The following is a 57,671-nucleotide window of genomic DNA, read 5'->3' as shown; positions in this document are numbered from 1 at the left end:
TCAATAATTCAATGTAAGTATAAAGTAAGTATAAAGTAAGTATAAAGTAATTATAAGATTGCTTATCATTCTAAAGGTTATTATAAGTATAGCGGAAGCTAAACGAAACTGACACCAGTTTAGCTAGTGAGGGCCTTCTAAGGTTCTGGTTTTGCGCAGCAAAATTCCGCAGCGGAGCGAGGAATGGAAGCTTAGACCGCCCGAACTGGCTAAACGAGGCCCGCCGGCCATGAGGCAAAACTTGAAGTTAGCAAGTTAGATAGCACCGGAGCATGGAGGCTTGTAAAGACTCCAAAGAAGAACCGTATGTAAAAAAGGCTAATAAATAAAAAAGCTGCCGAATGGGCAGCCTTCATATAGAATTTAAAATAAACTTATTCTGTTTCCAAAATCATTTGCGAACCATCGGCGGCTTGCAGCTTTAATTCATCATCCGTTAAATTCAATACCTGAAAATTTTCGGTTAAATCCGAACCAACGAACTGCAACGATAAATTCTTAGCCATAGCATCGTAGGTCCATTTACCGGAAGCGTTTTGCGTGGGCGAACGCATACTGAACGAACCATTCGCGAAAAATTGAATTTCCTGTTGTTTTTCTTCTTTGGTTACTTTGTCTTTTTCACCGGAAGCCGTAGTTTCTTTTTCGGTTTTCCAGACTTTACTATCGGCGCCGGTAAGCATGCCGGCGTTCCCCACAGTATCCTTTTTCTGGCAGCCAGCGCCAAAAAGCAGGAGGGTAAAGCTCAGCAGCAGCAGGTAATTTTTTAGGTTAAAGAGTTTCATAGTTATGTAGTTAAATTGGGTTTGCAAGTATCTGGTTATACTTTAGTTTTTGAATATTACGTCAGAATCGGGATTAAGTTAAAAGGCCGGGATTAATTTAGTATGAACCCGGAGTAAAGCCTCTTATAGTGGTAATTCCCAGATAATTAAGTTATAGCCAATGATTTTTAAAATTTTTGAAGGTCCTAAACCAATTGCGGGTAATTTGATCATCTGATTAAAGTCCGGTTAGATTTTGCTAGAAGATTTTAAGAGGCATGGATTTTTAAATTTTTTAAAAGTATGCCTTTCTCTAGTGGTAACTTAATATTGTCAGTATAAAGCCAATAGGCACCAAGCTTTACCGGTAATTGCTTCTCTGAATTAGAACATAATATAAACGTGTAGCGTATGTTTAATAAAAGGCAACATCTAAAAGATTGCTCTTTTGATTACAGACTAATATACCAGATACTAAAAACTATGGGACTTTTTGATTTCTTAAAAAAAGGGGAAGAAAAACCGGCTCAGCCGAAAGCCGACCCGAATAAAAACGCCTTTAACGTACCACCTACCGGCAACCAGGCGCAAGCCAACAACCGCGATGTACCGCAACCAACCGCTGCTCCGGCTGCGGCGCAAAAAGAATATTACACCGTAAAAAGTGGTGATTCCTTGTCTAAAATTGCGAAAGAATTATACGGCGATGCCCAACAATGGCATAAAATACACCAAGCTAACCTGGACCAAATAAAAGATCCGAACCTGATTCATCCGGGTCAAAAATTTGTGATTCCGCGGTAGCTGAAAATATAAAAATTTAAAAATTGAATGATGATAAAGAAAGCAGTTCTGAAACCGGAACTGCTTTTCTTTTTACAATATTTAAGATATTAGCGGGCGCAAATGCCGCGGTAAATGCAATATTAGCATACTATGGCGCGGAAGTTACTTCCGTGACTTTTAGAATAACCTCTTAAAAAAAATGTTTATCTTTTTTTCTAAAAATTAGAAATCTGTGGTTTATAAATGTTATAAGTCACGGAAGTAAATCCGCGCCATACAAGGCTTCAAAAACTCTTTTTATTACCGGGCGCAGATTCCCCGGTAGATGCAATATTGGCAAACTTCCAGGTCGTTGGTCTTCCGGATAGGGATGTCGGGGTTTAGCATATCCTGGACAAAAAGTCTCAGGTAATCTTCGGAATGCTGAATGTACGCTTCCAAAGTTTCGGGCTTGTTTTCGGAAAAAGCAATATCGGAAGTCATAAATCCGGCATTTAAATTCCGGAAAGATATAATTCCAGCTTCAATTTCTGGCTGAAACAACGAATTATCCAGACTACCTTCGGCTTGCATCTTTTTGGCCATCAAGTAGCGATACAGCCACAGTTGCCGCACTTTCTCGTATTTGCGATTGGTGAGTAAATTTTCCGCGATGTGTTCTTGTTTGATTTTTAAATCGGCCGCGTTCACCAGGCCGGTTTTATAATCAATGACCCGCGTAGCTTTAGCGGTACTATCAATGCGGTCGGCTTTACCGGCTATTTTAACTTTGATTACTTCATCCTCCAAGTTTACCTCCAATACCGTTTCCAGCACTTGTTCCAGACTGATAATGCGTAGCGGTAAATCCGGCGATTCGGATTGTTTTCTCAGGTAAGTTTCCAGCACCTGCGTAGCAACTTTCAGGAGTAAGTAATTCATGCCTTGCTCCGGTACGTTGCCCAGAACACCGGTTTTAAAAGCCAGTTGAACCCGTTGCGGCAACACCGCCCGCATGCGGTCAATGTCTTGGGCAGTCACCAGTAGTTTCTTTTCGAGGAAAGGTTTAAAATAATCCTCCAGCACTTTGTGTACAATATTTCCGAACTGGTCGGCACCAATTTTCTCTTCAATGTCGTCGGTTTCTTTCAGGCCGGCAATTTTGTTGAAGTAATATTGCAGCGAACAGTTAATGTACATGTTTAGGTGCGACGGGTACAAGCCTTTTTGCAGCGCTTTTTTAAGGCTAGCCAGCACTTGCTCGTCTTTCTGAATAACAATATCGGGCTCGTAGGTTTTGCTTTCGTGTTGTTCTACTACCGCAGTTAATTCCCGGAAAGTAATATTGGGATTGGCCGGTACCAGATGGTGTTGCAATTGCAGAATAAATCGGCTTTTCTCGCCAGAACCGTAAGTGTCGGAAGGTAAAATGTACAGCAAGTTTACGCGTTTGGCTCGTTGCAGCAAGCGGTAAAAATAATACGATGTAATGCTTTCTTGCTCGGCGTAAGTGGGCAAACCAAAAGTTTTCAGCACGTCGTAGGGCATCAGCGATTTGTGACTTTTTGGCTGCGGCAAAACGTTTTCGTTGACTGATAAAATTATTAAATTTTCAAAATCCAGCGCCCGGGTTTCCAGGAAACCCATTACCTGAATATCCGAAATGGGTTCGCCGCTAAACGGCAGGCGGGTTTGCGCAATGTTTTCGTACAAAAACTTTTTAAAACTGCGCACCGAAATGCGTTGTTCCCGGCAATCGAAAATAGAATCCAGTCGCTTCACCAGCGTATAGAATATATACAGGTACTCGGTTTCAATGGGGTTTTCGGCCTGAAACTGATATACTTGCTTGAGTAAGTCAATGAGGTTGTAAAAAGAAGCAATGATATCGTCGCAGTTGCGCCAGGTCCGGAATAAAGCTTTAAAAATAGGATGTTCTTTGCCCGCATCAATCAACTCTTTCGCCGAAACCAGTACTTTGTTTTGGGTGATGATCTCGGCTAAAACTTGGGAAATTAAATTTTGCTCCGCGGCATCTTCGGTGATGGTATTGTAATATTGCTCGTAGCGCCGGATAAACGGGTGACTGAGTATTTTTTGGACCGTGAGGTAATGGTAGCGGTTTACTTTGTAGCCCGCGTCATTAGGCTGAATAACGCCGGTTAAATGCAGTTCGAACAGTAAATCAATCAGGTTGTAAAGGGGCGTGCCTTTAAAGGTAAGCCCCATGGTAACGTTGTAGTCCGGAATATCTTCGCTGATGGAATGCAGCACCGGTAGCAGCATGGTTTCGTCGGGCAAAATAATGGCGACCTGCGCCTGCGGGTTTTCCTGCCGGATTTGCTGCAGCAACTGTCCGGCTACTTTGCCTTGCATGCTGGCGTTGGCTACTGCAATGGCGTTAATTTCTTTGGTGCTGGTGAGTAAGTGGTTTTGCTGCCATTTCCAGTCGGGGAGTTGCCATTGCTTTCGGTAGCGTTTTAAGAAATACCCGGCCCGATTCTGGGTATTTTCATCCATGTAAAAATCATCCGAATCGAACAAAACCTCAGCTTTGTGTTCTTTTAATAAAGTGCGAATAATAACTTGTTCCGACCGACTCAAGGCATTCAGGCCGACAAAGATGAACTGGGAGCAGGTGGTTTTTTGCACAATGTCCAGCACGTTTTCGGCCACATGCCGGTACGCCATGCCAATGTACGCTTGCTTTTCGGCTTTTAATTTTTTCTTCAGCCGGGTGTAGGCTTCCTGCAAGTTGTCCCAAAGCTTAAAGTATTTTTTGAGCATGGGCGAAATATCGAAGCCGGCGCGTTTCGGGTCCCAGCGTTCCAGGGCTTTGGCCTCACTTAAGTACTCAAACAGCTTGCCGGTATTCACTACTTCCTGGTCCATGCGGCTGAAATCTTCCAGTAAAGTACTCGCCCAGGTAACGTACTGGTCGAACTCAATATTCGGATCCAGCTCCTGCATAATATCGAACAAATCGAGTTGCAGGTGAATGGGTTCCAGCACTTCTACCCGAGCCAACCGGGTAACAAAATCCTCCATTGACGACACCTCCGGCGACCAGATACCTTCGCTGGCTACTTGGGCCAAGGCATTTTTAAAATAAATGCTCGCCCGCCGGGTCGGTAAAATCACGCAAATCTGGCTGATGTTTTCGGCGTGTTTGCTGTAAATATATTCGGCTGCCTGGTGCAGGAAGGTTTTCATTTCGGGATGGTTTTGAAAATTGCTTTTTAGAACTGTTGTATGTCAGTCTCTAAAAAAGTAAATGCTAATTTAAATTTAAGCTTCTGAAAAACATAAACCATAAGAAATAACCGGAATAAAACTAAGTGGCTTCGCGTCAGCAGTTTTAAAAACAGTATTATTCCGAATAAGACTTTTCGATTTTGGATATTCAACCGAGTAGAAATGTTTATGTTTGATTTTGCAAGAGGCGAGGAGAGTGCCTTCGCTTAAAACTCATGGTAAACCGAAACCTTTACGCTAATTCTTAATTTATTTTAAATTTTTGATGCCCCATTTTTTAAATTATAATTGAAAAAAATATCAGCAAACATGTTAGACCTGGCACCCATTACCCGAATTCTAAGAGCTAAGGCGAGCTCTCAGCTTTTAGTTGCCGCCACGCATTATTTACCGGTTTTCGAAGAGTTAAGCCAAGGCGCATTGTCCATACCGGAATTGCAGGAGCGGCTGCATTTAAAAGACCGACCCGCCCTAGTTTTGTTTCCGGCTTTGTGCGCCATGGGTTTGCTGGAATATGATGCCGCAGGAAAACTGAGCCTGACGGAAACCGGAAAATATTTAACTACTGCCAACACCACCAATCTGCTGGGCTACGTCGGTTTGGAAAAAGATGATCCGGGGGTGATAAGAATGGTGGAATGGTTACAAAATGACGGACCAGTAAATACCAATCAAGGATTTTCATACGTAAAAGATGAAGACGCGCCTTCGCCGATGGATGAAGCGGAAACCGCCCGATTTTTTACCATGGCCTTAGCGGGTAGGGCTAAGTTTCTTTCGCCCCTGGTAGCTGATAAAATTACCCAACAACCCGGGCTATTACTGGATGTGGCCGGCGGCACCGGTTATTATACCTATCAATGGTTGCGGAATAATCCAACTTCCCGAGCCATTGTTTTCGACCGGCCCGAAGTGCTGAAAATAGCCGCCGAACTATTCACGGAATTCTGTCAGGACCATCCGGCGGAGGCTACTTCCCTACAAAACCGGTTAACCTTTATGCCCGGCGATATGCTGACCGATGAACTTCCGGTTGCTTATGTTTTACTGGCGGCCAGTCTGTTTCATGACTGGCCCGTAGAAACCTGCGAAAAGCTGGCGGTGAAATTTGCTAAAGCACTTAAACCGAACGGCTCCTTGTGGGTACATGATGCTTTTTTAAATGATACCCTGGATGGACCTTTAGCCGTAACGGATTATTCGGCGATGCTTTTTTTAGGAACCAAAGGCCGTTGCTACAGCAGAAAAGAATACCGAAGCTGGTTTACAAAAGCCGGCTTAGTACCCACAACAGACGAAATTCCTACTCTACTGGATTATGGACTGATTGCGGCCATAAAGCCAAGGGAGTAATAAATAAAAAACTCCAAAGTAGTCGCTCTTGGTTGATTTATGAAACAGTGGTTAATATTTGTATTTCTGTAATGTAACACTAAACTTATTAATGATTTTAAGTCGTCAATAATGTTAAATTTTAAAAATTTGCTTTCACTTCTTCCACATAAACCCATTTCTGCACTTCCTCCACATCAAAGTAATACAGCACGCATTCGATTTCTGTAAAGAATAATTCTTTAAAAAGGCTGGCGTAGAAGTTTAGGTTGTCGGCGTGTTCCTGGGTGAAGGGCGGGGCTTTGAAATCCAGGAGTACTACTTTGGTGCCATCGAAAACAATGCGGTCGGGTTTGTAGCGGGTAGCCCGTACGTTTAAAATTTCTTTTTCTTTTTCAATCAAGATGTCTTTGCTGAAGTAACGCTTGATCTCGGGATGGTTGATGATCTTTTTTAAAGTTTCGCGTAGTTCCGGGGTTTCTTTGCTGCTGAAAATGCCTTCGTTTACCAGTTGCTTCAACACAAAATTCAAGTCCTCGATGGTGGTAATGCGGGAGAGGGCGTAATGCAATTTGCGGTTCAAGCGGCGGTATTCCTGCTGCGTTTCAAAGTCAAACACGTTGTTGGCGTGTTGTTTTAGTTTCAGGCGTTGGGTCCAGTTAAAAGAACTGAATAAATCCAGGTGAAAAACCTGCTCGGTTACCGGCGTGCTGGAATGTTGCGTGGCCGTACCTTGCGCTAACTGGTAACACAGCTGTTCTTCTTGCCACAACTCCTGGTGCTGCAAGTATTGGTACAATAAATAGCTGATGTTTTTCTGGTTGCTTCCCTGGTTGAAATCTTTTTTCTGGGCAATTAAGTACAGACGGTCCTGGGGGCGGGTAAAGCCAACGTACAACATGTTCAGGTTTTCGATAAAGGTTTTTTCCAGCTCCATCTGGTACTGAAGCTGCAAAGGCGTTTCTTCCAGACGTTTGCTCATGGTGACCACTGCGGCTGGCAAATCATGGAAAACAGGTAAGTCGGCGGGCAAGCGGCTCCACAGCAAAGCGCTGCGCTGCGGCTCCACCGACCAATCGGCAAACGGAATAATCACTACCGGGTACGCCAGCCCTTTGGCTTTGTGAATGCTGGTAATGGTAATGGCGTTGCGGTTTTTGGGCGAGTTAATGCTGAGTTTCTCTTTGTGGGTTTCCCAGTATTCCAGGAAATTATTGAGGTTGTTGCTTTGATTCAGGCTGTATTCCAGCACCACATCCAGGAACCGGAACAAGTACTCGCATTCATTATTCTTGTCTAATAATTTAAAAACCCGGATAATCTTTTCGGTGAGTTCGTAGATAGATAAATTGCCCGTTTCTTTTTCTTCCAAGTCGTAGCCAGCCGCCCGGAGTTCATCGAAGAAAGCGGTATTGTCGGCGCAGTTCGCAATCGTGGCAATCGTCTGGGTGAGGGTGTTGTCGGGTTGCACGTTTAGCACCACTTTGCAGAACAAATACATGGCTTCGGAGCGGGCCAGCGTATCGTCGGGGCGGTTAAAAATCCGGAACAAGGCTACTACCAGGTTTACTACTTCGGCAAATTGCAAGGAAAGCGAGTCCTGCGAAATAATGTCAAACTTTTTTTCTTTCAGGAAGCCCGCCACTAAGCGGCTGTTACGGTTGGTGCGGCTCAGTACGGCAATGTCTTTCCACTCGTAGCCTTCCGCTAGGGCGTGCCGGATGAGTTGCAACACGATTTGCAGGGTACTTTCCTGGTAAGTGAGTACTTCGGGCTTTTCGTAGCCTTCGTACAGAACCTCGGTGCGTTCGCAGGAATTTAAATCGTGTTGGTAGTTCGTATCTTCGTTGTGAGTGAAAATTACCTGAATGTGGCCGCTAGTGCGAGTGTTGCTTTCGGGCGTGGCTTGTTTAAAGTTTTCGTCGTAAATGCTTTGCAGCATCGGGTAAGCCGAATTGCTTTCGCTCACAAATTTAAAAAAATCGTTGTTGAAGCTGATGATTTCGGTGGCGCTCCGGTAATTGGTGTTCAGGTCGGCGGGCGTTAAACTTAAATCTAAAGTGTCGTACCGGGCTTCCAGCAAATCCTCGTTTTTGCGGTTCTGGTACAAGGCCGGTGTGTTGCGTTTGTACAAATGCAGAATCTGATCCATGTCGCCGCCGCGCCACCGGTAAATCGCTTGTTTGGCATCGCCCACCGCCATGTTAAAATACCCCGATGCCAGCGAGTTTTCAATTAAAGGCAGTAAGTTATTCCATTGCAGCGACGAGGTATCCTGAAATTCATCAATTAGGATGTGGTTGTATTTTTCACCGAGGCGCTCGTAGATAAATGGCACCGGCTCGTTCAACACAATGTCGGTAATGCGCTTATTAAATTCCGAAATATGCACCAGGTTGGTATCGCGTTTAATATCCTGAATGCATTTTTCCAGTTCATTCAACACCGAAACTTGGTACAAGTGTTTAATGATCTCGGATATTAAAACATAATTCGCGCTTTGCTGCGCCCGGATGGTTTCGATGGTTTGGAAGTATTCTATCAGCTGGCTTTTAATGCCATTTAGCCGCGCTTCTACATCTTTCGGAACTTTGGCGCCACACCATTTATCGTTGTTGATGGTTTGCTCGGCGTAAGAGTTTGGCTTCTGAAAATCAAAATTTTTTAAATATTTATTAAAGAATCCGTAAATTCCTTTTTCTTTATAATGTAAAAAACTTGCTTCAATCTGGTGAGCGCTGAGTAAATCCAATGCCGCTTGCGCCGCTTCTACCACGGCTTCTTCAATCTGTTTTTTATACCGGTACAAGTCTTGCCGAATTTTTTTAAAATCCTGAAGCGTTAGCTTCTGCAATTCTGACACCGCTTCGTACACCTGCTCGTTCAACAAATTATTGGCAAAACTGGCTAATTCATCGGGTAAACTGTTCCAACTCCGGCCTTCGTCGGCTTTTTCCAGGGCGTATTGTTCCAGGGTTTGAGCGAGTAAGCTGTTATCCGGCGAATTATTTACTTTATCCAGCAACATCGATACGGCCGTATTGAGCAGGGTAGTGGTATCCAGGTCTACTTCAAAATTGTAAGGAATATTGAGTTCGCGGGTAAAAGCCGTCACCACTTTGTTCACGAAAGCATCTATGGTACTCACCGCAAACTCCGAATAATTGTACAATATTTGCTCAAAAGTTCGCTGCGCCCGCGCCCGTACCATTTCCCGGTCTGTGTCTGGTTGGTTGTATTCTGTTTGAATTTCGGAAGTAATCCAATCCAGCAATTCTTCACTACGAGCCTGCGCCCGTGCATCTGCCTGTATTTCGTTAAACTGCCGCAAAGCCGATAGTATACGTTCTTTCATTTCGTTGGCGGCATCGTTGGTAAACGTTATGGCCAGAATGGAACGATAATACCCCGGATTCTCGCTCTGCAAAGCCAGTTTCAGGTATTCTTTGGTCAGGTGGTAGGTTTTGCCGGAACCGGCGGAAGAAGAATATATTTTAAATTGCTGCGGCACGCGGTTTCGTAGTTCGTTTTTGGTTGTTTGTTATTGACAGTTCCGTTGTCGTTGCTGATTTAAAGGGCAAACCTGTTAGCTAAACGGAGCTGTTTTTTAAAATTACATTTTGCGGAGCGGATAAGCAAAATAGTTGTAAGTAGAGTTTTGTACTTCTAATATCTTGAAATGTTTAGCATGTGTTCAAGTATGAAACAATATGGCAGCGTTATTTTTACAGCCGGTTCCCGTCTCCAGGCACAGTTGCTATCTAGTTGGATATTTCAAGTTTTGCCTCCTGGCCGCAGGCCTCGTTTGGCTCTTCCGCACTCGCCAGCCTTCCTTTCCACGCTCCGCTGCGAAATGTGCCTGCAGCACACCGGAACCCTGGCAGGTGCTCCACAGCCAAACTGGTGTCAGTTGCTCTTAGCTGCTGCTATTTTGTTTGTTAGCAAGTTGTTTTTTACTGTGTTGTTTTTTACTGTTTTAAAGGGCTGGAATTTAGAAAAGTTAAAAAAATCAAACTTGCAATAGGAGAGAGCTACTTTTATTGCTGTGTAGATGTTTCGTAGCTAACAAGGTTCCTCCTGAATGACACGGAGCGTAATTTTTATTTTTTAAAACTTTGCCTGCATGCTATGCAACATACAACTTCAGCCAGGTGCAATCATCGACGCTAAACTGTTTGAGCGGTCAGCGAGTTTTTAGCGTCTTGACTTTTTTGGTTCTTTTTGTGTCAAGACAAAAAGAACAAATACTTCAGCAATGAAACAACTTTAATCAGAAATCAAAGATAATCAGCCAGCCATGCGAACGAAAGCTTTTAGTTAATCTGTTAAGTCACGGAAGTAACTTCCGCGCCATAGTGGAAATAAATTAAGAATTATTCTACAGAAGAGTGAAGAACTGAATGAATTAAAACGTAGCCTTGCTTGTTATATTATCATTAAGCAAAAGGAATAAGCCTAAAATGTAAATAAAAAGCTTACCTTTGCCCCGGAATTATGGAATCAGCGTACGGATTTATCTTCATTTAAATTTTTGTCGTTCGATTTGTTGCATTAAAACCCGTCTCATTTTTGCCTTCATAAATGATAAATACCGGTTCCGATGCAAGCCTGCTGATGCCAGATTGCGTAAAACCTATTTTTTAAAAAATTTAATTCATGAACAATTTAAGATTTGACGAGCTTCCACTCTCGCCGGAAATGCAACGTGCTATTGCCGACATGGGCTTTGAAGAAGCATCACCTATACAAACCGAAGCCATTCCGGTATTAATGCGCGGCCAGGATGTAATTGGCCAGGCGCAAACCGGAACCGGTAAAACCGCCGCTTTTGCCATTCCTACCATCGAGAGCATTGATGAGAATGACAAAAGTGTGCAAGCACTGATTTTGTGCCCAACCCGGGAACTGGCTATCCAGGTTTCCGAAGAAGTAAATAAACTAATAAAGTATAAGCGTAACATCAGCACGGTGCCAATTTATGGTGGCCAGGCTTACGACCGCCAATTGCGGGCTTTAAAGCAAGGTGTGCAAATTGTTATTGGAACGCCGGGCCGGGTAATGGACCATATTGAGCGCGGTACGTTGCAATTAGATAAAGTTAAAAAAATTATTCTGGACGAAGCCGACGAAATGTTGGACATGGGTTTTCGGGAAGACATTGAATTTGTTTTAACCAAGATTCCTGCCGACCGTCAGACTATTTTCTTTTCGGCCACGATGAGTAAGCCCATTATGGAGCTTACCAAAAAATACCAGACTAATCCGCAGATCGTAAAAGTAGTACACCAAACTTTAACGGTAACCAACATTGAGCAGGTTTACTACGAAGTGCGTAACAACATGAAAATGGATGTGTTATCGCGCGTAGTAGATATGTACAATCTAAAATCGATCATTGTGTTTTGTAATACCAAACGCATGGTAGATGAATTGGTAGCGAATTTGCAAGCGCGCGGTTACTTTGCCGATGGTTTACACGGAGACATGAACCAGACGCAGCGCACCAACGTAATGGCCAAATTTAAAAATGGCACGCTGGAAATTCTAGTAGCTACTGACGTAGCTGCCCGCGGTATTGACGTGGAAGATCTAGAAGCCGTATTTAACTACGACTTACCGCAAGACGAGGAAGCTTACGTACACCGCATTGGCCGTACCGGCCGCGCTGGTAAATCCGGTAAAGCGTTTTCGTTTGTGTCGGGGCGTGATATTTATAAATTAAAAGATATCATGCGTTTTACCAACGCTAAAATTAAGTTGGCCAGCGTACCAAGCTACGAAGATGTAGCCGAAGTAAAAACCACTTTGTTTTTGAGCCAGGTAAAAGAAGTTATTCAAAAAGGAAATTTAACCAAGCACATTAGCCGCGTAGAGCGTTTACTGGCCGAAGATTTTACTTCCTTGGAAATTGCTGCCGCTCTCATGAAAATGAGCATGCGTGAAGAAAAAGCCAAAGAAGTTTCGAAAGAACTCGATGGCCCGCGCGAAGGCATGAGCCGTTTATTTGTTACCATTGGTAAAAAAGATCGCGTTAACCCGAAAGATATTGTCGAAATTATTTCGGATAATACCAGCTTACCGGCCAGCAAAGTAGGCGATATTAGCTTGTACGATAAGTTTTCTTTCGTAGAAGTTCCAAAAGAATACACTTCCGAAATAGTAGATAAATTAGGTCGCACCACCATGTTGGGCAAACCGGTATCTTTTGAAAAGGCGCAAAAGAAAACTGCTGGTTCCGGCGAAGATCGTGGTGAAAGAGGTAATGACCGGGGAGGTGACCGTGAAAGAAGTAGAGGCGACCGCGGTAGCTACTCCGAAAGAGGTGGCGATCGAGGCGGCAATAGAGGCGGCTTCTCTGACCGGTCGGACCGGGGTGGTTTTGGCTCCCGCTTTGGCGGTGGTAACTTCGATAAAAAGAAAAAACGTAGTAACTACTAATATCCCAAACTAATATTTTGGTAGCTACTTAAACCGTAAATAATTATTTAACTTCTTTATTGATAGCTATAAAAACTAAAAAGGCTCATTCCTGCTAAGGAATGAGCCTTTTTAGTTTTACAATAATAATTAATAAATGTTTAACCGAACGGAGAAAGTTAATATAATTCGTTTAATGAGTAACAGCCTTTAGGCCCACGATAGAGCCAATCAAAGTAGTAATAAAAACTATTCGCCAAAGTTCGGCGGGTTCTTTAAAAAATAATATACCCAATATAGCGGTACCAGCCGCGCCAATTCCCGTCCATACAGCATAAGCGGTACCCATTGGTAAGGTTAAGGTGGCTCTGTATAAACAGAACATACTGGTACTCATTGAAATAAAAAAACCAGCAATCCAGATAAAATAATAAATACCAGTAGCTTCTTTTGCTTTGGTAAGGCAAGTGGTAAATCCAATCTCAAACAGACCTGCCAAAATTAAAAGAAACCAAGCCATACGTTTTTTTTATTATTTTACTATTTAACTTCCTTACCGGGGTATTGCCAGACAATAATCTAGGTTACCCTATTTATCAGTGGACCTTACGTTCCCAAATAGGCAAAGTTAAAAATATTTTTGGATTGACCTTTTCCGGTTTTGCTTCTAAATCCTAATTCGTAAGGTCAAGCATTAAGTTCTGGTACCTCTGAATTTAAAGTAGCGCCTTAATTTCCTATTTCAGGATTAAAATTTTTCACAAGCATCATTTAAAAAATGAAAATAGTTTAGTAGGTATCTGATAGGCAAAAATTATATGGGGCGTACTCCTTGCTAACACCTCTAAGTAATGCAATGATTTTCAGATGCTTCTTTCATCTTTATTCTTTATCGATTACCTAAACGAACTTACGATTATTAGCTCGTTACTTCAACCAATCGTAATTGGTTGTGGTAAGCAGTATGGCCAAATTTCTTTAACATACGGTAATGCGATTTTAAGGCGGCCCAAAAAGTAGGACTTTCAATGTATGGCAGGTTAAATTCATGGGCTGTTTGCTTTACAATTTTGGAAATTGCCGGATAATGAATGTGGCATACCTTCGGGAAAAGATGATGTTCTATTTGTCGGTTAAGACCACCCAATAAAAATCCAGCCATTTTGTTATCAGTTGCAAAATTAGCAGTGGTGCGCATCTGGTGATTGGCCCAGGCTTCTTCCATATTACCTTCTTCGTTCGGCGTTGGGAAATCGGTACCTTCCACCACGTGCGCTAACTGGAATACCAAGCCCAAGGTTAGTCCTTCGGCCAAATGCAGACCAACAAACCCGATTATAAATTGCCACCAGGTAATATCTAAAACTAGCAGTGGTAGAGCTATAAAAAAGAAATAATAAATAGCCTTGTAGAAAAACAAATTAAAATATTCGCGTTTGGGATGGTTAATGGTTGGATGTTCGCCAATCTTTTTCTGAAAAAACTTTATATAATCTTTCCGTAGCACCCAGGAAAGAGAAGCTAAACTATACACGCCAAAAGCGTAAAAATGCTGATAGCGGTGTAATTTATTTACTTTTTCTTCTTCCGAAATCCGGATTAAACCAGGGGCTACTTCAATGTCTTCGTCGTGGCCGGGAATGTTGGTATAGGTATGATGCACCACATTATGCGAAATACTCCAAATATAGGGGCTGGCTCCAATTAGATTAAATACAAAACTGAACAGTTTATTTACTTTTTGATTAGCGGAGAAGGCCCCGTGTATAGCATCGTGGCAAATATTAAATCCAATAAAAGCGCAGAATATACCCAGCAGAAGAGCTAAACCCAACATTGTCCAGACTGAAAATGCATTAGAAAGAAGAAGCAGGTATAAAGTGAGGGCGCCCGTTAAGTAAAATATAGTTTTTACCCACATGGCTTTATTCGCATATTTAGAAGTGGTATTTTCTTTTAGGTAACTTTCTACCCGTTGGCGGGTAGTGGCAAAAAACGTTGAATTACTCGTGTTGGTAAATTTGATTTTGGTTGACATAAACTTTTATTGGTGAACGGAAAAGAAAGTAAAGTAATAGTGCTTTACCTTAATGGGAAGGATTGCTTGTAAAATGTAGATGGTAAGATCAGAAGGCAAAATTCTCCTTCTAACCTTACCTTAAAAGTTGGCTTGTAAACGGATGAAAGTGGTAAACGGCAAAAAAGGTGTATTTACCTTAGTGGCTAGAGTTGGTTATACGATGATGGATGCATTTGTTTTCTTATGAAGGTAAGCATTCGGATTGTGTTCCATTGCTCCTTCTGGTAACCATTGCCACCAAATTCCTAAATCTTTTTGAACGATATTTTTATAAAATGCTGGTAGTTCCTGGGTTTCGCCTTCAAAATATTGCCGGAACTTCTGGTCTCCTGCTAATCTATTACGCACCTCCCGGTAAAACCGCAAACGTCCAAAACCTTCGGAAGAAACGGCCCGCATAAAATTCATCCACTTGGCCGCCCGGCTCGGACTAGCTACAAACCGACGGTAAATTGCTTTTTTAGAGAAAGTGTAGGCAGTTAAGTCAATTACTTTGTCATAAAAATCCAGCCATTCATAATTTTGGGGTTTTACATTCATGGCCAGGTGGTTATTTAAAAAGTGAAAAGGAAAGGGCAATACCCGGCCATTGCGCTGATAATCTAAATTTAAAGGAGCTGCTTCGCCAAAAGCACTTAAAAGCGAATAACCCGGAAAAGCCGCCGGCGAAAGATCTACAAACCGTTTAGTGAGTTCAAAGGGCTCATCTCCCGCATCACTGTCCAGTCCTAATACAAAATTGGTTTGTACGTATGGTACGTACCGAAACATCATATTTACGTGTTCCGAAATACGATTAACTTTTTCTTCTCCGGCTAAGCGGTTAGTCCGGGATTTGTTTCCCAACTCATACCATGATTCTATTCCTGGTAACAAAGCATCGAAGCCGCTACGCTCCATAACCTGCAGGTGTTCTTCGGTTAAAATAGAAAGGCTGCTTTCCGCAATAAAACGAAAACTTTTTAAAGGAGCCGCCGAAGCAATGGCTTCCATATTATCTTCGAACCGTACGCCAAAGTTAGGATCGTGCCAGCCTACATAAGGTCTTTTGAATTTTGTTAGCAAAAAGCGCAGATCTTCTTTAATCACCTCAAAATTCATGGGCTGGTAAGGCACGGTGGCATCAATGCAAAAAGAACAGGTGTAAGGGCAACCTACGCTCCCAATCATGGGTACCATCTGTAAAAAAGGTGCTTTTTTTAAAGTAGGTTCGATAAACTTCCAACGCTCTTTTACCCCAGGTAAATGAGCAGGTTGCCGGTTTGCCGAAAGATGTTTACCAATTGGGCGCTGGGGTGAACAATCTTCTAATACTTCTATGATGGTAGATTGGTGGGTAAACCCCAGGACATAATCAAAATATTTAACGGCATCGTCCGGATAGCAACGGGCATGGGGGCCGCCTAAAACCGTTACAGTCCCTTGACTACGAAAATAATTACTAAGGGCGTATGCCAATAAAGCTGCTTGCGTAAAGGAACAAAGAAAAACTAAATCTAAGTTTTTAGGCAATTCCCGGCGTAAGTCTTCCAAGCCGGTATAACACATTAAAGTTACTTCATGCCCCTGTTGCTCACACCAAGTTGCTACTACTTGCGGCATAATACTCGCCAGGTTGGCGTGCATCGTTCGGGCCCATAAAGTATTGGTAGGCCCTTTGCTTACCAGATCAATAACACCTATTTTTAATTTTGTCATTTTATAATTAATTAATGGATCTGGTCTGTCTTTAAATCTAACTTCAAACTAAAACAATGGAGAAGCTAGAAAATGTAAATATTTGGTAACACAAGCATAGATGTAGCTTCCTACTTTAGCAGCGAAAGCTAGATTTCATTAAAAGTAACGGTTTGGTATTTTTTTGCTTTAAAATACTTGATTGCAAATTACAAAGTCAAATATTTAAAGAAGAAGAATTAATCCATATAAGATTATATTTTAAAGATATATTTTTTTGTTTCTACTAACTCTAAAATATAATTATGCTTAATGGCTCCCGATTTAATTTCAAAAAGGTGGAACCTGCTTACATATGGAATAAGTAGCTAACTGAGCTTGTCTGTTAAAACAAGCTGAATTATAATTAGCAGTTAAATAGGGGAGTAATATAATTCTTTTTATCATACAAATTAGTTGAGTAATGTAATAAAGCGTAATACATAGAAAGATTAATATTACTGCAACTAAGTATAAGAAGCAGGTTTAAAAAGCATATTTGTGTTCTTTAAACTTAAAATATTGGTCTTTTTACATGCGGTTAAACTAATAATTGTTTAACCAATAAACCAATGCAAAAAAGAAAATTACCAAGATTGAACTTATAAAATGGTAATGTAAAATATATTACTAATTATAACAAACAATAAGGAGGTTAAGTTACGGTGTATACGTATTAATTCTTACGTATTACGTACAATAATTATTGTAAGTTTTACTTAGAACCTTATTCTAATTACAATAAAAAAGCCTATTCAATAAAACAGAATAGGCTTTTTACATAAGAAAAAGTAATTTTATACCTGAACCCAGGCTTGTTTTTTATTGCTTTCAATAATTTTATCACATAGTATCAACTCACGTAAACCATCAGCGAAAGTTGGGTAGCTAGGTTCAGCGGGTTGTTTTCCTTCGCGTACTGCGGCATAAACTTCTTTAAATAATTGCTTGGATGTATCCGGGAAACCTTCGTTATGGCCACCCGGGAAGGAGATAAGCTGGGCACTTTCTTTGTGTACTAAAGCGGGATCGCGCATCAGCACTTCATTCGCACTATCCCGTTTACCAATCCAAACATTGTTAGGCGATTCTGAACACCAGGAAACGGTTTGGTTAGAACCGGAGATTTCCAGGCTTAAACGGTTTTTCCGGCCGGCAGATACCTGACTTACGGTTACTACCCCTTTGCTGCCATCGTTAAACCGAATCATTACCGTAGCGTAATCTTCGGTATTAATAGGAACTTCCTGGTAATCTTCGGGTTGTAGCATTTTACCGGAATACGTTTCAATTGGTTTGGTAGGTTTCTTCCGGTTCGGATGTACGGTTGAAAAGTCTGCCATTACAGCAGTAATTTCTAAACCGGTAATGTATTCTATTAAATCAATTAAGTGCGAACCAATATCGGCTATAGCTCTTGATTCACCGGATTTATCAGGCTCTAAACGCCAGTTATAATCAGTAGCGTAAAAAAGCCAGTCTTGCAAATACGAACCTATTACTGAATGCACGTTTCCTAGTTCGCCTTTTACCCGCATGGTGCGCATATGGCGGATTAACGGATAATAACGCAGGTTAAAGTGAATAGCATTTACTAAACCGGTTTTAGCGGCTAGTTCTACTAATTCCTGAGCTTCGGCTACTGTATTGGCTAAAGGTTTTTCGCATACTACGTGTTTGCCGGCGAGCAAAGCCGCTTTAGCCATAGGATAATGCAAAAAGTTGGGCGTACAGATATGCACAACTTCTATGTCCGGATCGGCCAACATGTTATCGAAGTTACCAAACGATTTTTCAATGCCTAAACTATCTGCTTTAGAACGAGCATATTCTTCGCTGAAATCGTTAATAGCTACAACTTCTATATCTGGTTGCCGACGAAGCGCTTCGATGTGAGCCGGACCGATGAAACCTAGGCCGGCGACACCTACTTTTATTTTTTTCATAATTTAACGAATATGAGATGGTACGAACCGCCAAATATATTCTTTTCATCTGAATGGATACAAAAAATTTAAGCTTGATTATAAAATTTTTAATTAAAGATAGAAAGCAGGAGATAACTACGTTTAGTAAAAAGAAAAGGCAGAAGCTTGATTAAACTTCTGCCTTTTCTTTTTACTAAACCAACTAGTGTAGGATAAATTTAAAATAGTAAATTTTATGCTTGGTCCCGCAGACCCCGGATATGATCATGAGCTTCTTTTACCAGTTGATATTGTTTTTCAACAATGGCTTTAAGTTCCTGGGGCAAATCAGCTTTCATGGCTTTTTCATAGGCCGCAACGGCATAATCTTCGCCGCGCTCGCATTCAGATAAAATACGTTTGCGATCCCGGGCAACAATAGCCGACGATAAATCCAGCCACGCCCGGTGAACGGTCCCTTCTATTGAGCCGCTTTCGTTATCGGTTTTACCCATGCGATGCAGTTGGTCTTGCAATTCAGTAATCATACTATCCCGTTGAACGGCATACTGGCGGAATAAACCTTTTAAATCTTCTTCGTGTACATCATGGGAAGCAGTACGGTAGCCTTTTTCGCCGTCTTTAGCGCGTTCTATCAGGTGGTGCACCACCGAAACAATTTCTTTTTCTTTGTCCATAGTTTTATTTTGTTTAAAGTAGAAATATTTAATTTTTTCTTATAAACTACATTGGTAGACAAAATGTTGCTGGAAAAAGAGTAATCCCGCGAAATCAGGAAAAATGAAAAAATTGTTTCTTTTATAAAGCCATTGCTTTACCCGCTAAGTAAGCGGTTGTCCAGGCGGCCTGAAAGTTAAATCCGCCGGTAATTCCATCGATATCTAAAATTTCGCCGGCAAAGTATAAACCAGGAAATTGTTTACTCTCCATTGTTTTCGGATTGATTCCGTTTAAATCCAGTCCACCACACGTAACAAATTCGTCTTTAAAAGTGGTTTTACCCCGCACCTCAAAGGGCGATCGGAGTAAGTGCTCCAGCAATTTGTTTTGGTTTTTAGCGGGTAAATCAGACCATTTAACTTGGTCATTAATGGAAGCTAAATCTAGTATAGCTTTCCAGAGCCGGTGCGGTAAGTTAAATAACGGATGGGCAGCCACTGTACGGCGGGAATAATCGTGCCGGTGTTGCAGGAGAAAGGCCCGCAACGATTCTTCGGTATGTTCGGGTACCCAGTTAATTAATATAGTAAAATGATATTTCAGCTGCTGCAAAACCCGGGCTCCCCAAGCGGATAACTTGAGGATGGCTGGTCCGCTAAAGCCCCAATGGGTAATGAGCAAAGGTCCTTCATTTTCTAAATTCTGGCCCGCAATTTTCACTTTGACTTTGGGCACAGCCACACCAGCTAATTCCTGAAAAGGCGAACGGGGCACGTTAAAAGTAAATAACGAAGGTACCGGTTCCTGAATAGCTAAGCCTAAAGATTGTAACCATTGATAATTTTCAATTTTAGGACCGCCTCCCGTAGTTACCAGTACTTTATGAGCAAAAAGCGCTTTGCCATCAGATAATTGTAACTCAAATTCTCCTGGTTGATCCGGTGCGCGAAGCGGCACTATTTTATTTACACTTATACTTGTTTCTACTTTTACGCCGGCTTTGTTAGCCCCGCTCATAAGGCAGTTTACAATTGTAGCAGAATCATTCGTATCCGGGAACATTCTGCCGTCAGGTTCGGTGTGCAAACGAACACCTCGCTGCTGGAACCATGCTACCGTTTCTTGGGCCCCGAATTCTTTAAAAGGTTGTTTCAAAAATTTACCGCCCCGGGGATAGAACTGAATGAGTTGATTCGGATTTAAGCAATGGTGGGTAACGTTGCAGCGGCCACCGCCGGAAATCCGCACTTTGGCCAGAAGCTTATTGGTTTTCTCGAATAAAATGACTTTTGCCTTCCGGTTATTTTCCGCACAGGTAATTGCACCAAAAAAACCAGCCGCACCACCACCTACCACTACAATTGTTTCTGTTTCAGGCACTTTCTACGAATAAAAATTTAATTTTCTTAAAAGAATAACATTGGATCAGGGCGAATAAATTCGTAAGCCAGAGCCGCTTTAATTTTTTCGTTACTTATTATTTTATATTGAGGCGTATCGTGCATTGTAAACTGTGGGGGAGCTAATTGTAAAGCTTTAGCCGCGGCCGTATAGAATTCTTGCCGCGAGGGATGTTTGTCGGCAACAGCATTAAAAACCTCATTATGCGGAATTGGATTTTGAATCATTCGGAAACAAAGCTGCAGGCTGTCGTCTAAGTAAATTAAATTAACCGGAGATTCGGGTTGAGGCACCTCCATTTTTCCGGCTAAAAACCGACCTGGATGACGACTGCCGCCGACCAAACCTCCAAAGCGGAAAACAGTTGTTTTATAATGATTGCTACTTTGCAATAAAATTTCGGCTTGGTATAATGGACTTTCTTTTATGAGTGCTTCCAAATCATTTTCCGTAACCCAGCCATTCACGTCGCGGTAAACCGAAGTAGAAGAAATAAATAAAACTTGTTTAACGGAAGATTGCTTTAAAGCTTTTGCTAATCTTTCCATTTGCGGCAGGTAAAGCGATTCTCCACCCGCCCGGAGCCGGGGCGGAAAGCTAATTATTAAAAAATCCGAATCCAGAAACTCAATTAGAGTTGAAGATTCAGATAAATCGGATAGGTTAATTAAAAAAGGTTGAATATTTTTTTGCCGGAATAATTCTAGTTTTTCGGGGGTAGTGGTAGACCCATATACTTGATAACCGTTGGTGACCAAATGCTCGGCTAAAGGAAGACCTAACCAACCACAACCCAAAATACTAACCCGCTTAAGATTTTGCATAATAAAACTTTACCGGACAAAAATAGAGAAATATCAAGCTTCAAAAAAGCCTTTTGTTAACCCAAGGAGTTATACCACCGCTACCATAGGTTCTTCTTCGTCCTGGTGGCGCGTTTCCCAACTCCGGAACCGGGTAATTTCACTCTGAAAAGTGGTAACAAACCAGGCAATCACACTTAAATCGTCGGTATAACCAATTAAAGGTAGAAAATCCGGAATAATATCTAAGGGCATTACCAGATAAAGCAAAGTAGCAATTCCGAGAAGTAAAGAACGAGTAGGTATTTGCCGGTATGAACCATTTGCGTAGGCCTGCACTAACCGGATTAAGGTGAAAAATACGTCTTTTATTTGCGCGAAGCCACTTTTCGAACTTTTAGCATCTACAAATTTATCGTAAGCTTCTTTCAACAACAAGCTAATTTTTACCGGTTTGCCCAACAAGGCCGACGCTCGCTTAACCAGCATGTGAAAAATAGCTTTTTTAGAAATTTCTAAACCTTTATCTGTTAGTGTACTCATAGGGCTATAAAGTTAATTTAGGGTTTTATACGGAAAAATTTTACAATTAGCTAGCGGAGATGCTATATTGATTTTTACTTTTACTTTGATATAAATCTTTTATTTTCAGATTTTTTTATAAATACATAAAGCTATGATTTCCAAAGCCCCCCTTTCTGAGGTAGCGCCTTTTTATCATCGTTATTTACAGCAAATACCGGAAGGAGATATTCTGGTTCGATTGCAGGAACAGGCAGATGATATTAGTAAATTGCTGACCTCGCTTTCATCGGAAAAGCAAAATTTTGCTTATAAATCTGGTAAATGGACCGTAAAAGAATTATTCGGCCACATGATTGATACCGAACGCATTATGGCGTATCGGGCACTTTGTATTGCCCGCGGCGAAAAACAATCTTTGCCCGGGTTCGAGGAAAATGATTACGTTGCGGCTGCTCAATTTAGTAAACGGGAAATAAATAGCTTGCTGCAAGAGTACCAGTTACAAAGACATGGTAACATTACTTTATTCGCGAGTTTTGATGAAACTACCTTGCAAAGAGCCGGTACCATGAATAACAACAACGCAACCGTAAGGGGCATACTAACCATAATAGCCGCCCACGAATTTCATCATTTGCAAATATTAAAAGATCGTTATCAGATTTAATATTATTAATTAGAAAGCCTCGCTGGTTACCCGAACAATTTTTATAAAAATAAAACCATTTGTTCTTCGTGGTAATAAATACCGGCAGAAGTTTTAATAGCATTTTTTTCGTGCGAAAACTGCTCAAAGCCAAAGCTACTGTACAGGCTTTTAGCTTTTACATTACTGGCAATTACCGTAAGAAAGACCTGTTCCAGACCGGGTAATTGGCGGGCCCGATCTAGCGTATTTTGAATAAGAAATTTCCCGATTCCATTACCAGCAAATTGTTTGCTCACGTACATGCGGTACAGTAAAGCTTTATGCCGCATGTTGCGGGAAGTTTCGCGTTCAAAACTTACTACGCCCATTAACTCTTGTTGTTCAGTAATAGCCGCCAAAGTAAAACTTTCCGGAGTTCCTTCGGTTGGGAAATAAGCCCATCTTTCATCACCCGGACTAGTACGAAAACAATCAGGATGGTCGCGCAAGCCTTGCTGAAAAAAAGCTTTGTAGTCTAAAGGATAGATGGCCGTTAGCTCAATAAGGTGCATGGTTTGGTCTAGATCATTAATTCGGTTTAATTGCAAAATTGTTTTAAAACAAATGCACTTACTTTTCTGATTATTGCAAGAAAAATTACCAGAAGGTTCTTATCCGTAACAGTTACTTATAAACCCAAAAATAATTTATTTCTTAAAGGAAAAAGTAAAATTCAATTTAAACTTTATTAAAAACGATAGTACCAAAATGAAAAGCCTGCTCCGGATAAACAGAGCAGGCCATCTTAATACTATATAATTATAAAAGGTCGTTGGCCAGATTGGCTAATTCCGACCGTTCTCCTTTTAATAAAGTAATGTGCGCGTACAATGGGTGATTTTTGGCTTTATCAATTAAATAAGATAACCCGTTGCTTTGCGTATCCAGGTAAGGAGTATCAATTTGGTAAATATCACCGGTAAACACAATTTTAGTATTTTCGCCAGCCCGGGAAATTATAGTTTTAATTTCGTGGGGAGTAAGGTTTTGCGCCTCATCCACGATAAAGAAAATGTTCGATAAACTCCGGCCCCGAATATAAGCCAGCGGCGTAATTACTAATTTTTCTTGTTCGGTTAATTCTTTTAATTTCTGGTGTTCTTTACTGGTTTCGATAAATTGGTTCTGAATAAACTTAAGGTTATCCCAGAGCGGCTCCATGTACGGATTTATTTTTGATTTAATATCGCCGGGTAAAAAGCCAATGTCGCGGTTACTGAGCGGAACAATGGGGCGCGCCAAGTAAATTTGCTTGTAGTTGCGCCGCTGTTCAATAGCACCCGCTAAAGTAAGTAAAGTTTTACCCGTACCAGCTACCCCCTGAATAGTTACTAATTTCACATTCGGGTTCATAATGGCGTGTAAAGCAAATGCTTGTTCGGCATTACGGGGTTTTATACCGTAGCCCGTTAATTTATCTACCCGCTCAAGTCGCCGTTCTACCGGATTATAATAAGCCAACACCGAATTTTTAAAACTCTTTAAAATATAATAATGATTGTCCTGGGGTTCTTGCGTTAATACTTCGAGGTTGGTAGATATGCCGGTTTCGTACAACTCATTTATTAAGGTAGCCGGGGCATTTTCCAGACGATCGTTACCGGTATATAAAGCATTTACGTTTTGCACCTTACCGGTTTCATAATCTTCGGCGGGCAGGTTTAAGGCGCGGGCCTTTAAGCGAAGGTTTATATCTTTGGTTACCAGAATTACCTTGCTGTCCGGCATTTCGTGCTGCAGTTGCAAGGCTGAGTTCAAAATTTTATGATCGGCTTTACGCTCATTAAACACTTTTTCGGCATCCACCGGTGAATCATGGGTCATTAATACCCGGAAGTTACCTTTGTTTTTACCGTTAAGCGGCAACCAATCCTGGAGCTTATTTTCATGCGATAGTTGGTCGATGAAGCGAATAAATTCACGGGCTTCAAAGTTTTTAATATCGTTACCTTTTTTAAAATTGTCGAGTTCTTCTAAAACAGTAATCGGAATAGCTACATCATTTTCTTCAAAATGCTCTACGGCACTGTGGTCGTAGAGAATAACAGAGGTATCCAGCACAAAAATCTTCTTTGTTTTAGGGGGAGTTTCCGTTTTTTTTCGGGCAGGAGCTCTTTTTGCTTTTTGGGTTTCGGTCATATGCACAGAGTAATCGTTTGAAACAGTAATTCTATTGGTAGTTTAGCTAATGTAAGGCGTAAGTCCTAATAAGGGTGCCGGAATATTTCTACGGATGGACTCTTTAAACAGGCACTTATTTGAGAGATTTTTAAGCAGAAAGTCGCGAAAAATTATTTTTTTTAGCTAAGCTTTAACAAGAAGTAACTTACCGGAAATCCATAAATAAAATTAAAAGCTTAAGTAACTTATAATGCAGAAATTTGTTAAGTTAAAGAGGCTTTTATGTAAACTTAATTTACTAAAATACCTGAATTAGAGTTCAATAATGTAGAGCCCGGTTCGTTTAAAATGCATCTACTTATTTTTTTGCATTAGAAATTTGCTTACATTTAATCAAACAGCAAGCAATTATTAATAAAGTAAAAACACATGAAATTATTACTTCGATTAGGGCTGCTGCTGGTGCTTGGGATAGCCACTAAACCAGCGGCAGAAGCGCAGGTATTAAAAGATATCTTTGGGAAAAATAAAATTAACAAGAATAAAGAACACGTTGGCCGTTGGAAGTATAAAGAAGATAAAGAAAATCCGGAGGTAATAACGAGTAAAGGCAGGTTTAAAAACGGCAAACAGGTAAAAAAATGGAAATACTTTTACCCGAATGGTCAAGTGTACCTGGTTGAAAAATACGATTCAAAAAAAGACTTTCGTATTTTAAATGCTACCTATTACCACCGAAACGGAAAAATTGCGCACACAGGCCAAGCCGTTCAGGAAAATACAGCCAAACGCATTCATTATTACTGGATTGGCGACTGGAAGTATTATAATGAAGACGGTACATTACGCAAGACAGTAATTTACGAAGCGGGTTGGCCAGTTAAAGCCATTTACCCCGATGGCCACGAAGAAAAAGAAAGTGCTGAACGGTATCAAACCGGCCCGCAACTGCAATCACTTTAGTACAAATTTACCTGCAATTGCTCTTAAATAGTAAAAAGACACGGGACTTTTACCTGTGTCTTTTTACTTAACTTAATGTATAATAGTCTTCTTTTTCTTTATCGTGCAACCGGAGGTAGCCATGTAATACCAGTTTAACCAGAATCCGGTAAGCTCTACGCTGCGATATATTGGCTAATTTCATGAACTGCGCCAGAGTAATCCGTCGGTTTGTTTTTAAATATTCTAATACCTGGTAATCGGGTTTGTCCAGGTTTAAAGGTCGGGTGGCTTCGGTTAAGGCAGTTTCGGAGCGTAAAGCTTTGTTTACCATTTTGCTCGATTGCACACTTTCGTCTTTTACCCGCACGTAGCCGCGCCAGTCATTTTCTTTTACTTTGGCTAAATGGGGCTTTAACGAACTTTCCGGAACTATTACTTCCAGTACCAGTCGTTTTTCGTATTCTATTTCTTTGTAATCTAATGTAAGAGGAGGATCGCAGTAGAACTGAGCTGCTAATTCTAAGGTGTGTTTTTCTTCTTCCGGATCAACTCCCACAATAGTACCATTATCCTGCACGCCTACTAACAGAATACCGCCCTGGGTGTTGGCAAAAGAAACTAAGGTACGAGCAATTTTATCCGGGTGCGTAATTGTTTTCTTAAAATCCAACTGCTCATTTTCACCAATGGCAATTAAGCGCAAAAGGTCGTGCATGTTTGTAATTCTGTTCCAAATTATTTAACAGCAAAGCATGAAGCTTAGTTTTACGGGTGAATAATTTTAAAACGCCGGTAACATTTTGATTAATTTAGCTGATCAACTGAATGCTTATGTTGCTTTAGCTCGACGGCAAAAAAAATTTTCAATATACGTTCGCGACAAGGATAACTATAATAATGCAAAAAAGCGGGTAGTTTACCCGCTTTTTTGCATTATTATAGTTGATTTTACCTTTAGAAAGGCAAGTCGTTATCAATTTCTTCGTTCAGGAATGGGCTACTTGTAGCTGGTTGTTGGGCACGGTTACTGTTATTTCCGCCGTTGTTTACTGGGGCGGCACCTGCACTCTCAACGCGCCAGGCTTGCAGGTTGGTAAAATACATGGTAGTACCGTTTTTAGTAAAAGGCTTACCTGAAAGATTAAAATTTACTTTTACTTCATCACCAATTTTAAACTGATCAATCACACTGCATTTATCCTGCGTCAGTTGAAACTTAACGTGCTGGGTAAAAGAACCATCCGGAATTTCCAGCACAAATTCACGCTTGCGGAATTTATCACTTACCTGAATCTCATCGAATATTTCGTGCAACCTTCCTTGAACATCAAAAGACATAATACCTAATTTTATGAATGAAAAATATAATTTACGTATGACAAATATACGTATTTACTAGCTTAAAATTTGCTTTTAACTAGAATATTTACAGTTAATTTACTATCTAAAAATTTGATTTTTGTGGCTTATGAACCCAATTGCTATTGCTATTCACGGAGGTGCCGGCACCATTCTACGGGCGCTCTTAACAGAGGAAAAAGAAAGGGCTTATTACCAAGCTTTACAAGATGCGGTAGAAAAAGGCCACCAAATTCTGGCAAAAGGTGGTAGTGCCCTGAAAGCAGTAGAAGAAACGGTTCGGGAACTGGAAGATTGCATTTTGTTTAACGCTGGCCGAGGCTCCGTATTTACCCACCAGGGTGAGCACGAATTGGATGCAGCTATTATGTGCGGAGCTACGGGTATGGCTGGCGCAGTGGCGGGTGTACGTCGGGTGCGAAATCCTATAACATTGGCAAAGGCGGTAATGCAGCATTCTGAACATGTTTTATTAACCGGCGAAGGGGCCGAAAATTTTGGGCACCAGGTAGGTGTTGCCTTTGAACCCGAAGAATATTTTTTTGATGCCTTCAGGTACGAGCAATGGCAAGCTGCCAAAGCCGAAGACTCAATAAAACTAGATCATAGCGCTCCTATACTCCCCGATAAGAAATTAGGAACCGTGGGAGCAGTTGCTCTAGATGCTGCAGGCAACTTAGCGGCGGCCACTTCTACGGGCGGTATGACCAACAAGAAATTTAACCGGGTTGGAGATACTCCTATAATAGGAGCGGGAACCTACGCCAATAATGCTACTTGTGCGGTTTCCTGCACCGGTCACGGCGAATATTTTATGCGGGCAGTAGTAGCCTATGATGTATCGTGCCTGGTTGAATACAAAGGCTTAACTATTACGGAGGCTTGTTTGTATGTAGTACAAGAGAAGCTAAAAAAGCAAGGAGGGGAGGGCGGACTTATTGCGCTCAATACCAAAGGCGAGATAGCGCTAACCTTTAACTCAGAAGGAATGTACCGCGCCAGTAAACGCAACGATGAACCTACTTACGTGGGGATTTATGAATGAGTGGTTGAGTGAAAATACTTTAAAATTATTAAAGAGACACTAGTATCAAGATATTAGATGTTAGACTTTTGTAAACCTAAGGGTTGAAAATCACTAATATAAAAGTTACAAACTAACCATCAATCATCTTAAATTAATTTTGTCCGGTTATTTAGTAAATTTTTAAGTTGAGCTGGTGCTTTACAGCGTGTTGCCTTTATTGATGAAGAATTTAAGAATGTAATCAAAAACATAATATTGTCTAATTTACCAAATTATACCAAATCGTGTCAAAATTCCATCCTAGATTTTGCTTGCTAGTAAGCGTTTTCTTTGAAGTCTGTTCCAGCCTCCAAGCTCAAGTGCTAACTTGTTTGGGAAGTAACCAGTTTGCCTCGTGGCCGGCGGGCCTCGTTTGGCTCTTCTGCCCTCGCTAGCCTTCCTTTCCTCGCTCTGCTGCGGAATGCCTGCGGCACCGGAACCCTAGCAGGTGCTCCACAGCCAAACTGATGTCTGTTGCGCTTAGCTACTGATATCTCCCATTCAGAGTAATATTTTTTAATTGCTTAAGCGGAATTATGTAAGGTTTAGTTGTGCCTTACATAGAACAAGAGAATCTACTAAAATTAATTTTATCTGTTGATTGTGGCTACTACGAATAATTTATCCATTCCAAATTTATACTAGGTGTGGCAGAAAAGCCGAAACTACAAGCAATTGACATCAGTTTGGCTGTGGAGGGCCTTCCAAGGTTGTGGTGCCGAGGAACGAGGCATTGTGAGGCACGAACAAAACAAGCTTAGACCAGCCCGGAAGAGCCAAACGAGGCCCGCCGGCAACGAGGCAAACTCAGCCTTGTCAAACTAGATAGCACCGGAGTCTGGAGACTTGGAAAGGATCCACAGAACAACATTAACGTCTTCTATAGCAACTACTGAGTATTAATTATCTACCCATTTAAAAATTATTTTGGTGAAAGATTATCCAGGATGTCTTGTACGTGACGTTGGTGAGCTTCTGAATTTTTGTAAAATTCGCGTAAGTAAATATCATACACATTACCTTTTGCCAGCACATGCATAACAATATTCTCGATGGATAATGGTTCACCCCGATTGGCTTCGTCGGCGTTGTTATAACCAATTCGGTAGCCATCTACAATTATTACCAGGTTGGAGCCAATGGTTTCGATTAAGTTACCTTTGGTAATGAGTACTCCCGTGTCTTCGCCCAGGCCAATGCCTATTTTACGGGTATGCAGAGCTACCGCTTCCATTAACCTGCCGAACCGGCCACGCTTCACAAAATGCGAGTCGATGATTACGTTAGATAAAAAATTTAAACCGTGATCTAGTTTAACAGTTCCTTTCATTAAAGCCTCGAAACTACTACCGCGTTTTATCATTACCCCAGACATAGCCATGGCTCCCGCACTGGTACCCGCCAGTACAAAAGATTCTTCGTGCTGGTAGCGGTGCTTGCAGATGTTTAAAAATTCCGTATGTAAAAACATGCGTGTTAAACGGGCCTGGTCGCCACCCGAAAATAAAATACCATCTGCTTGCCGCAAACGATCTAAATATTCCGGTAAATCCGCTTCGGGTGGGGTACGGATGTGCATTAAACCTACATTGGTAATACTGAGAGTGGCAAAAGCTTTTTGATAAATATGGCCCACTTCCTCCGGAATCATGGAAGCAGTAGTAATTACTTCAATCCGCGGGTTAGTTTTGCCTAACTCAGAGGTGAAGCGTTTTAAAATTCCTAATTCAAAAAAATTAAGGTAGTATTTGCGCCTGGTACGCGGGTTGGAATAGGTGCCCTTATCTTCGTTGCCGCCGATGGCTATAATTTTTCCTTTAGGTGTATGCACAAGTAGTTTGTTAATCTGCTTTGGTTACGGTTATAGCCAAATTTTCAGCAAATCCGTTACATAAGCGTGTATGCAAAGTAACTAATTTTGATTACAAAGTTAGCCCCCTACAAAGCCATTCTTTTCGCTTTTAACCTTGTAACAGGCTATAATATTAGAAGTAAAAAGCTTTAAATAATAAGTCGAATTTTAATTTTGATTTATTAGTAAAATTTAATTTTTCTATATCCAGGTTACTCTATAATGCTCAAAAAACGCAGGTTTAATAGAACTTTTTTAATAAACCTTCCGGGTAGGGAGGCGTATAGAGGTTAACACTTTTAATAAGTTATATTCTTAACTAAAATATAAAACTATGAAAATGCAATCTTTGAATGATTTATTAATTCATCAATTACAAGATCTTTATGGCGCCGAACAGCAATTGCTGAAGGCTATGCCTAAAATGGCTTCTACGGCTAAGTCTGCTAAACTAAAGCAGGCTTTGGAAACCCACATGACCGAAACCCAAAACCAGGTTAAACGATTAGAGCAAGTTTTCCAGTCGATGGGAATCGAAGCGGAAGCTATAAAATGTAAAGCAATGGAAGGCTTGTTAAAAGAAGCCGATGAAATGCTATCGGAAGATGCTGATCCGGAAGTAATGGATGCCGGTATTATTGCCAGCGCTCAACGGGTAGAACATTACGAAATTGCCGGTTACGGTACTGCCAGTACCTACGCCAAATATTTAGGCCATAATGAGGCATTTACCTTATTACAAGAAACCTTAAACGAAGAAAAGAAAACCGATGAATTGCTTACGGGTATCGCAGAATCATCGGTAAACATTAAAGCTGAAAATCACTAATAAAAATATATTAAATAATTAGTATATTTCAAAAACTATCCCTATATTTGAACAAGTATAGTGTAATTTAGAAGTGAAAATCCTGTATGTCGTATTTAAATGCGGCATGCAGGATTTTCCTTTTTATAACCATTTAAGATAAAAGATTATACATCAGGCAAATAACAGCTTATCTACCGATTGGCGGGTTACCGCGTGGTAATTAGGGCGGGCTTTTTCATAAATACTTTTCGCCTGATTTTTACCTGTTGGTTTATCTGCTAATAATTTAAACAAAGGCAATACAAACTTACGCCGGCCTACTCCCTGCAAAAACTTTCCGAGCGCTTCTTCTATAACCTGATAATCCTTTTTTAAACCCATCTCCAACCAAGCTGCCAGAACTTCGGCATTGCCCGACTGAGTAAAATGAAAAGCATTATCTAAAATGGCCATTTCGCTGGCTTGTAGTTCTGTTTCTATCAACTGCAAAAAATACAACCATTCGTGCGTAGTCCAGGGTAAATTTGCTAAAACCGATGGATCTTTTGTGCTTTGCCATTCTTTTGCTTTTTCTTCTATTAAAGCAAACCGGGCCGATGAAACTTTAACGGCTACTTTGGGTATGCCTGGCTCATAAATCCAACATTCTGGTTGCACCTCTTTAGTTAGAATTCCTTTTTCCTGGTCAAAAAATGAAGATAAAAATTTCAAAAAATTTTCGGTAGTGTTGGATTGAAAAGCAAAACTTTGAAAATAATTCTGGATAAAAGCATCAAACCGAGCTCGGCCAACTGCTTTTTCTATAGTTAATAAAAAGAGATTGCCTTTTTCGTAAGCTATTTCCGTTAAACCTTCGTCGGGGTCCCGATTTACTAAATTTAATTTTAAGCAAGTATCCGGGTTGGTTTCGCCTAGTTCCTCAATGGTTTTATTTAAATCTTGGTAACCCAATACTTTTAGCATGTCGGCGTATTCAGGACCATAAAGATATTCCATAATGCGGCGTTCAAAATAAACCGTAAAGCCTTCGTTTAGCCAAAAGTCGTTCCAGGTGGCATTCGTTACTAAATTGCCCGACCAGGAATGGGCTAATTCGTGCGCTACTAAACTGGTTAAAGAACGATCTCCGGTGATAATAGTGGGCGTAGCAAAAGTTAAACAAGGATTTTCCATTCCCCCAAATGGAAAACTGGGTGGCAGTACCAAAACATCGTAGCGGCCCCACGGATAGGTACCATATAAATCTTCGGCGGCCAACAGCATTTTTTCCATTTCGGCAAATTCATAAACGGCAGCCGGCAGGGTGGCGGTTTCTGCGTAAACTCCGGTCCGGGAACCTACTGGTTTAAATTGTAAGTGACCAACCGCCAGAGCCATGAGATAGGAGGGAATAGGATGAACCATTTTAAAAATATAAAGGCCATTATTTACCATTTCCTGCGGATTTTCGGCACTCATTAAAGCTAAATAACCAGCCGGCACCTGAACCTGGGCTTCGTATGTAAAGCGCACCGACGGTGAATCCTGGCAGGGCATCCAGGTACGAGCCAGAATTGCCTGCGATTGCGTAAATAAAAAGGGGTGCTGCCCACCAGCGGTTTGTTCGGGTCCCAGCCATTGTAAAGCCGCCGAAACAGAAGTAGTTTGGTAATGAATAGATATTTCATCCGTATCATTTAGTAAAGGAATCTCTAAAGGTTGCCCTAAAAACTCTTTATCTGGCCCTAAATTAAAAGTATCCGGTGCCTGATTCAGATAAACTGCCTGAATGAATAAATCTTTAGTATCTAAAATTATTCTCCGGGCATCGGGTTGCTTTTGAATGCGGTAAGTAGCTACGCCCGTTAATATTTTACTCTCAAAATCGACCTTTAACTGTAAAGCCAGGTGAGTTACTATGGCTTCTTGCGGTTGAGAGAAACTGTGCGGGTCATGAGTAGGGGCAGAATCAGCGGACATCATAATGGGACTAAACTATTAATTACGATAAATATTATTTTTCTAAAGAACCATGTAAATAAACGTTACTCTTCTTATTTCAGGAAAGTTATTCTTGTTAAAATTAAAATATTTTTAAAATGCTTAATAAAATATTATTGTAGTGAATACTATAATTCATTGATAAAAATTTACTAAATACCTGTCGTTCAGTCTAATTTCCAAGGTAATCAGGTTTGCCATTTTCCTGGATAATGCTTTTCTCTTCTGAACACCGCTGGTTTTAAGGATAACATTTTTCGGATATACCAGTAAAAATAACTACCCACTTCAATATTTCTTTATCTGCTGATACAAAAGCAGCCACTTAAATTTTTGATTTTGAAATAAATGGTGCTGCAAAAAAGGTAGCTTCCGGAAAAGAAACGCTTGTGTGGGTAAGTTAAAAGTATTAGAATCCGATCCGAATTATGTTAAACTATCGTAACCCAAATGCCTGCTGGCAAATACTAATTTGCTTTTTAATTTTTACTCAAATAGCAGCTTGTAAAAGAGCAAGTAATAAAGAAAAACTTTCAAAAGAAGAACAAGCAACGGCTAAAACGGATAGCGCCTCTATTGAAAATTTTATCCGGCAAGAACCAAAATTGAAAAAATACCGGGCAACTACTATGCTTTTCTACCGGACCCGAAACTATCGATTAGGCTGGTTTAAAAAAGATAAACTGGTACCCCAGGCAAATACTTTTTTAAATGTAATTAGTAAAGCTTCGCGCGAAGGATTAAACCCCGAAGATTACCAAATTAAAAATTTTAGCACATTGCTCCAGCATTATGAAACAGCTAAAGAAGATTCCGTAAAACAGCAGTTGAAAGAAAAAATAGACGTTACCTTATCGGCTTCTTATTTTAATTATGCTTCCGACTTTTACCGGGGAACGGTTAATCCACGAGAACTGGATAATATTGAATGGAGTGTAAAACGGAATAAAATAAAACTGCACAAAGCACTACAAACCATTTTACGCGAGAGAAGCAGCCGCTACCCTTATTACCAATTTGAGCCGTTACACGAAGATTATGATCGCTTAAGAACAGCTTTGCAGCAATACCGCACTATTCGGAATCAGGGCGGCTGGCCTAAAATAGAAAATGTGAAAAACAATTTGCACCGCGGCGAATCTTCAGCGGCCGTACCTTTGTTGCGCAAGCGCTTGCTAACACCGGAACGTTTACAAATTAACCGACCCGACTCCACGCGGTATGACGAAGAACTGGAAAAGGCTGTACGGGATTTTCAGGAACGCCACGGTCTTAAAGTAAATGGCACAATTAATAAAGAGACCTTAAAAGCCATGAACGTATCGCTCGACGATCGTATTGACCAGATTATTATTAATATGGAGCGTTGGCGCTGGATTCCAAAGCCCAAAGAAATGGAGCGCAAACATATTTTCGTAAATATTCCCGAATACACCTTATACGCCAAAGACAAAGGTAAATCTGTTTTTAACATGCGGGTTATTGTGGGCAAAGTGATGAATTCTACGCCTATTTTCAGCGATAAACTAGAATACATTGTTTTCTCACCTTATTGGTACGTACCCTTTTCTATTATTGAGAACGAGATGAAACCGCATTTGCTGGCCGACCCGACCTGGCTGGAGCGAATGGATATGGAAGTGGTGCAAGGTTCTGGAAAAAATGCGGTACCTGTAGATCCTTCTTCTATTGATTGGAGTGCTATTACTAAAGAAAATTTTAAATACTTAATCCGGCAGCGACCCGGACCGAAAAATCCGCTGGGCGATATAAAGTTTATTTTCCCCAACGAGCACGAAGTGTACTTACACCATACGGCGGCAGCAGAATTGTTTAACCAAACGCAACGCGGTTTTAGTCACGGGTGTATTCGGGTAGAAAAGCCGGTACAACTAGCCGAGTTTTTACTTGATGGTAAACCGCAGTGGACCGAGGAAGCTATTGAAGAAGCCATGCACGCTGGAACCGAACAATACGAAAACCTGGCCGAGAAAATACCGGTTTATATTGTATACTTTACTTCGTGGGTGGATGATAAAGGTCGTATTCATTTCCGCGATGATATTTATGGTCATGATAAAGAACTAGAAAAAGAATATTTTAATTAATTCAATTTCCTTTTAACCAAAACAAAAAGCCGGCATTTTTAAGTGCTGGCTTTTTGTCTTAATGATTCATCGTTTACTAATTATTTACATTTTATTTAGAATTCTATAAAAGCTGAGTAACAAAATATAGTAAATAAAAGCTTATTTCCTTCATTTCTTGCTTTTTCCATTTGGCAAAAGGTAACTTTTACACGTTGCTTTAGTAAAAAGAACATCCTTTATGGGAAAAAAGTAGATGAAAAATAATTTATTTAAAAAGCTATGAAAAAGAATTTGTATGTATTTTTGCTGGCACTAGCGACAGTGGGAGTAGGATGTCAGGGAAAAGATCACCGTACTCCGGCTGAAGGTTATGGGGCCGGGCAAATAGAAAATAACAACGTCGATAATCCAACAGATGATAAGAATACGTCGATGGAATCTCCGGTTGATATTAAACCTGATAGTGGTGTAACAGGTATGGACAGCGCCGAATTGGCTAAAAAACCAGGCCAAACCAGTTCCCAGGATCCGGATGCTGCGAAGGCAACTTCTGTAACGGAAAACAATGCGGGTACCTCCGAAACCAGAGGTCAGGAAAATAATTCGCCGAGCCGGCAAATGCCGCAAACCAATAAACCACAGAATTAATAACAACAATTATTGTATAAACTGTTAATCCAAGAAATGAAAAAATTAATCTATGCCGGAGTGTTGGCGCTGACACTTATTTCAATTCAGGCCTGCGAAACGCAAAGCGATCGCGAGGGTGATCCTAATAAAGATGCTGCTCATAAACGAAATCATCGAGGAGAATACGCCGAAAAAGCTCAAGAGTCGCATTAACCGGTAAAAAGATGGATAGCCTCAAAAGCTATCCTTCTTTTTTTACAAGCGTTTTAAAATGTTACTCTTCGTATAAAATGCGGATGATGAAAGTAGAATGAGTTTTTGCTAACTTTTTTGTCATTTGCTACACCGTAGTTTCACTGGAAATCGTTAGATTTGTTAATAGTATGCAAACTTCTGCTCCCTTAAAATTATCGCAACTCAACCAACTAATTCAATATGCCATTGATGGGGTTTTTCGGGAGCAAACCTATGCCGTAATTGCTGAAACTTCTGGTATTAAAAATTACGGCGATAAGCGGCAATGTTATCTTACCCTGGTAGAAAAATCTGAACACTCCAACGAAGTGCTGGCTTCTATTCAGGCTAAAATCTGGGGAAATTGTTACCATACCATCCGCAATTTCGAAGAAACTACCGGCCAGCCTTTTAAAGACAATATTGAAATTTTATTTAAGGTCCGGATCCAGTATCATATTTACTATGGCCTTAATGTTTTAATTGAGGAAATTGATTGTAATTATACTATTGGGAAGCTAGCGCTTACCCGGCAAGCTGTTTTACAAAAATTAATCGATCAAAATCCGGATGCGGTACAATTAGTAAACGGCGAGTTTTTAACGCGTAATCGGCAGCTCAACTTTCCGCCCGTAATTCAAAAGATAGCGCTTATATCGTCGGCCCAGGCCGATGGGTACAACGATTTTGTGCACGAGCTTTACTTAAACAAATTCCAGTATACTTTTCAGGTAGATGAATATTTTGCCCAGGTGCAAGGCAACGAAGCCGCTAACCAAATTTGTCAAAAGCTGATTCAGATTTACCAGTCGCAGATTGCGTACGATGCGGTCGTTATTGTGCGGGGTGGCGGGAGCCAACTTGATTTTAGCGCTTTCGATTCGTACACCGTAGCCAGGGCAGTAGCACGTTTTCCCATTCCTATTATAACCGGTATTGGGCACGAACGAAACGAATCTATTTGCGATTTAATGGCCCGGCTACCCACTAAAACCCCTACTAAAGCAGCTGCCACCATTGTAGCGCATAACCGAAGTTTCGAAGAAACTATATTGCAATTGCAAAAAGTAGTTGTTTCTAAAACCAACGAAGTTTTAAGTGCCCAAAAATTAATTTTACAGACTTTACACTCCAAAGTAATCCGGAAAACGCACGAGTGTTTAAACCAACAACAGCAACGGTTAAGACCTTTATCCGGAATGGTTGTACAATTAATTCATCGGCTCGTAAACAACCAGCGGTTTAAATTAGCTAAAATAACCTACCAGTTAAATGGCAGCACCGAAGCTTTAATAAAAGCCGAGCAGCATAAATTAGTAACTATCAAGAATACCGTAAAGCTGCTTAGTCCGGAAAACGTTTTAAAGCGGGGTTATGCTATTATTTTTAGAGGCGATACCATTATTAAAAATGCAGCCGAAGTAAGACCCGGCGACGAGATAACCACTATATTCCAGGATTCTGAAATTATAAGTACCATTACCGAAACCCGATCTACGTATGAATAAGGTAAACGATGACCTAACGTACCAACAGGCTTTAGAAGAATTAGAAAACATTGTAGAAGCCTTGGAAGATGAAACTATTCCGGTTGATGAACTTGCCATAAAAGTAAAGCGGGCCTCGGATTTAATTGAATTTTGTCAAGCCAAACTAACCGAAACGGACGAAGAGGTTAAGAAAATTTTAACTTATTTAGAAGACAAAACGAAAAAATAAGTACATACTTCAAGTAAAACTTTAAGAATAGCGGCGCTTGTAATTATTCTATTTTATAGTAAAACCCGTTTGCCCTATCTTTAACTACTATATAGCTTATAGTCAATTGTATAATATAAAACTATTTGTTTATAGCTTCTAATCAACTTCTTTTAAAATAATTTAAACTAAAAATGCAAAAAGCATTTAAAAACTTGTTGGTTTAGCCAATTAACAGCATTAAAATAGTTATATTTAATTTTCAAAAATTCACAAAATATTTATCCATTATTTACTCATTCTAAGATGTTCTATAACAGAATCAGGAACTTACTTAAACATAATTTTGTAATATCCTTAATTAAGTAGCTGATAATCATAATATTTACTTATATTAGCTAAATAATCCTTTTATTTTGAAGTAGAATTGCAACAAAACCATAGATTTTGAAGTAAAATACTTTAAAGTAGAAGAGTCGGTAAAATAAGGTAGGTCATTAACACAGGAACAGAAAAAAAATGGAAAAAGTAAACAAAACACAAAACAGTACAGCTTCTACGGGATGGGTAAAAACTACAAAAGAGTCTGCATTATCTACTACCAAAGTAGAAGATAAAATTGTTAGTCGTGTTTCTTTTGAACCAGATCCTTATGCCAATGTAAGTTTTAATACTTATCAGGATATTTTAGATCGGCGCAACCAAATGCTTGGTACCGTAAAACCAAGTTTATATACTTACGACGCAGATTAATTTAGTAAATTTTATAAACAAAAAGCCTCTTGGTAAAATAACCAAGAGGCTTTTTGTTTATAAATAGTATTTGATTTAAAGTTGTAGTACTGCTTTTAATTTGGTATATCCGGTGCGGCTTACCGGAATTTCGGCACCGGAACGCAGCTTGGCAATATAGGTGTCTTTTTGGTAAGGATCTAAACGAGTAATTTGCGAAATCTGAACCATATACGACCGGTGCACCCGCACAAATTGCTGCGGATCTAAAGTTTTTTCGAAGTAACTCATCGTCCGATTTTTTAAATATGTACCTTGGGCCGTATGTAAATTCACGTAATCGTCGTCGGCGGCTAAGTATAGAATATCTACTACCGGAATTATATTAATCTTATGGCCTAGCTTTACTACAATGCGGTCGTGCCGTTCTGCCGATTGCGCTGCCGATTCTAATAAAGCTTTTGTTTTAACTTTGTTATCCGGAATGGTTAATTTATGATCTAACCATTTTGTTATGGCTTTATCAAATCTTTCCTGGCTAAATGGTTTTAATAAATAATCTACTGCGTGCGCTTCAAAAGCTTTTAATGCGTATTGATCGAAAGCCGTAGTAAAAATTACGGTAGGGGGCTCTTCAATTAATTCCAGCATTTCAAACCCGTTTATCTTTGGCATTTGAATATCCAGAAATATTAAGTCGGGCTGGTGTACTTGCACTGCTTTCACGCCTTCAAAACCATCGTTGCATTCCTGCACAACTTTAATTTGCGGAAACGCTTGTAAGTATTCTAAAATCAACGAACGAGCCAAAGGTTCATCGTCTATAATCAATGCTTTGATCATATTGGGGAATAGTTAAAATAGTAGTAAAAAGCGAACCATCTATTTGCGTGGCGAACAAATCGTAACGGGCAAAAAGTAAATACAAGCGGCGCTGCACACTGCTTAAACCAAATCCAGTACCTTGCCGCGGCCGGGCAGTTTGCGGATCAAATGGATTTTGAATAATTAAACGTAATTGATTTTCGATGCATTGGGCTTGCAGGCGAATAATTACGTTATCGATTGTATCGTATAAGCCAAATTTTATGGCATTTTCAACAATAGGCTGCAGCAGCATGGGGGGTAAGCGCATTTCGGCACAGCCGGGTTCGGCCGTTATTTCGGTTTGTAAGCGGTGGCCAAAGCGCACTTTTTCAATATCCAGGTACAACTGCAAATGATTTAATTCTTCTGAGAGACTAACCCATTGGTCTTCGTCTTTTTTTAGGGTACCGCGTAAAAAGTCGGATAGTTGGTGAATCATGTGGCGTGCTTCGGCGGGTCGGTTGCCTACCAGGGCACTTATAGAATTTAAGCTGTTAAATAAAAAATGAGGATTTAATTGCTCCCTTAAATTTAATAATTCAGCTTCACGGGCTAGTTTTTCGGCTTGAACCTGACGTTGTTCATGGGATTTTTGATCTTGTTGATTGTGCCAGATGATAGTGAGCATAGAAATCCAGCTCATAGTAAAAAAACCAAATATGAACCGGATGGGCAAAGAACGAATTAGAAATGTTTCATAACCCGCTTGATCTTCGTTGCATACCAGCAAAAACTCGTAACACAAAAAGAGCCAGATTACCGCGAGTAATAAACTATACGAGATTAAAAACCAATAACGGTCAATGCGGGGACGGTAAAAACGCAGAATATTTATTAGAATAAAGGACGCGCCAATTAGTAAAATATTGCTGATGGCACAATCTGACCAGACTACTTTGCCTTCCCAACCAAAACTATTTAGGGCATAAGCTTGCAGAAGCCCCAGCAGCAACCAGCAAAATAGTAAGCTGAGTAGTATTCTGGGTTGAGTAAACGGAGAGGATAATACCATTCTACAATTTTACTTTTTGCGCCTCAATTATTATTTACTTAAATATAACTTTGAATTTCCAGCCCGCCCATAAAAGCAACGCCTTGCAGAACCAGCACTTTGGGGTTGGGTGATTTAATAGTGGGAGCGAGGCTACGCCGGTCTTCTACACCGCCCATTATAGCCGTAATTTCTGAAATAACTTCCCAATTTGATGGTACAATCAGCTTACAACCGCCCATTATCATGGTAATATCCATTATTACCCGACCTTGAATGTCGGCTTGAGAAAAGTTGAGTTCGGCACCTCCCATAAAACATGTAATATCGGCTCCCGTTATATTTTTTGAAAAGATATTGCGTTTCACTCCGCCCAACATGGCACTAATATCAATAAACTCTGGGGTGAAAGGCACCGAAGAATCTGGATTAATAGTAGATTTTGCTGTTTCAGGTTCAATTGGGTCTATTGGTTGTGTTGTAGTAATGGGTGGCTCATCTCCGTTCAGGATAGGAATATTAGCTGGTTGGTTTTGCAGCCGCTGCTCATAATTATTTCGGCGCTGGTGCCAGCGTTGCCGGTATTCCGACTTATCAGGCCAGGAATGATTCCGGCGAAAGATCATAAACAAACCAGCACCAATAATTAAAAGGGGCCAGGTAAAACGGGTAATCTGAAAAACAGGATACATTTGGTCGAATAAAAAGGCAAATCCAAGTCCTATTAGAAATAACCAGGCAAAGTTGCGGAAGCTGCTTTTCGCGCCATTAATTAAGCCAACCACCACTAAAATCATAGGCCAGGAAAACAACCAATGCGGAAAATGATAACCCATCTGTCGCAGCAGGAAAATAATACCTACGGAAACAATTATTAAACCGGCTACTACTTTACCGGCGGAAGAAGAGGTTCGATGAGAGTTCATAATTTGTTTATTTTTTCGAAAGGTAGCATTTGCAACAAGGTTTTACCAATAGGCTTAAGGTAACCGATTAATAAAAATCGGTAAATACTGGAGAATTGTCGGTGAAATATTTCAAGAAGCTACTCTCAGCTAAATTATATTTTAAGTACACTTTCATACCTTACTTCACCTGGAATGTACCATTATCTTTATGGTTCTATAGCACAGCTTTTTATAATATTTGGATTGCGGTTTCACTTCCTGTATTTTAAATAAAAAAGTAAATCAGCAACCAGGATTGTTAGTTTACTAAAATATTTAAAGTAAAAAAAGGCTTCATTCGTCTACTTAATTAGTTGCATTTGTTTTAAAGTCCGGATGAAGGATCAATCCCGCAATATAATTCAGACCATTAGTGCTTACGGTAAAGGTTTATTTAACTTTATCCGCGGCCGGGTTACCACCAAAGAAGAAGCAGAAGATATTTTGCAGGATGTTTGGTACCAGCTCAGCCATGTAACGGATTTAGATGAAGTAGAACAAATGAGTGGTTGGCTTTTTCGGGTGGCAAAAAATAAAATTATCGATCGTAACCGCAAGAAAACAGTAGAATCGTTGGAAGATTTTACTTTTTTAGGAGAAGATGGCGAGTACAATTTAGCGGATATCTTATTAGTAGATGAAACCGATCCGGAAACCGAGTTTGTAAAAGAAATATTCTGGCAGGAGCTTTTTACTGCATTAGACGAATTACCTGAAAAGCAAAAACAAGTTTTTATCTGGAACGAATTAGAAGATAAAACCCTGCAACAAATTGCGGATATGACCGGAGAAAAATTAAAAACAATTATATCGCGCAAAGGGTACGCGGTACAACATTTACGTAAACGTTTAGAAAACCTGTATAACGAATTCTTAGATATTTAGCTGGAAATATGTACAGAAACCCTAATAAGAACAGCTGGACCCGGAAAAAGCGGCGAGCAGGCTTGGCTCTTTTCTTTTTATTGTTAGTGCTGGCAGCTGGAGGTTTGGTTCAATGGCTCTGGAATGCTATTTTACCTGAAGTATTACCCGCCAAAGCATTAAACTATGGTCAGGCTTTAGGATTAATAATTCTGTGCCGGATATTATTTGGCAGCATACGATTTGGCTATCGGGCAGGTTCGCCTTTTTCCAGGCATCCCCAAGGCTTTCGCGGCAAATGGTTAAATATGAGCGAAGAAGAAAGAGCCGCCTTTAAAGAACAATGGCGGAAACGTTGCGAGCACCGCAAAGAGTAAGTTTCACTTATATAAAAAATAAGATTGCCCATAAAGTAAAATCTATACTTGTTCGTCTTCATTAGTAAGAATATAAGTTTTAACTAAATTTTTACTAAATAATCATGTATAGAAATAATAATGCAACGCGGGAAGCCAATGGATGTGGTTCTGCGTTCGGGAAAGCTGGTTTTTTTGGTTCCCACCGATTTAGAAGTAATTACTTCCGGCGGCCTAAATACAACATTCCGCTGAATATTATTGATAATGAAAATGCTTTTGAAGTACATGTGTACGCACTTGGTTTTGCAAAAGAAGGAATTAAAATTACGGTGCAGGACGATGTATTATACATTAGTGGCGCCCGAGCCGTAGAAGAAAATAATTCTCCCAACTTCAGTCATCAGGAATATCCTGTTAAATCCTTCGAGAGAGTTTTAAATTTAAACGGCCAGGTAGATGTTTCCAAAATTAGCGCCAAACAGGTAGAAGGTGTATTAATAATTACTTTACCAAAGAACGCCGCTTCCCAGCAATCGGCTCAAGAAGTTACGGTAGATTAGTAGACATGCCATTTAACTAGTAAATGACCAAAGGTTTAGTTTATTGTTTAAAGCTAAACCTTTGGCTATTTTTATAAACAGGAACAAATGGAATGATAAATGGAAAATCAAAATAGTAAGTTAGCCTCTAAGAGGCCAAGGCCGCAGCAACTCCCAATTCATTTATTCGCAATCAAAACTTTTTCTTTTAGTTGGTAATGTTTGTGACCCTTATTCGTCTTTGTTGGTGAAAGCCTCAGCAGAGTTTATTATAAGGCTCCTAATAAAGTATGCAACTTTTAAAATTTCCGGTTCTTATCGGATTAATTCTCGTTTCTTTCTCTCATTTGGTAAATGCCCAACCCAGGCACATTGCTATACCAGCCACCGATTCTATTAAACATTGGCAAAATAAATTCCACGTACCCCTGGTTTCCGTGGGCATCATTGAAAAGGGTCAGATTAAAGAAACAAAGGTATTAGGGGAGCTACCCTCTGGAATGCCCGCCCCAGCGGCAACTTTTTTTAATATTGCCTCTCTAACAAAACCGGTGGTAGGCATGCTCATCTTACAATTAGTTAGTAAAAAGCAATGGAATTTAGATCAGCCTTTATCTGATTTCTTTGTCGATCCGGACTTAGCCCAGGATGAAAGGCACCACAAATTAACCACCCGGATTGTATTAGCCCACCAAACAGGACTTCCCAATTGGCGCGGAAATAATCCTAATAAGAAAATGACCTTTGCTTTTGAGCCGGGTACCCAGGTAGCTTATTCGGGGGAAGGATATATGTATCTGGGACATGCTTTGGAGCACAATTTTAATCGGTCCTTAAAAGAATTGGCGGACTCGTTACTCTTTAAGCCATTAGGCATGAAAAATACCCGGTTTTATTGGGATAGTAAGATAAATGAATCGTACTATGCTGGTCGGCACGACAAAAGTGGGAAGCTTCTGGAAATGGAAAAGTGGTATGAAGCCAATGCAGCTAACTTACTCTTAACCACCATTGAAGATTATTGCAAGTTTGGGGTGAGTGTTTTACAAAGAAAAGGCATTTCTAAAAAAGTATATCAAGAAATGACACGCCCCCAGTTACCCAAAAGAATGCTAACTTCCCGGCAACTAGGTACAAACTACACCTTTGGTTTGAGCTGGGTCTTGTATCCTAATTTAAGTAACGGCGAAATGGCCTTGGTACATTCAGGCAGCAACCCCGGATTAAATACCTTTATATTGTTATTACCCAAGTCGCAGCGTGGGCTGGTAATCTTTACCAATGGAGAAAACGGCCGGGAGCTATATAACAAAATTATAAGTAACACGCTCGATCTAGGGGAAGAGTTCTTGTCCAGATCGAGCCAGCCCATGCTTACACGTTAACTATTATAATAAATAGTAAATTACCTAATAATAGGGGAATGGGTTCCGGTTCAACGAGTACTTGGCGGCATTAAAATCCATTCATAAGAATAAACAATTGTTTAGTTGGAACCTCTTTGAAAGTCTATTTAACATAATATAAATTATAAGACAAATTAATATTTTATTTCTGGCCATTAGATTATAGCTTCAAAAACAAAATTAACAATATTGCTATGTTTGTAGTTAATCAAAAATCGATTTAATAATCAATCGAACAGCTGGCAAAATTCATTAGTATGGCAGAGAAAAATAATTTAGAAGTTTGGTTACGCGGACCTATAGCAGATATTCATTGGAATTTGCAACCAGTGGCACATGCATTATTACAGGCGCGTGAAGAAGTAAATGAATTAACAAACAATTTTAACGAGGATTTACTTTGGAAAAAACCTGGCCCGGTAGCTACGGCGGGTTTTCATTTGCAACATCTTACCGGAGTTTTAGATCGGCTATTTACGTATGCTCGTGGCGAGGCTTTAAATACGGAGCAATTAAAAGCTTTAGCTCAGGAAAGTCAACCTGATGTGGCACAATTAAACTTAATCGGTTTAGTGCAGAATTTTAATAATCAGGTAGACAAAGCAATTGCCCAACTAAAACAAACCGACAGCAATCAATTAAGTGAAACCAGGCTTGTTGGTCGGGCTAAAATACCTTCTACTGTATTGGGTTTACTTTTTCATGCAGCAGAACATACCCAACGGCACTTGGGGCAACTATTAGTTACCGTAAAAGTTTTAGAATCATCATCGGAGTTACAATAGAAAATTAACCGGCTCTAAGCAAGAGCACCCTATTTAACATAATAACTAAACTTGATTATTTTTGTATAAAACATTTGTTAAGTGCGAGCCGGTAATTTCTCTTCTACGTAAATTTCTCCCTGGCGAGTTAATTTCCACCCAGTGGTGGTATTGTCTATAATCTTTTGGAACCAGAGCCGCTCATTTTTTAGGTTTATAATTATTTGTTTTAAATGAGCCGGTTTTCCTCCTAAGTTCAATATCCGATAGGCATAATCAATGTTGCCCTCGGTGAAATATTCCTGGTGGTTTACTTTAGTAATATAATAAGCAATAGTTATAATGCGGTTAGGATTACCACTACCCGGATTTTTGCGCCGGAAAAAAGATTCCAGCCCCTCCTTATATTCATTTTTATACACGTCAAACTCATTCGGTACAATACTATTGGCTATTACTTTTCGGGATACTGGAATGCTGCGAATGCTGTTAGATCTGGTATTGCCGGAAGACACATTTTTACGTGGCGTGTAATTTTCTCCTGTATCATCGTTTAGGCGGAGTAAACTTTTTACTTTTTGTAGTCCCGCTGTAGTAAACCGAAATTCATTTTCTTTAACGGTAGCCAAATATTTTTTAAATAAGGATCTCCAATTAGTACCTAAATTTTTAAATCTGGTTTCGGTTTTTCTTTTATCCTTATACAATTGCCACACAATATCTCTTGTAAAAGTATTTGCCCCATAATTAGAATTGTAAAAAGCAAAGAGCAACAACCATTCATTTTCTTTACAATCAAGTTTTATTTCTAAATCATTTAGGTGCGGATATATAAGAGTAGGTTCCTCAGTTGCATTACTATGGCTCTTTACTGATGGTAATTGCTTTGTAATTGATTCTATTGGTAATTCTTCATTCCCGTTTACTTGCTCTTGCTCCACTGATTCCGTTGCAAGTAAATGGCCGATGTTTTCCTCTTCGCTATTATTAAATTTTATTTTATTTAGCAATAGGTCCGCTATCACTTCTTTCATTTCTTTACCAACCTCATTGGTAAATTCTATTTCGTATATCCGTTCGTCTTTTTTTTCCCTCAGTTTAAAAGTATTAACAGAAGAATTTTGATTTATTGCAGTAACTGCTAGACCACAATTACTACAATTTCTTGCTTCCTTAACTAAGGGTTCACCGCAGCCTTTACATTTTACTTGCACTCCACAATTATGGCAAAAATTAGCGTCCTCCATAATAGTCACAGAACACGATAGGCAAATTTTTTTTTCGCTCATATTTATCAGCAAGTAAATATTTCAGAATTATCTTACAACTACTAAATATAAGAATAGAATATCCAAATTTAAGATTTCCGTTCAAAATTTTCCTGATATGGATAAGTTATACTTATACACACTTCAACAGCAATATGGATAACTACCTTTTATCAACACCTGATAAATGATAAGAAGATAGCAAGAACAAAACTGGCTAATTAAGATTTATCTTACTCTTATAAATTCTTATCTCTATTTATAATTCATGCGTTTATAAGATTTATTAAGTTAAATATTTAATCAAGTCAACTTATTGTTTAAGATAAGATTTAAAATATCCTTGAATAACTTGAAGATTAGTAAGAAAAATTATTGTTATTGTAATGCTATACTCATTAATTTAAATGATAATTATGAGTATGTTCTGAAGAGTCTGAAAAAAGCACATAATAATTATGCCTTCTACAAAATGACATAGCTTACCATTCCGGTTTGATGTAACAAGATAAAAACCTAAAAACCTAGTTCGGTTAAAAAGCAAGGAATGATACAGGCTAAATAGAATCCTCTCCCCTACCCTATTGAAAATGAAAAAAGCCCTGAATGTTTAGGGCTTTTCACTAATTATTGATTATTGCTGAATTAGCTAAGCTGAATTCCGCTCCGCGTTTATGATACCAAAAGAACAACGCATTACTAGTTTTTCATAGATTTTCTTTTCGTCTCTTTCTAATTGTTGTTCTTCCATAGCCCGTATTTTAGTAAGAGCATATTGCTGAATGGTAATCAATGGTAACTCTATTCTTTGTCTTAATTGAATAGAAAGCTGGTCAATGGGTTTATCTGCCATTAACTCGTCGCTACCCGAAAGAAGAAGTAAATACTTTTTGCTTCTTTCAAATTCTTCGTTCATAATCTTCCAAAGAACACCATATTTAGGGTGCTCCGCCAGATAAGCCGTAACTGGAAAACAGCATTTATTCATGGCCATTTCGCAATTATCGAGTAACGTTTTAAAGAATAAAGAATCTTCGTATAAAGCTTTTAATTCCGGCCATTTACCAGCGGCTTCCATTTTCTCTAAGGCAGTTCCTACGCCATAAAACCCAGGTACGTTTTGCTTTAACTGACTCCAGGCTCCAACGTAAGGCACGGCTCGTAAATCGTCTAGGTTTAATTGACCGGATTTACGTTTAGCCGGCCGACTGCCAATATTAGCTTCGGCGTAGTACCGTAAAGGGCTTACATAATTCAGGTATTCCAGAAAATCAGGGTGGTTTTTTAAAGTATTATACGCATTAAAGCTTTCGTTAGCCAGGCTAATAAGCAATTCTTCTTCGGGCTCGGTTAATGTTTTTTCCCGGTTTGAGAAAAGTGCATTACTAATTCCGGCATGCATTAATTGCTCCATATTGTACCGGGCAGCATCTACAGTACCGAAATTAGAGCTAATGGTTTGCCCTTGAATGGTTAATTGAATTTCTTTATTGGCAATGTTTCTTCCCATAGAGGCATAAAATTGGTGCGTTTTTCCACCTCCCCGGGCGGGCGGCCCCCCCCGACCATCAAAAAATACAACCTCTATCTCATATTGTTTAGAAAGGTTGCTAAGCATTTCTTTAGCCTTATAAATGCTCCAGTTTGCCATTAAATAGCCGCCATCCTTGGTTCCATCCGAAAATCCCAGCATAATGGTTTGCACGTTACCGCGCGATTGTAAGTGTTGCCGGTAAGTTTGATTTTCATATAGCTTTTGCATAACAGATCCGGAATTCCGCAAATCTTCGATTGTCTCGAAAAGTGGCACGATATCCACCGAAATAGATTCTGGTTCCCAGCCCCGCAGTATGAAAAGGGCATATACTTCTAATACATTTAGCGCACTGGTACTATGGCTGATAATGTACCGGTGGCAACCTGCTTCTCCGTTAAAGGCCTGAATAGTTTTAATAGCATTTAATGATTCGAGGGTGTCTTGCAACAGCTCGTCTTCAAAAAATGCAGGTTCAATAGTTTTTTCTATTGCTAATAAAGCATTGATTTTATCGTCTTCAGATAGTTCTGCGTAATTTTCAGGTAAAACATCCGACTTACCTGCTACTTCTTCCAGCAATCTGGTATGCACCGAAGAATCCTGCCGGATGTCGAGTGAAGCGAAATGCAAGCCAAACAAATCTACTTTATTCAGAAAAGAATCTACCTGGTTTACAAATAAGCCATTATGCAAGCGCAGAATAGTTGCCCGAATCTGCTGCATGGTACCTTTTATTTCTGCTACTGATAAATCGGCTTTATAACCTGGTACAAATAAATTATTGTATAATCGTTGTTCCAGGTCTGCCAGCAAATTAGCAACTCCTTTAAAAGTAAGGCGTTTTTTCAACCGGCGAACTTCCAAATAATAAGATTTTACTATTCCACCCCGCAAAGCCTCGGCTACTTTTAAGGTATTAGGCACCGTTACAAACGGATTCCCATCCCGGTCTCCGCCTGGCCAAAAACCCATTCTAATTAAAGGATTATTCGGATTAATAGCATTTGGAAATCTGTTTTTTAAATAAGATAAGATTTGACCGGTAGCTGGATAAAAGACATTTTCTAAAAACCAGATTAAATTTACGGCTTCGTCGTAAGGGGTAGGTTTTTCTTTTTTGAAAAAAGGTGTTTTACCTAACTGTTGCAGGTAAGAATTTGCTAAAGCGGTATTATCGTTCGTTAAGGCTTTAGATAAATCATTAATAATTCCTAGAACCTCACTGGGATAAAATTGTGTGGGATGAGCAGTTAAGACCAAACGAACGGAAAAATCCTGTAATTTTTCAGCTAACTTATTCTGGGTCCGGTACTGAACAATTTCAGATTCCAGATGCTTTAAGGTGCCAACTCCTTGCATATCGTTTATCTGATTAAATGCTGCATCTTCTAAAGCATCAAATAAAACTACCTGGCGTTCGGCAAATTGAACAAAACGAAATAATAAATCGGTTTGCTCCTGTTCAGTGGCATAAGAGGTATACTGCTGAAAAAATGATTCAATAATTTCGTTCGGACTAGATTCTTTTTTTAATCCTTCTTCGCAATGTAACAAAAACAATGATAAGAGCACTCCTGTTTTCTCTACCCGATAAAAGGGCAAAGAAGAGAATAAGCTATTATACATTTCGTATTTGAAACCAACCAGGTTCCGGAATTGGTGCAAGGAACCGTTTGAATAAGCACTCATGCTATTATATTTTAATTCGCTGAACAAAGCTAGGCTTTTATTATAATTAACATAACATGCCGTTTAAATTTTAGAAAAATTTTCTACAAGAGGACTGTTTTATTGCAGGATATTCGTAACACTTCAAGTTTAAATAATTAGTAAAGAGAGCCTTTAATTGCTTATTTTAAAAAACAAAGCCTGCTCTTTGTTCAAAGAGCAGGCTTCATCGAAAATAGTGATTGAATTTAGATTACGGTTTGGTTACTGATAATTGTTTGAGAAGCAGTATCGTACCGCTCTTCGGCTTCTTGGCGGTCGAAAAGAGCCCCGGCTATAGCTATAGCTAAAGCTATTACCAATGCCGGCCAAAAACCGCGCACCTCAAAGTTACTTAACAATTTATCTACCAGTTTAATGATTATAGCAGTTACTATCAGGCGAACGAAAAAACTTAGCAAAAAGAAGGTTACTAAATTAAGTGGTAAACGCAGCAAGAAACCAACCGTAACATTTAAAATACTCACCAGAAAAGCGACCCACAAAGCAGTACCAAAGCTTTTTACGCGCACCTGGGGCAATATATAAGCCATTAGCATTACGACACCGGCGTTTACTAAAAGGTTAAGAATGTAATTCATAGTTTTAAATGGGTTTGGTTAAATAGGATTGGATGAAATAATTAATTGTAAGCTTCTACGATAATCTTAGATTAAAGATTATGAGAGAAATTAATTATAAGGGTACGTAGCTGATAAAAAAAGAATAATCTCCTGAGTAGTAATTATTCGTAAATCTGGAGGTAACGAACAATAGAATGATCGAAAGCTTGTCGGGCATTTTGTTTAATATACGGCTCAAAAGCTCCGTACATGCGTTCAAAATTCACGCCCTGCAGGGCATCCCGTATAGCAATTATTTCTGCCTGACGTAAAGGAATTAAGTTAGGATAAGAATACATAAACGAAACGGATTGCCGATCCATGGCAACCTGGAGCGTATCGCCGGATAATACCACTCCTTTTCCATCGGCCCCAGCTGGCCAATGCAGTACACAAGCTCCCGGAAAATGCCCGCCGCAGTTTATTATACTTATACTATCGATTAGTTCTAGTATTTTTCCCTCCCAAAACTGAATAGCATTATCTGATTGCGTTACCCATTCTTTATCAGAGGCGTGAATGTAAATGGGAGCATTGTTAAATGTGCGGCTCCAATTAACAATTGATGAATAATAATGCGGATGGGAAAGCGCAATAGCTTGAATACCTCCGAGGCTTTGAATAAATTTTATGGTGTCCTCGTCAATCAGAGTAATACAATCCCATAGAATATTTCCGCTAGGGTTTACAAGTAAATAGGCTTTCTGAGCAATACCAAATTTAGGAGTAGTGTGGATCTGATATAAATTTGGCTCTACCTGTTGAATATCATTGCGGTATTCTTGCTGCATTTCCGGTAAGGTAGTCCAGGTTTGTCCCTGCCAGTTTACGTACTGGCGATCGTCTTCGCAGATGATACAACGCTCCGGTTCTTTATCGGTAGCGGCATATTGTACGCCGCAGGTTGTGCAGATATAGTTTACAGGCATGTTTAAGCTTTATTGTTACATATAACTTATCCGAATAAATCTAATGCCAAAGCAGAAACTCAATTTAACATAATCTTTAACATTTAAGAAAACATTTCTACGGCCTTAGAATTACTATAAATACTTACCGGAACCTGCAAACAGTAGGCTCGTTAAAGATTAATGATTTTATCCTTATTTCTGATGCCGCTTTTGTAATACTTGAATAACGTCGGATAATTGCAAATCTGAGGCAGCTAATAATACCAGCAGATGATATAATAAATCAGCCGCTTCTTCCTTTAAACGTTCTTTATTGCCGGCTACAGCATCAATAACTGTTTCCACGGCTTCCTCTCCTACCTTTTGTGCAATCTTCTGAATTCCTTTTTCAAAAAGCAGATTCGTATACGATTTTTCCTGCGGATTTTTGCGCCGGTCCTGAATTAGATTTTCGAGATATTTTAGAAAAAACACATCGGGTGTTGGAATTGTATTGGAGGTATTTGTATCTGGAGCTGGTTCAAAACAAGTACGGGCACCGGTATGGCAAACCGGCCCAACCGGATTTGCTTTAATTAATAATGTATCTTGATCGCAATCTACCTGAATACTAACTACGTGCAGGAAATTACCGCTGGTTTCTCCTTTGGTCCAAAGGCGATTTTTGGTTCTGGAATAAAAAGTAACTACTTTTTCTTGCTGGGTTTTTTCGTATGCCTCTTGGTTCATAAACCCAACCATAAGTACTTCCTGAGAAGAATTGTCTTGAATAACTACGGGTAACAAGCCACCAGCTTTTGCAAAATCTAATAACATAAACGAATAGGTAAATCCTGGTTAACTAAATATTTTTTAAGGGCAGGAATGGGAATCTCGCCGAAGTGAAAAATACTGGCAGCCAAAGCAGCATCTGCCTGTGCTTTATTAAATACATCCGCAAAGTGTTCCATTTGGCCGGCTCCTCCCGAAGCAATAACCGGAATAGAAACTCCCTGTGAAACAGCACCGGTAATATCCAAAGCAAATCCGTTTTTGGTACCATCGTGGCTCATAGAGGTGAGCAAAATTTCGCCGGCACCTAAATCCGTAATTTGTTTTGCCCAATCTAATGTAGCATGTTCCGTTTCCAAGGTTCCGGCGCGGCTAAATACTTTCCAACCCGTAGCAGTTAATTTGGTATCAATGGCAACCGTTATACATTGGCTACCGAAACGTTTAGCCAGATCGTATACCAGTTGCGGTTCTTTTATAGCGGCAGAGTTAATAGATACTTTATCGGCTCCTTCGTGCAGAAGTACTTCCACGTCGCGGATAGCACCAATACCGCCTCCTACCGTAAACGGAATATCAATATGGCGCGCAATTTCCCGGACGAGTTGAGCAAAGGTTTTACGCTCTTCGTTAGTGGCGGTAATATCTAAAAACACCAGTTCATCCGCTCCTTGCCGGGCGTACTCGGCGGCCAAAGCCACCGGATCACCTGCATCCCGGATGTTTTCGAACATTACCCCTTTCACGGTTCGTCCGTTTTTTATATCCAGACAAGGAATAATACGTTTTGTTAACATACAAATTTATTTAAATCTGCCAGGGTAATGGTTCCTTCGTAAATGGCTTTTCCAATAATTACGCCTTCCATTCCGATAGCTTTTAATTCTTCTAAATCGTTAATGGTTGTTACACCACCGCTAGCAATAAACCCAGCTTTCGGAAAACTTTGAACCAGCTCGGTGTAAGTTTGAGTAGCCGGTCCCTGCAATTTACCGTCTTTACTGACATCGGTACAAATAAAGGTCTGAGCCCCGTATTCTAAATACTGTTGAATAAAATTAGTAAGCGAAACCGTAGATTGCTCAGCCCAGGCATTTATAGAAATAAAGTTATCACGAAAATCGGCTCCAATAATTATTTTATTAGCCCCGAATTTTTCTAACCAATGCTGCACTAAGCTTACCTCGCGTACGGCAATACTACCAGCAGTAATTTGCTGTGCTCCGGCATTAAACGCTTGCTGAATAGATTCTTCTGACTGAATACCGCCGCCAAAATCAATAATTAAATTTGTTTGAGTAGCAATGGCTTCTAATACAGCTAAATTTAGAGGTTTACGTGCCCGGGCTCCGTCTAAATCTACTAAATGCAAGCGTTGTAAACCGGCATCAACAAATTGTTTAGCAACTTCTACCGGATTGCTGGCATACGTTTTTTGCTGGGTAAAATCACCTTCAGTTAGGCGGACGCACTGGCCACCAATAATATCAATCGCGGGAATAATCTGCATCATAAAGCGAGGAAGTTCTCTATAATTCGTGTACCGGTAGGGCCACTTTTTTCGGTATGGAACTGCATGGCGTAAAAATTTTTGTATTGTACAGCCGCACTAAAAGGTTCTGGGTAAGCTCCTGTGGCAATGGTGTATTCACAAACGGGTAAATAATAGCTATGTACAAAATAAACGTAATCCTGCTCATTTACGCCATTAAACAAATCGCCTTTTAAATCAAATAAGTTATTCCAACCCATATGTGGAACCTTTAAGCTATGATTAAACCGAACCACATCAACTGGAATAATATCAAGCATTTGCGTGTCATTTTCTTGGGAGTGCCGGCATAAAAGCTGGATACCTAAACAAATGCCTAGAAAGGGTTGCGTTAATTCAGGAATTACTTTATCTAAACCGCGGGCTCTTAGCTCCTCCATAGCAGAACTAGCCTCCCCTTCGCCCGGAAATATAATTTTATCGGCGCTTCTGATCACTTCCGGATCAGCGCTCAAAGTGGCTTCTGCTCCTAATCTTTCCAGCGCAAACTTTACTGATTGTACATTACCTCCTTTGTAATCAATAATAACAATACTCATTATAAAATACCTTTGGTACTGGGAATCTCCATTTTGTTTACGTCACGCGCCACTGCCATTTTAATAGACTTAGCTACTGCTTTAAAAATTGCTTCAATTTTGTGGTGTTCGTTGGCACCTTCGGCTTTCACATTTAAATTACATTTAGCAGCATCCGAGAACGATTTAAAGAAGTGGAAAAACATTTCTGTTGGCATATCGCCTACTTTTTCACGTTTAAAATCTGCTTCCCAAACCAACCAAGGTCTACCGGAAAAGTCTAACGCTACCTGGGCCAATACATCGTCCATGGGTAATAAATACCCGTAGCGGCTAATACCTCTTTTATCACCTAAGGCTTGGGCAAAAGCTTCGCCAATGGCAATAGCTGTATCTTCGATGGTGTGATGCTCATCAATGTGTAAATCTCCTTCTACCTGAATCTTCATATCTGCACCTGAATGTTTACTCAATTGCTCTAACATGTGATCGAAAAAACCTAATCCGGTATGGATGTGCATCTCTCCGGTACCATCCAAGTTTAAATTAACTTTAATTTTGGTTTCGTTGGTATTGCGGATGATACTTGCTTTACGAGCAGGCAAACGAAGATAGTTGTAAATTTCATCCCAACTGTTAGTAGAAAAAGCAATTGTAGCATTATAGCTTTCGTTGAGATAAATAGCTTTACATCCCAGGTTATCAGCTAATTTTATATCGGTAACTCTATCGCCAATCACATAGGAATTTACTAAATCGTAATTTCCTGATAAATACTTTTGCAGCATTCCAATGCCAGGCTTGCGGGTAGGTAAATTTTCGTGTTCAAAACTTCTATCAATTAAAATGTCTGAAAAAGTTATTCCTTCACCGGCCAGAATTTCCAACATTTTGTTCTGGAAAGGCCAAAAAGTATTTTCCGGATAAGAAGAAGTACCTAATCCGTCCTGGTTCGTAACCATCACAAATTCATAATCCAGTTCAGAACTAATCTTATATAAATTTCGGATTACACCTGGTAAGAAGGAAAATTTATCGAAGGAGTCTACCTGATAGTCGGTTTTTGGCTCCACCAGTATGGTTCCATCCCGGTCAATAAATAAAACTTTTTTCATTAAAAATTTTCTAATAGAATATTTATTAAAAATTTAATTCACTCATATTCAATATACTATATGCAATACTATAAACTAAAGCTACAATCTCCTAAATATAGTTTTTCAAACACGTAACCAGCTTTCCGTTTTCTGATTTAGTACCAACAGATATTCTTAAACAATTAAAGCAGCCAGGTTGCGTAGTGCGGTTTCTAACCACAATTCCATTATTTAAGAGGTATGCATATACAGCATTGGCATCCGTTACTTCTACCAAAATAAAATTAGCATCCGAAGGATAAACTTTTTTGACTACTGGTAAATGCTTTAAGGCTTTAACAAGTATTTCCCGACTTTCTTTTATTTCTTTTACCATCTCGGGTAAACGAGCGGAGTTTTGTAAAGCTTCTAAAGCAATTTGTTGAGTAGCTTCGTTAATGTTGTAAGGTGGCTTGATCTTGTTTAAAAAGGAAATTACTTCTTCCGAAGCGAATGCCATTCCTAATCTTAACGCGGCCATACCCCAAGCTTTAGAAAAAGTCTGCAATACTACCAAATTAGGATACGTACTTAGTTGCGTAAGCCAGCTATCTTCGGAAGAGAAATCAATGTACGCTTCATCAATTACTACTAATCCCGAAAAAGATTGTAAAATGTACTCGATACTGCTCCGGTTAATTAAATTGCCACTTGGGTTATTAGGAGTGCAGATAAATATAATTTTAATTTCAGAATGAATTTGCCCTTGCAGCTTATTTAATTGAAGTTGAAAATTCTCGTCTAATCTTACCAGCTTTAACTCTACATCGTTCAGATTAGCAGATACTTCGTACATGCCGTATGTGGGGCTAAAAGCTAGAATTTGATCGTGACCAGGTTGACAAACCAATCGAATTAGGAGATCAATGGCTTCATCGGAGCCGTTGCCCAGAAAAATTTGTTCTGGCTTCACTCCTTTTATTTGGGCAATGGCGGCTTTAAGTTCTTTCTGATGCGGATCGGGATAACGGTTGTAGTGCTGGTTGGCCGCCATGCTACCAAGGTTATTTTCATTTGCATCGACAAAGATGCTAGCCTCGCCTTCAAATTCATCGCGAGCGGAAGAATAAGGTTTCATACCCCGGATATTCGGGCGAACCAAATTAGTAAGTTTAAACATTTGATAAACTTTTTAAGCGAATACTTACTGCCTGCCGGTGAGCATCCAATCCTTCGGCATCGGCCATTATTTCTACTATTGGACCAATAGATTGCAAGCCTTGCGGACTAAGGTGCTGAAAGGTAATTTTTTTAACAAAAGAATCTAAAGAAACTCCACTATAAGCCCGAGCATAGCCGTTAGTAGGCAAAGTATGATTAGTACCCGAAGCATAATCTCCCACTGATTCAGGACTATAGGCACCTAAAAATACCGAACCTGCATTGGTTACCCCTGTGGCCAGGTGTTCCAATTCCTGAGCAATAATAATTAAGTGTTCGGGCGCATAGAGGTTTGAAAAGGCAAGCATTTCTTCTGAATCTTTCAGCAAAATTCCTAAACTATTCGTTAAGGTTTCTGCCGCTATATTCTGACGAGATAGATTTTTTAATTGCTCTTCTAAAGCTTGTTCAACTAAAGGAAGCAGTTGTTCTGAGTTCGTAACAAGTACCACCTGCGAATCGGTACCGTGCTCCGCTTGCGAAAGCAAATCGGCCGCTACAAAGCTAGGATCGGCTGTTTCATCGGCTATTACTAATACTTCTGAGGGGCCGGCCGGCATATCAATAGCTACTCCGTACTTTCCGGCCATCTGCTTGGCCACTGTTACGTATTGGTTACCTGGTCCGAAAATTTTTGAAACGGCTGGTATTGATTCGGTGCCGAAAGTAAGGGCTGCTATCGCCTGACTCCCTCCAACCTTACAAATAGTAGAAATACCTAATAACGAAGCTGTAAATAATATGGCTGGATGAACAGAACCATCTTTCCCGGGTGGTGTGCACAGTACAATTTCCCGACAGCCGGCGAGTTTAGCCGGAATTCCTAACATTAACAAGGTAGAAAACAAAGGAGCAGTACCACCCGGTATGTATAGGCCTACTTTTTCAATAGCTACGCTTTTACGCCAGCAACGTACGCCTGGCATTGTTTCGACGGGGCGACTAGCTTCTCGTTGGGTCTCGTGGAAAACAGTTATATTTTTATAAGCCTGCTGAATAGCTGTTTGTAATTCCGGGGAAATTTGTTCGGCGGCAGTAGCTATTTCTTCAGGCGATACTAACAAGCCGGTTAAACTTACCTTATCAAATCGGGCGGTAAGTTCCATTAAGGCTTTATCACCGTTATTACGTACCTGATCGAAGATTACTTTTATCTGTTCTTCAATTTTCTCAAATTCCTGAACGGGGCGTTTTATTAAATCTGGCCAGCTTTCCCGATCAGGATACAATACTTGCTTTAACATTACAAAATCATTTTCTCGATTGGCACTACTAATATACCTTGGGCACCAGCTTCGCGTAACTTTTCGATTATTTCCCAGAAATCATCTTCGTTTACCACCGAATGCACAGAACTCCAGCCTTCTTCCGCTAAAGGTAAAATAGAAGGAGCTTTCATACCTGGCAATAAAGATTTAATACGGGGTATTGCTTCGTTAGGGGCATTTAGTAAAATATACTTAGCTTTCTGGGCTTTTCTTACCGCATCAATCCGGAATAAAAGTTGATTTAAAATGGCGCGTTTCTCATTGGTCAAATCCTGGTGTGCAATTAATACGGCTTCGGAATGAAAAACAGTCTGTACTTCGCGTAACCCGTTGCTGATTAACGTACTCCCCGAAGAAACAATATCGCAGATAGCATCGGCTAACCCAATACTTGGCGCAATCTCAACCGAACCGCTAATAGTATGAATATGAGCTTTCACACCTTCGCCGGATAAATAAGACTGCAGTAAATTTGGGTAAGAGGTAGCAATGTTTTTACCTTCCAAACCAGAAATATGATCAAATTCGGCGTTTTTAGGAACCGCAATGGACAAACGGCATTGCGAAAAACCTAATTTTTTTACTTGCAGTGCTTGTTTACCTTCTTCCACAAGAACGTTTTCCCCTACA

Annotated in this window: 51 protein-coding genes and 1 pseudogene (1 of these 52 cut by a window edge); 19 read left to right on the top strand and 33 right to left on the bottom strand. The window is 39.9% G+C overall.

Annotation, left to right across the window (positions count from 1 at the left end; all coding sequences use genetic code 11):
* Window positions 1-374 precede the first annotated feature (374 nt).
* Window positions 375-785, bottom strand: a complete 411-nt coding sequence (locus HUW48_RS10720) for a lipocalin family protein (RefSeq protein WP_182415664.1) — start codon at window positions 783-785, stop codon at window positions 375-377.
* 462 nt (window positions 786-1,247) lie between these two features.
* Here HUW48_RS10720 and HUW48_RS10715 point away from each other — a divergent pair, with 462 nt between their 5' ends.
* Window positions 1,248-1,568 (top strand): LysM peptidoglycan-binding domain-containing protein, encoded by a 321-nt coding sequence (locus HUW48_RS10715; protein ID WP_182415663.1) that lies wholly within the window; start codon window positions 1,248-1,250, stop codon window positions 1,566-1,568.
* Between the two features lie 282 nt (window positions 1,569-1,850).
* Here HUW48_RS10715 and HUW48_RS10710 read toward each other — a convergent pair whose 3' ends face one another.
* Window positions 1,851-4,742, bottom strand: a complete 2,892-nt coding sequence (locus HUW48_RS10710) for a PD-(D/E)XK nuclease family protein (protein WP_182415662.1) — start codon at window positions 4,740-4,742, stop codon at window positions 1,851-1,853.
* A 330-nt stretch (window positions 4,743-5,072) separates the two neighbouring features.
* Here HUW48_RS10710 and HUW48_RS10705 point away from each other — a divergent pair, with 330 nt between their 5' ends.
* Window positions 5,073-6,137, top strand: coding sequence for a methyltransferase (locus HUW48_RS10705; RefSeq protein ID WP_317173791.1), 1,065 nt, complete (start codon window positions 5,073-5,075; stop codon window positions 6,135-6,137).
* 121 nt (window positions 6,138-6,258) lie between these two features.
* Here HUW48_RS10705 and HUW48_RS10700 read toward each other — a convergent pair whose 3' ends face one another.
* On the bottom strand, window positions 6,259-9,627 hold the full coding sequence (locus HUW48_RS10700) for a UvrD-helicase domain-containing protein (protein WP_182415661.1): 3,369 nt from the start codon (window positions 9,625-9,627) through the stop codon (window positions 6,259-6,261).
* A 189-nt stretch (window positions 9,628-9,816) separates the two neighbouring features.
* Between HUW48_RS10700 and HUW48_RS10695 the strand changes: the two genes are divergently transcribed.
* Window positions 9,817-10,140: a hypothetical protein gene (locus HUW48_RS10695; protein ID WP_182415660.1), complete on the top strand. Its 324-nt coding sequence runs from the start codon at window positions 9,817-9,819 to the stop codon at window positions 10,138-10,140.
* A gap of 632 nt (window positions 10,141-10,772) precedes the next feature.
* Window positions 10,773-12,554 carry a DEAD/DEAH box helicase gene (locus HUW48_RS10690; RefSeq protein WP_182415659.1) on the top strand — a complete coding sequence of 594 codons (1,782 nt, stop codon included), beginning with the start codon at window positions 10,773-10,775 and terminating at the stop codon, window positions 12,552-12,554.
* Window positions 12,555-12,726: 172 nt separating this feature from the next.
* Here the strand turns inward: HUW48_RS10690 and HUW48_RS10685 are convergent, their stop codons facing one another.
* The 8 genes from HUW48_RS10685 to HUW48_RS10650 all read right to left on the bottom strand — a co-directional run bounded on the left by HUW48_RS10685 (window position 12,727) and on the right by HUW48_RS10650 (window position 21,664).
* Window positions 12,727-13,053 (bottom strand): DMT family transporter, encoded by a 327-nt coding sequence (locus tag HUW48_RS10685; RefSeq protein WP_182415658.1) that lies wholly within the window; start codon window positions 13,051-13,053, stop codon window positions 12,727-12,729.
* Window positions 13,054-13,452: 399 nt separating this feature from the next.
* The gene (locus tag HUW48_RS10680) at window positions 13,453-14,571 is read right to left on the bottom strand and encodes a fatty acid desaturase family protein (RefSeq protein WP_182415657.1); all 1,119 of its coding nucleotides are present in this window, start codon (window positions 14,569-14,571) and stop codon (window positions 13,453-13,455) included.
* Window positions 14,572-14,766: 195 nt separating this feature from the next.
* The gene (locus tag HUW48_RS10675) at window positions 14,767-16,311 is read right to left on the bottom strand and encodes a B12-binding domain-containing radical SAM protein (RefSeq protein WP_182415656.1); all 1,545 of its coding nucleotides are present in this window, start codon (window positions 16,309-16,311) and stop codon (window positions 14,767-14,769) included.
* An 815-nt stretch (window positions 16,312-17,126) separates the two neighbouring features.
* On the bottom strand, window positions 17,127-18,275 hold the full coding sequence (locus tag HUW48_RS10670) for a Gfo/Idh/MocA family protein (RefSeq protein WP_182415655.1): 1,149 nt from the start codon (window positions 18,273-18,275) through the stop codon (window positions 17,127-17,129).
* A gap of 215 nt (window positions 18,276-18,490) precedes the next feature.
* Complete coding sequence (locus HUW48_RS10665; RefSeq protein ID WP_182415654.1) at window positions 18,491-18,934, bottom strand: ferritin-like domain-containing protein; 444 nt, start codon at window positions 18,932-18,934, stop codon at window positions 18,491-18,493.
* A 121-nt stretch (window positions 18,935-19,055) separates the two neighbouring features.
* Window positions 19,056-20,297 (bottom strand): BaiN/RdsA family NAD(P)/FAD-dependent oxidoreductase, encoded by a 1,242-nt coding sequence (locus HUW48_RS10660; RefSeq protein WP_220464012.1) that lies wholly within the window; start codon window positions 20,295-20,297, stop codon window positions 19,056-19,058.
* Window positions 20,298-20,323: 26 nt separating this feature from the next.
* On the bottom strand, window positions 20,324-21,142 hold the full coding sequence (locus tag HUW48_RS10655) for an SDR family oxidoreductase (protein WP_182415653.1): 819 nt from the start codon (window positions 21,140-21,142) through the stop codon (window positions 20,324-20,326).
* Between the two features lie 69 nt (window positions 21,143-21,211).
* A complete protein-coding gene (locus HUW48_RS10650) occupies window positions 21,212-21,664 on the bottom strand; it encodes a YkvA family protein (RefSeq protein ID WP_182415652.1) in 453 nt (150 codons plus the stop codon).
* A gap of 133 nt (window positions 21,665-21,797) precedes the next feature.
* Between HUW48_RS10650 and HUW48_RS10645 the strand changes: the two genes are divergently transcribed.
* Window positions 21,798-22,313 (top strand): DinB family protein, encoded by a 516-nt coding sequence (locus HUW48_RS10645; RefSeq protein WP_182415651.1) that lies wholly within the window; start codon window positions 21,798-21,800, stop codon window positions 22,311-22,313.
* Window positions 22,314-22,354: 41 nt separating this feature from the next.
* On the opposite strand, the gene HUW48_RS10640 is transcribed toward HUW48_RS10645, so the two are convergent.
* Both HUW48_RS10640 and HUW48_RS10635 read right to left on the bottom strand, forming a co-directional pair.
* Complete coding sequence (locus tag HUW48_RS10640; protein ID WP_182415650.1) at window positions 22,355-22,882, bottom strand: GNAT family N-acetyltransferase; 528 nt, start codon at window positions 22,880-22,882, stop codon at window positions 22,355-22,357.
* A 211-nt stretch (window positions 22,883-23,093) separates the two neighbouring features.
* Entirely contained in the window at window positions 23,094-24,473 is a 1,380-nt protein-coding gene (locus tag HUW48_RS10635) for a PhoH family protein (RefSeq protein WP_182415649.1), read from the bottom strand.
* A 411-nt stretch (window positions 24,474-24,884) separates the two neighbouring features.
* Here HUW48_RS10635 and HUW48_RS10630 point away from each other — a divergent pair, with 411 nt between their 5' ends.
* On the top strand, window positions 24,885-25,418 hold the full coding sequence (locus tag HUW48_RS10630; RefSeq protein ID WP_182415648.1) for a toxin-antitoxin system YwqK family antitoxin: 534 nt from the start codon (window positions 24,885-24,887) through the stop codon (window positions 25,416-25,418).
* A 67-nt stretch (window positions 25,419-25,485) separates the two neighbouring features.
* Here the strand turns inward: HUW48_RS10630 and HUW48_RS10625 are convergent, their stop codons facing one another.
* Together HUW48_RS10625 and HUW48_RS10620 are read right to left on the bottom strand one after the other, a co-directional pair.
* Window positions 25,486-26,115, bottom strand: coding sequence for an RNA-binding domain-containing protein (locus tag HUW48_RS10625; protein WP_182415647.1), 630 nt, complete (start codon window positions 26,113-26,115; stop codon window positions 25,486-25,488).
* 239 nt (window positions 26,116-26,354) lie between these two features.
* Window positions 26,355-26,738 (bottom strand): DUF3127 domain-containing protein, encoded by a 384-nt coding sequence (locus tag HUW48_RS10620; RefSeq protein WP_182415646.1) that lies wholly within the window; start codon window positions 26,736-26,738, stop codon window positions 26,355-26,357.
* A gap of 130 nt (window positions 26,739-26,868) precedes the next feature.
* Here HUW48_RS10620 and HUW48_RS10615 point away from each other — a divergent pair, with 130 nt between their 5' ends.
* A complete protein-coding gene (locus tag HUW48_RS10615) occupies window positions 26,869-27,804 on the top strand; it encodes an isoaspartyl peptidase/L-asparaginase family protein (protein ID WP_182415645.1) in 936 nt (311 codons plus the stop codon).
* 943 nt (window positions 27,805-28,747) lie between these two features.
* Here HUW48_RS10615 and HUW48_RS10610 read toward each other — a convergent pair.
* Entirely contained in the window at window positions 28,748-29,656 is a 909-nt protein-coding gene (locus tag HUW48_RS10610) for a cyanophycinase (protein ID WP_182415644.1), read from the bottom strand.
* A gap of 355 nt (window positions 29,657-30,011) precedes the next feature.
* Here HUW48_RS10610 and HUW48_RS10605 point away from each other — a divergent pair, with 355 nt between their 5' ends.
* A complete protein-coding gene (locus HUW48_RS10605; protein ID WP_182415643.1) occupies window positions 30,012-30,506 on the top strand; it encodes a YciE/YciF ferroxidase family protein in 495 nt (164 codons plus the stop codon).
* A gap of 153 nt (window positions 30,507-30,659) precedes the next feature.
* Here the strand turns inward: HUW48_RS10605 and HUW48_RS10600 are convergent, their stop codons facing one another.
* The gene (locus tag HUW48_RS10600) at window positions 30,660-32,450 is read right to left on the bottom strand and encodes a M1 family metallopeptidase (RefSeq protein ID WP_246343815.1); all 1,791 of its coding nucleotides are present in this window, start codon (window positions 32,448-32,450) and stop codon (window positions 30,660-30,662) included.
* 446 nt (window positions 32,451-32,896) lie between these two features.
* Here HUW48_RS10600 and HUW48_RS10595 point away from each other — a divergent pair, with 446 nt between their 5' ends.
* The 6 genes from HUW48_RS10595 to HUW48_RS10570 all read left to right on the top strand — a co-directional run bounded on the left by HUW48_RS10595 (window position 32,897) and on the right by HUW48_RS10570 (window position 37,873).
* Entirely contained in the window at window positions 32,897-34,576 is a 1,680-nt protein-coding gene (locus HUW48_RS10595; protein WP_182415642.1) for a L,D-transpeptidase family protein, read from the top strand.
* Window positions 34,577-34,837: 261 nt separating this feature from the next.
* Complete coding sequence (locus HUW48_RS10590; protein WP_182415641.1) at window positions 34,838-35,206, top strand: hypothetical protein; 369 nt, start codon at window positions 34,838-34,840, stop codon at window positions 35,204-35,206.
* A gap of 36 nt (window positions 35,207-35,242) precedes the next feature.
* Window positions 35,243-35,401: a hypothetical protein gene (locus HUW48_RS10585; RefSeq protein WP_182415640.1), complete on the top strand. Its 159-nt coding sequence runs from the start codon at window positions 35,243-35,245 to the stop codon at window positions 35,399-35,401.
* Window positions 35,402-35,571: 170 nt separating this feature from the next.
* Entirely contained in the window at window positions 35,572-36,930 is a 1,359-nt protein-coding gene (gene xseA / locus HUW48_RS10580; protein ID WP_182415639.1) for an exodeoxyribonuclease VII large subunit, read from the top strand.
* Entirely contained in the window at window positions 36,923-37,141 is a 219-nt protein-coding gene (xseB, locus tag HUW48_RS10575; RefSeq protein WP_106927114.1) for an exodeoxyribonuclease VII small subunit, read from the top strand. Before xseA ends, xseB begins: the two co-directional genes overlap by 8 nt.
* A 498-nt stretch (window positions 37,142-37,639) precedes the next feature.
* Window positions 37,640-37,873 (top strand): hypothetical protein, encoded by a 234-nt coding sequence (locus HUW48_RS10570; protein ID WP_182415638.1) that lies wholly within the window; start codon window positions 37,640-37,642, stop codon window positions 37,871-37,873.
* A gap of 75 nt (window positions 37,874-37,948) precedes the next feature.
* Here the strand turns inward: HUW48_RS10570 and HUW48_RS10565 are convergent, their stop codons facing one another.
* From HUW48_RS10565 to HUW48_RS10555, 3 genes are read right to left on the bottom strand one after another with little or no spacing between them, the layout of a single operon-like run.
* Window positions 37,949-38,695, bottom strand: coding sequence for a LytR/AlgR family response regulator transcription factor (locus HUW48_RS10565; protein WP_182415637.1), 747 nt, complete (start codon window positions 38,693-38,695; stop codon window positions 37,949-37,951).
* Window positions 38,667-39,731: a sensor histidine kinase gene (locus HUW48_RS10560; RefSeq protein WP_182415636.1), complete on the bottom strand. Its 1,065-nt coding sequence runs from the start codon at window positions 39,729-39,731 to the stop codon at window positions 38,667-38,669. Before HUW48_RS10560 ends, HUW48_RS10565 begins: the two co-directional genes overlap by 29 nt.
* Window positions 39,732-39,769: 38 nt before the next feature.
* Window positions 39,770-40,636 carry a LiaF transmembrane domain-containing protein gene (locus HUW48_RS10555; protein WP_182415635.1) on the bottom strand — a complete coding sequence of 289 codons (867 nt, stop codon included), beginning with the start codon at window positions 40,634-40,636 and terminating at the stop codon, window positions 39,770-39,772.
* A gap of 357 nt (window positions 40,637-40,993) precedes the next feature.
* Between HUW48_RS10555 and HUW48_RS10550 the strand changes: the two genes are divergently transcribed.
* From HUW48_RS10550 to HUW48_RS10530, 5 genes are all read left to right on the top strand, one after another.
* Window positions 40,994-41,542 (top strand): RNA polymerase sigma factor, encoded by a 549-nt coding sequence (locus HUW48_RS10550; RefSeq protein ID WP_182415634.1) that lies wholly within the window; start codon window positions 40,994-40,996, stop codon window positions 41,540-41,542.
* A gap of 8 nt (window positions 41,543-41,550) precedes the next feature.
* Window positions 41,551-41,898 (top strand): hypothetical protein, encoded by a 348-nt coding sequence (locus HUW48_RS10545; RefSeq protein ID WP_182415633.1) that lies wholly within the window; start codon window positions 41,551-41,553, stop codon window positions 41,896-41,898.
* A 104-nt stretch (window positions 41,899-42,002) separates the two neighbouring features.
* On the top strand, window positions 42,003-42,440 hold the full coding sequence (locus tag HUW48_RS10540; protein WP_182415632.1) for an Hsp20/alpha crystallin family protein: 438 nt from the start codon (window positions 42,003-42,005) through the stop codon (window positions 42,438-42,440).
* A gap of 269 nt (window positions 42,441-42,709) precedes the next feature.
* The gene (locus HUW48_RS10535; protein ID WP_182415631.1) at window positions 42,710-43,804 is read left to right on the top strand and encodes a serine hydrolase domain-containing protein; all 1,095 of its coding nucleotides are present in this window, start codon (window positions 42,710-42,712) and stop codon (window positions 43,802-43,804) included.
* A 278-nt stretch (window positions 43,805-44,082) separates the two neighbouring features.
* A complete protein-coding gene (locus HUW48_RS10530) occupies window positions 44,083-44,610 on the top strand; it encodes a DinB family protein (protein ID WP_182415630.1) in 528 nt (175 codons plus the stop codon).
* A gap of 77 nt (window positions 44,611-44,687) precedes the next feature.
* Here HUW48_RS10530 and HUW48_RS10525 read toward each other — a convergent pair whose 3' ends face one another.
* From HUW48_RS10525 to hisG, 13 genes and pseudogenes are all read right to left on the bottom strand, one after another.
* Window positions 44,688-45,623 carry a hypothetical protein gene (locus HUW48_RS10525; RefSeq protein ID WP_182415629.1) on the bottom strand — a complete coding sequence of 312 codons (936 nt, stop codon included), beginning with the start codon at window positions 45,621-45,623 and terminating at the stop codon, window positions 44,688-44,690.
* A 123-nt stretch (window positions 45,624-45,746) separates the two neighbouring features.
* A pseudogene (locus HUW48_RS27585) lies at window positions 45,747-45,878 on the bottom strand (double zinc ribbon domain-containing protein); the annotation flags it as partial.
* Between the two features lie 628 nt (window positions 45,879-46,506).
* Window positions 46,507-49,083: a phosphoenolpyruvate carboxylase gene (locus HUW48_RS10520; protein WP_182415628.1), complete on the bottom strand. Its 2,577-nt coding sequence runs from the start codon at window positions 49,081-49,083 to the stop codon at window positions 46,507-46,509.
* Between the two features lie 227 nt (window positions 49,084-49,310).
* On the bottom strand, window positions 49,311-49,703 hold the full coding sequence (locus HUW48_RS10515; protein WP_182415627.1) for a phage holin family protein: 393 nt from the start codon (window positions 49,701-49,703) through the stop codon (window positions 49,311-49,313).
* 143 nt (window positions 49,704-49,846) lie between these two features.
* The gene (locus tag HUW48_RS10510) at window positions 49,847-50,653 is read right to left on the bottom strand and encodes an MBL fold metallo-hydrolase (RefSeq protein ID WP_182415626.1); all 807 of its coding nucleotides are present in this window, start codon (window positions 50,651-50,653) and stop codon (window positions 49,847-49,849) included.
* A gap of 174 nt (window positions 50,654-50,827) precedes the next feature.
* A complete protein-coding gene (gene hisIE / locus HUW48_RS10505) occupies window positions 50,828-51,451 on the bottom strand; it encodes a bifunctional phosphoribosyl-AMP cyclohydrolase/phosphoribosyl-ATP diphosphatase HisIE (protein ID WP_182415625.1) in 624 nt (207 codons plus the stop codon).
* Window positions 51,442-52,203 carry an imidazole glycerol phosphate synthase subunit HisF gene (gene hisF, locus HUW48_RS10500; protein WP_182415624.1) on the bottom strand — a complete coding sequence of 254 codons (762 nt, stop codon included), beginning with the start codon at window positions 52,201-52,203 and terminating at the stop codon, window positions 51,442-51,444. The genes hisIE and hisF overlap by 10 nt, the downstream gene beginning before the upstream one ends.
* Window positions 52,197-52,919 (bottom strand): 1-(5-phosphoribosyl)-5-[(5-phosphoribosylamino)methylideneamino]imidazole-4-carboxamide isomerase, encoded by a 723-nt coding sequence (hisA, locus tag HUW48_RS10495; protein ID WP_246343814.1) that lies wholly within the window; start codon window positions 52,917-52,919, stop codon window positions 52,197-52,199. Before hisA ends, hisF begins: the two co-directional genes overlap by 7 nt.
* Window positions 52,916-53,497 (bottom strand): imidazole glycerol phosphate synthase subunit HisH, encoded by a 582-nt coding sequence (gene hisH / locus HUW48_RS10490; protein ID WP_182415623.1) that lies wholly within the window; start codon window positions 53,495-53,497, stop codon window positions 52,916-52,918. Before hisH ends, hisA begins: the two co-directional genes overlap by 4 nt.
* Complete coding sequence (gene hisB, locus HUW48_RS10485) at window positions 53,497-54,591, bottom strand: bifunctional histidinol-phosphatase/imidazoleglycerol-phosphate dehydratase HisB (protein ID WP_182415622.1); 1,095 nt, start codon at window positions 54,589-54,591, stop codon at window positions 53,497-53,499. The genes hisH and hisB overlap by 1 nt, the downstream gene beginning before the upstream one ends.
* A gap of 91 nt (window positions 54,592-54,682) precedes the next feature.
* A complete protein-coding gene (gene hisC, locus HUW48_RS10480) occupies window positions 54,683-55,732 on the bottom strand; it encodes a histidinol-phosphate transaminase (protein ID WP_182415621.1) in 1,050 nt (349 codons plus the stop codon).
* Window positions 55,725-57,017, bottom strand: coding sequence for a histidinol dehydrogenase (gene hisD, locus HUW48_RS10475; RefSeq protein ID WP_182415620.1), 1,293 nt, complete (start codon window positions 57,015-57,017; stop codon window positions 55,725-55,727). The genes hisC and hisD overlap by 8 nt, the downstream gene beginning before the upstream one ends.
* Window positions 57,017-57,671: the 3' portion of an ATP phosphoribosyltransferase gene (gene hisG, locus HUW48_RS10470; RefSeq protein ID WP_182415619.1), read on the bottom strand. The gene runs 197 nt beyond the window's last position; only the last 655 of its 852 coding nucleotides appear in the window; the start codon falls outside the window, past its right edge — the gene reads right to left on this strand; its stop codon occupies window positions 57,017-57,019. Before hisG ends, hisD begins: the two co-directional genes overlap by 1 nt.

Origin of the sequence: Adhaeribacter radiodurans (assembly GCF_014075995.1) — a bacterium.
Taxonomy (GTDB): domain Bacteria; phylum Bacteroidota; class Bacteroidia; order Cytophagales; family Hymenobacteraceae; genus Adhaeribacter; species Adhaeribacter radiodurans.
The sequence above is the reverse complement of the archived record's forward strand: the minus strand, read 5'-3'. Positions and strand labels throughout refer to the sequence as shown.

Coding starts and splice junctions, on each gene's coding strand:
- HUW48_RS10670 (WP_182415655.1), bottom strand. CDS start 18,275: ATGAAAAAAATAAAAGTAGGTGTCGCCGGCCTAGGTTTCATCGGTCCG.
- HUW48_RS10515 (WP_182415627.1), bottom strand. CDS start 49,703: ATGAATTACATTCTTAACCTTTTAGTAAACGCCGGTGTCGTAATGCTA.
- HUW48_RS10525 (WP_182415629.1), bottom strand. CDS start 45,623: ATGAAAGAAGTGATAGCGGACCTATTGCTAAATAAAATAAAATTTAAT.
- HUW48_RS10585 (WP_182415640.1), top strand. CDS start 35,243: ATGAAAAAATTAATCTATGCCGGAGTGTTGGCGCTGACACTTATTTCA.
- hisD (WP_182415620.1), bottom strand. CDS start 57,017: ATGTTAAAGCAAGTATTGTATCCTGATCGGGAAAGCTGGCCAGATTTA.
- HUW48_RS10680 (WP_182415657.1), bottom strand. CDS start 14,571: ATGTCAACCAAAATCAAATTTACCAACACGAGTAATTCAACGTTTTTT.
- HUW48_RS10570 (WP_182415638.1), top strand. CDS start 37,640: ATGGAAAAAGTAAACAAAACACAAAACAGTACAGCTTCTACGGGATGG.
- hisF (WP_182415624.1), bottom strand. CDS start 52,203: ATGTTAACAAAACGTATTATTCCTTGTCTGGATATAAAAAACGGACGA.
- HUW48_RS10715 (WP_182415663.1), top strand. CDS start 1,248: ATGGGACTTTTTGATTTCTTAAAAAAAGGGGAAGAAAAACCGGCTCAG.
- HUW48_RS10550 (WP_182415634.1), top strand. CDS start 40,994: ATGAAGGATCAATCCCGCAATATAATTCAGACCATTAGTGCTTACGGT.
- HUW48_RS10620 (WP_182415646.1), bottom strand. CDS start 26,738: ATGTCTTTTGATGTTCAAGGAAGGTTGCACGAAATATTCGATGAGATT.
- HUW48_RS10595 (WP_182415642.1), top strand. CDS start 32,897: ATGTTAAACTATCGTAACCCAAATGCCTGCTGGCAAATACTAATTTGC.
- hisC (WP_182415621.1), bottom strand. CDS start 55,732: ATGTTTAAACTTACTAATTTGGTTCGCCCGAATATCCGGGGTATGAAA.
- HUW48_RS10645 (WP_182415651.1), top strand. CDS start 21,798: ATGATTTCCAAAGCCCCCCTTTCTGAGGTAGCGCCTTTTTATCATCGT.
- HUW48_RS10635 (WP_182415649.1), bottom strand. CDS start 24,473: ATGACCGAAACCCAAAAAGCAAAAAGAGCTCCTGCCCGAAAAAAAACG.
- HUW48_RS10650 (WP_182415652.1), bottom strand. CDS start 21,664: ATGAGTACACTAACAGATAAAGGTTTAGAAATTTCTAAAAAAGCTATT.
- HUW48_RS10695 (WP_182415660.1), top strand. CDS start 9,817: ATGAAACAATATGGCAGCGTTATTTTTACAGCCGGTTCCCGTCTCCAG.
- HUW48_RS10665 (WP_182415654.1), bottom strand. CDS start 18,934: ATGGACAAAGAAAAAGAAATTGTTTCGGTGGTGCACCACCTGATAGAA.
- HUW48_RS10625 (WP_182415647.1), bottom strand. CDS start 26,115: ATGCACGACCTTTTGCGCTTAATTGCCATTGGTGAAAATGAGCAGTTG.
- hisIE (WP_182415625.1), bottom strand. CDS start 51,451: ATGTTATTAGATTTTGCAAAAGCTGGTGGCTTGTTACCCGTAGTTATT.
- HUW48_RS10545 (WP_182415633.1), top strand. CDS start 41,551: ATGTACAGAAACCCTAATAAGAACAGCTGGACCCGGAAAAAGCGGCGA.
- hisH (WP_182415623.1), bottom strand. CDS start 53,497: ATGAGTATTGTTATTATTGATTACAAAGGAGGTAATGTACAATCAGTA.
- HUW48_RS10560 (WP_182415636.1), bottom strand. CDS start 39,731: ATGGTATTATCCTCTCCGTTTACTCAACCCAGAATACTACTCAGCTTA.
- xseA (WP_182415639.1), top strand. CDS start 35,572: ATGCAAACTTCTGCTCCCTTAAAATTATCGCAACTCAACCAACTAATT.
- HUW48_RS10630 (WP_182415648.1), top strand. CDS start 24,885: ATGAAATTATTACTTCGATTAGGGCTGCTGCTGGTGCTTGGGATAGCC.
- HUW48_RS10565 (WP_182415637.1), bottom strand. CDS start 38,695: ATGATCAAAGCATTGATTATAGACGATGAACCTTTGGCTCGTTCGTTG.
- hisB (WP_182415622.1), bottom strand. CDS start 54,591: ATGAAAAAAGTTTTATTTATTGACCGGGATGGAACCATACTGGTGGAG.
- HUW48_RS10605 (WP_182415643.1), top strand. CDS start 30,012: ATGAAAATGCAATCTTTGAATGATTTATTAATTCATCAATTACAAGAT.
- HUW48_RS10675 (WP_182415656.1), bottom strand. CDS start 16,311: ATGACAAAATTAAAAATAGGTGTTATTGATCTGGTAAGCAAAGGGCCT.
- hisA (WP_246343814.1), bottom strand. CDS start 52,919: ATGATGCAGATTATTCCCGCGATTGATATTATTGGTGGCCAGTGCGTC.
- HUW48_RS10690 (WP_182415659.1), top strand. CDS start 10,773: ATGAACAATTTAAGATTTGACGAGCTTCCACTCTCGCCGGAAATGCAA.
- HUW48_RS10720 (WP_182415664.1), bottom strand. CDS start 785: ATGAAACTCTTTAACCTAAAAAATTACCTGCTGCTGCTGAGCTTTACC.
- HUW48_RS10710 (WP_182415662.1), bottom strand. CDS start 4,742: ATGAAAACCTTCCTGCACCAGGCAGCCGAATATATTTACAGCAAACAC.
- HUW48_RS10600 (WP_246343815.1), bottom strand. CDS start 32,450: ATGATGTCCGCTGATTCTGCCCCTACTCATGACCCGCACAGTTTCTCT.
- HUW48_RS10615 (WP_182415645.1), top strand. CDS start 26,869: ATGAACCCAATTGCTATTGCTATTCACGGAGGTGCCGGCACCATTCTA.
- xseB (WP_106927114.1), top strand. CDS start 36,923: ATGAATAAGGTAAACGATGACCTAACGTACCAACAGGCTTTAGAAGAA.
- HUW48_RS10520 (WP_182415628.1), bottom strand. CDS start 49,083: ATGAGTGCTTATTCAAACGGTTCCTTGCACCAATTCCGGAACCTGGTT.
- HUW48_RS10530 (WP_182415630.1), top strand. CDS start 44,083: ATGGCAGAGAAAAATAATTTAGAAGTTTGGTTACGCGGACCTATAGCA.
- HUW48_RS10685 (WP_182415658.1), bottom strand. CDS start 13,053: ATGGCTTGGTTTCTTTTAATTTTGGCAGGTCTGTTTGAGATTGGATTT.
- HUW48_RS10510 (WP_182415626.1), bottom strand. CDS start 50,653: ATGCCTGTAAACTATATCTGCACAACCTGCGGCGTACAATATGCCGCT.
- HUW48_RS10590 (WP_182415641.1), top strand. CDS start 34,838: ATGAAAAAGAATTTGTATGTATTTTTGCTGGCACTAGCGACAGTGGGA.
- HUW48_RS10535 (WP_182415631.1), top strand. CDS start 42,710: ATGCAACTTTTAAAATTTCCGGTTCTTATCGGATTAATTCTCGTTTCT.
- HUW48_RS10540 (WP_182415632.1), top strand. CDS start 42,003: ATGTATAGAAATAATAATGCAACGCGGGAAGCCAATGGATGTGGTTCT.
- HUW48_RS10655 (WP_182415653.1), bottom strand. CDS start 21,142: ATGCAAAATCTTAAGCGGGTTAGTATTTTGGGTTGTGGTTGGTTAGGT.
- HUW48_RS10555 (WP_182415635.1), bottom strand. CDS start 40,636: ATGAACTCTCATCGAACCTCTTCTTCCGCCGGTAAAGTAGTAGCCGGT.